Source organism: Aquabacter albus, assembly GCF_040049275.1.
Classification (GTDB): domain Bacteria; phylum Pseudomonadota; class Alphaproteobacteria; order Rhizobiales; family Xanthobacteraceae; genus Aquabacter.
The window spans coordinates 1-55522 of the sequence record NZ_JBDZDT010000013.1 but is presented as its reverse complement, the minus strand read 5'-3'; the positions used below and the strand labels follow the sequence as shown (position 1 = coordinate 55522).

Annotated in this window: 53 protein-coding genes (1 of these 53 cut by a window edge); 29 read left to right on the top strand and 24 right to left on the bottom strand. The window is 66.1% G+C overall.

Annotated elements, in window-relative coordinates:
* Nucleotides 1-121: the 5' end (the start) of a translational GTPase TypA gene (gene typA / locus ABLE91_RS26520; protein ID WP_348935557.1), read on the bottom strand. Its footprint begins 1706 nt before the window's first position; the window shows 121 of its 1827 coding nt (coding positions 1-121); its start codon is at nucleotides 119-121; its stop codon lies beyond the left edge, outside the window.
* Nucleotides 122-240: 119 nt separating this feature from the next.
* Nucleotides 241-486, bottom strand: a complete 246-nt coding sequence (locus ABLE91_RS26515) for a hypothetical protein (protein ID WP_348935556.1) — start codon at nucleotides 484-486, stop codon at nucleotides 241-243.
* 111 nt (nucleotides 487-597) lie between these two features.
* Here ABLE91_RS26515 and ABLE91_RS26510 point away from each other — a divergent pair, with 111 nt between their 5' ends.
* The gene (locus ABLE91_RS26510) at nucleotides 598-1149 is read left to right on the top strand and encodes an ion channel (RefSeq protein WP_348935555.1); all 552 of its coding nucleotides are present in this window, start codon (nucleotides 598-600) and stop codon (nucleotides 1147-1149) included.
* A 3-nt stretch (nucleotides 1150-1152) separates the two neighbouring features.
* Here the strand turns inward: ABLE91_RS26510 and ABLE91_RS26505 are convergent, their stop codons facing one another.
* Together ABLE91_RS26505 and ABLE91_RS26500 are read right to left on the bottom strand one after the other, a co-directional pair.
* A complete protein-coding gene (locus ABLE91_RS26505) occupies nucleotides 1153-1947 on the bottom strand; it encodes a DUF72 domain-containing protein (protein ID WP_348935554.1) in 795 nt (264 codons plus the stop codon).
* Nucleotides 1948-1980: 33 nt separating this feature from the next.
* Nucleotides 1981-2706: a GntR family transcriptional regulator gene (locus ABLE91_RS26500; protein ID WP_348935553.1), complete on the bottom strand. Its 726-nt coding sequence runs from the start codon at nucleotides 2704-2706 to the stop codon at nucleotides 1981-1983.
* A gap of 285 nt (nucleotides 2707-2991) precedes the next feature.
* Here ABLE91_RS26500 and ABLE91_RS26495 point away from each other — a divergent pair, with 285 nt between their 5' ends.
* Nucleotides 2992-3975, top strand: coding sequence for a Bug family tripartite tricarboxylate transporter substrate binding protein (locus ABLE91_RS26495; RefSeq protein ID WP_348935552.1), 984 nt, complete (start codon nucleotides 2992-2994; stop codon nucleotides 3973-3975).
* Between the two features lie 29 nt (nucleotides 3976-4004).
* Nucleotides 4005-5168: an enolase C-terminal domain-like protein gene (locus tag ABLE91_RS26490; protein WP_348935551.1), complete on the top strand. Its 1164-nt coding sequence runs from the start codon at nucleotides 4005-4007 to the stop codon at nucleotides 5166-5168.
* Nucleotides 5169-5224: 56 nt separating this feature from the next.
* Here the strand turns inward: ABLE91_RS26490 and ABLE91_RS26485 are convergent, their stop codons facing one another.
* Together ABLE91_RS26485 and ABLE91_RS26480 are read right to left on the bottom strand one after the other, a co-directional pair.
* Nucleotides 5225-5815 carry a hypothetical protein gene (locus ABLE91_RS26485; protein WP_348935550.1) on the bottom strand — a complete coding sequence of 197 codons (591 nt, stop codon included), beginning with the start codon at nucleotides 5813-5815 and terminating at the stop codon, nucleotides 5225-5227.
* 196 nt (nucleotides 5816-6011) lie between these two features.
* Nucleotides 6012-6473 carry an Lrp/AsnC family transcriptional regulator gene (locus ABLE91_RS26480; protein WP_348935549.1) on the bottom strand — a complete coding sequence of 154 codons (462 nt, stop codon included), beginning with the start codon at nucleotides 6471-6473 and terminating at the stop codon, nucleotides 6012-6014.
* A 136-nt stretch (nucleotides 6474-6609) separates the two neighbouring features.
* Between ABLE91_RS26480 and ABLE91_RS26475 the strand changes: the two genes are divergently transcribed.
* The 3 genes from ABLE91_RS26475 (at nucleotide 6610) to ABLE91_RS26465 (ending at nucleotide 11239) form a co-directional block, all read left to right on the top strand.
* Nucleotides 6610-9018 carry a thiamine pyrophosphate-binding protein gene (locus tag ABLE91_RS26475; RefSeq protein WP_348935548.1) on the top strand — a complete coding sequence of 803 codons (2409 nt, stop codon included), beginning with the start codon at nucleotides 6610-6612 and terminating at the stop codon, nucleotides 9016-9018.
* A 224-nt stretch (nucleotides 9019-9242) separates the two neighbouring features.
* On the top strand, nucleotides 9243-10184 hold the full coding sequence (locus tag ABLE91_RS26470) for a fumarylacetoacetate hydrolase family protein (RefSeq protein WP_348935547.1): 942 nt from the start codon (nucleotides 9243-9245) through the stop codon (nucleotides 10182-10184).
* Between the two features lie 77 nt (nucleotides 10185-10261).
* Nucleotides 10262-11239, top strand: coding sequence for a Bug family tripartite tricarboxylate transporter substrate binding protein (locus ABLE91_RS26465; RefSeq protein WP_348935546.1), 978 nt, complete (start codon nucleotides 10262-10264; stop codon nucleotides 11237-11239).
* Nucleotides 11240-11413: 174 nt separating this feature from the next.
* On the opposite strand, the gene ABLE91_RS26460 is transcribed toward ABLE91_RS26465, so the two are convergent.
* A complete protein-coding gene (locus ABLE91_RS26460; RefSeq protein WP_348935545.1) occupies nucleotides 11414-13204 on the bottom strand; it encodes a sulfatase family protein in 1791 nt (596 codons plus the stop codon).
* 184 nt (nucleotides 13205-13388) lie between these two features.
* Nucleotides 13389-15143 (bottom strand): CocE/NonD family hydrolase, encoded by a 1755-nt coding sequence (locus tag ABLE91_RS26455; RefSeq protein ID WP_348935544.1) that lies wholly within the window; start codon nucleotides 15141-15143, stop codon nucleotides 13389-13391.
* Between the two features lie 441 nt (nucleotides 15144-15584).
* Between ABLE91_RS26455 and ABLE91_RS26450 the strand changes: the two genes are divergently transcribed.
* Together ABLE91_RS26450 and ABLE91_RS26445 are read left to right on the top strand one after the other, a co-directional pair.
* The gene (locus ABLE91_RS26450) at nucleotides 15585-16502 is read left to right on the top strand and encodes a hypothetical protein (protein ID WP_348935543.1); all 918 of its coding nucleotides are present in this window, start codon (nucleotides 15585-15587) and stop codon (nucleotides 16500-16502) included.
* Nucleotides 16489-16860 carry a DUF2019 domain-containing protein gene (locus ABLE91_RS26445; protein WP_348935542.1) on the top strand — a complete coding sequence of 124 codons (372 nt, stop codon included), beginning with the start codon at nucleotides 16489-16491 and terminating at the stop codon, nucleotides 16858-16860. Before ABLE91_RS26450 ends, ABLE91_RS26445 begins: the two co-directional genes overlap by 14 nt.
* A gap of 60 nt (nucleotides 16861-16920) precedes the next feature.
* On the opposite strand, the gene ABLE91_RS26440 is transcribed toward ABLE91_RS26445, so the two are convergent.
* A complete protein-coding gene (locus tag ABLE91_RS26440; protein WP_348935541.1) occupies nucleotides 16921-18177 on the bottom strand; it encodes an aminopeptidase in 1257 nt (418 codons plus the stop codon).
* A 496-nt stretch (nucleotides 18178-18673) separates the two neighbouring features.
* Between ABLE91_RS26440 and rpsA the strand changes: the two genes are divergently transcribed.
* From rpsA to ABLE91_RS26415, 5 genes are all read left to right on the top strand, one after another.
* On the top strand, nucleotides 18674-20380 hold the full coding sequence (gene rpsA / locus ABLE91_RS26435; protein ID WP_348935540.1) for a 30S ribosomal protein S1: 1707 nt from the start codon (nucleotides 18674-18676) through the stop codon (nucleotides 20378-20380).
* A gap of 129 nt (nucleotides 20381-20509) precedes the next feature.
* Complete coding sequence (locus ABLE91_RS26430; RefSeq protein ID WP_348935539.1) at nucleotides 20510-22054, top strand: serine hydrolase; 1545 nt, start codon at nucleotides 20510-20512, stop codon at nucleotides 22052-22054.
* 107 nt (nucleotides 22055-22161) lie between these two features.
* Nucleotides 22162-23133, top strand: coding sequence for a signal peptide peptidase SppA (gene sppA, locus ABLE91_RS26425; protein WP_348935599.1), 972 nt, complete (start codon nucleotides 22162-22164; stop codon nucleotides 23131-23133).
* A gap of 83 nt (nucleotides 23134-23216) precedes the next feature.
* A complete protein-coding gene (gene ihfB / locus ABLE91_RS26420; protein WP_348935538.1) occupies nucleotides 23217-23501 on the top strand; it encodes an integration host factor subunit beta in 285 nt (94 codons plus the stop codon).
* A 7-nt stretch (nucleotides 23502-23508) separates the two neighbouring features.
* Entirely contained in the window at nucleotides 23509-23817 is a 309-nt protein-coding gene (locus tag ABLE91_RS26415) for a lipopolysaccharide assembly protein LapA domain-containing protein (RefSeq protein WP_348935537.1), read from the top strand.
* A 105-nt stretch (nucleotides 23818-23922) separates the two neighbouring features.
* Here the strand turns inward: ABLE91_RS26415 and cysW are convergent, their stop codons facing one another.
* From cysW to ABLE91_RS26400, 3 genes are all read right to left on the bottom strand, one after another.
* Nucleotides 23923-24795 (bottom strand): sulfate ABC transporter permease subunit CysW, encoded by an 873-nt coding sequence (gene cysW, locus ABLE91_RS26410; RefSeq protein WP_348935536.1) that lies wholly within the window; start codon nucleotides 24793-24795, stop codon nucleotides 23923-23925.
* A 1-nt stretch (nucleotide 24796) separates the two neighbouring features.
* Nucleotides 24797-25618 carry a sulfate ABC transporter permease subunit CysT gene (cysT, locus tag ABLE91_RS26405; RefSeq protein WP_348935535.1) on the bottom strand — a complete coding sequence of 274 codons (822 nt, stop codon included), beginning with the start codon at nucleotides 25616-25618 and terminating at the stop codon, nucleotides 24797-24799.
* Between the two features lie 248 nt (nucleotides 25619-25866).
* Nucleotides 25867-26175, bottom strand: coding sequence for a hypothetical protein (locus ABLE91_RS26400; RefSeq protein WP_348935534.1), 309 nt, complete (start codon nucleotides 26173-26175; stop codon nucleotides 25867-25869).
* Between the two features lie 306 nt (nucleotides 26176-26481).
* Here ABLE91_RS26400 and ABLE91_RS26395 point away from each other — a divergent pair, with 306 nt between their 5' ends.
* Nucleotides 26482-27516, top strand: coding sequence for an aspartate-semialdehyde dehydrogenase (locus ABLE91_RS26395; RefSeq protein WP_348935533.1), 1035 nt, complete (start codon nucleotides 26482-26484; stop codon nucleotides 27514-27516).
* A gap of 18 nt (nucleotides 27517-27534) precedes the next feature.
* Here the strand turns inward: ABLE91_RS26395 and ABLE91_RS26390 are convergent, their stop codons facing one another.
* Nucleotides 27535-28296 (bottom strand): DUF429 domain-containing protein, encoded by a 762-nt coding sequence (locus tag ABLE91_RS26390; RefSeq protein ID WP_348935532.1) that lies wholly within the window; start codon nucleotides 28294-28296, stop codon nucleotides 27535-27537.
* Nucleotides 28297-28411: 115 nt separating this feature from the next.
* On the opposite strand from ABLE91_RS26390, the gene ABLE91_RS26385 reads away from it, so the two are divergent.
* Genes ABLE91_RS26385 through ABLE91_RS26375 form a run of 3 tightly spaced genes read left to right on the top strand, consistent with a single transcriptional unit; the run spans nucleotide 28412 to nucleotide 30187 of the window.
* Nucleotides 28412-29290, top strand: a complete 879-nt coding sequence (locus ABLE91_RS26385) for an HpcH/HpaI aldolase/citrate lyase family protein (RefSeq protein WP_348935531.1) — start codon at nucleotides 28412-28414, stop codon at nucleotides 29288-29290.
* 4 nt (nucleotides 29291-29294) lie between these two features.
* Nucleotides 29295-29987 (top strand): DJ-1/PfpI family protein, encoded by a 693-nt coding sequence (locus ABLE91_RS26380; RefSeq protein ID WP_348935530.1) that lies wholly within the window; start codon nucleotides 29295-29297, stop codon nucleotides 29985-29987.
* Complete coding sequence (locus ABLE91_RS26375) at nucleotides 29984-30187, top strand: DUF1737 domain-containing protein (RefSeq protein WP_348935529.1); 204 nt, start codon at nucleotides 29984-29986, stop codon at nucleotides 30185-30187. The genes ABLE91_RS26380 and ABLE91_RS26375 overlap by 4 nt, the downstream gene beginning before the upstream one ends.
* Here the strand turns inward: ABLE91_RS26375 and ABLE91_RS26370 are convergent.
* The gene (locus ABLE91_RS26370) at nucleotides 30181-31125 is read right to left on the bottom strand and encodes a cation diffusion facilitator family transporter (RefSeq protein ID WP_348935528.1); all 945 of its coding nucleotides are present in this window, start codon (nucleotides 31123-31125) and stop codon (nucleotides 30181-30183) included. The genes ABLE91_RS26375 and ABLE91_RS26370 overlap by 7 nt on opposite strands.
* A 206-nt stretch (nucleotides 31126-31331) precedes the next feature.
* Between ABLE91_RS26370 and ABLE91_RS26365 the strand changes: the two genes are divergently transcribed.
* Entirely contained in the window at nucleotides 31332-32381 is a 1050-nt protein-coding gene (locus tag ABLE91_RS26365; protein ID WP_348935527.1) for a MaoC family dehydratase, read from the top strand.
* Between the two features lie 431 nt (nucleotides 32382-32812).
* On the top strand, nucleotides 32813-34123 hold the full coding sequence (gene oxlT, locus ABLE91_RS26360) for an oxalate/formate MFS antiporter (RefSeq protein ID WP_348935526.1): 1311 nt from the start codon (nucleotides 32813-32815) through the stop codon (nucleotides 34121-34123).
* A 50-nt stretch (nucleotides 34124-34173) separates the two neighbouring features.
* On the opposite strand, the gene ABLE91_RS26355 is transcribed toward oxlT, so the two are convergent.
* Nucleotides 34174-35235 (bottom strand): CE1 family esterase, encoded by a 1062-nt coding sequence (locus ABLE91_RS26355; RefSeq protein WP_348935525.1) that lies wholly within the window; start codon nucleotides 35233-35235, stop codon nucleotides 34174-34176.
* Nucleotides 35236-35492: 257 nt separating this feature from the next.
* Between ABLE91_RS26355 and ABLE91_RS26350 the strand changes: the two genes are divergently transcribed.
* From ABLE91_RS26350 to ABLE91_RS26325, 6 genes are all read left to right on the top strand, one after another.
* Nucleotides 35493-36131 carry an OmpW/AlkL family protein gene (locus ABLE91_RS26350; RefSeq protein ID WP_348935524.1) on the top strand — a complete coding sequence of 213 codons (639 nt, stop codon included), beginning with the start codon at nucleotides 35493-35495 and terminating at the stop codon, nucleotides 36129-36131.
* Nucleotides 36132-36406: 275 nt separating this feature from the next.
* Nucleotides 36407-36808 (top strand): succinate dehydrogenase, cytochrome b556 subunit, encoded by a 402-nt coding sequence (gene sdhC, locus ABLE91_RS26345; RefSeq protein ID WP_348935523.1) that lies wholly within the window; start codon nucleotides 36407-36409, stop codon nucleotides 36806-36808.
* Nucleotides 36809-36819: 11 nt separating this feature from the next.
* Complete coding sequence (sdhD, locus tag ABLE91_RS26340) at nucleotides 36820-37224, top strand: succinate dehydrogenase, hydrophobic membrane anchor protein (protein WP_348935522.1); 405 nt, start codon at nucleotides 36820-36822, stop codon at nucleotides 37222-37224.
* A 2-nt stretch (nucleotides 37225-37226) separates the two neighbouring features.
* A complete protein-coding gene (gene sdhA, locus ABLE91_RS26335) occupies nucleotides 37227-39065 on the top strand; it encodes a succinate dehydrogenase flavoprotein subunit (RefSeq protein ID WP_348935521.1) in 1839 nt (612 codons plus the stop codon).
* 19 nt (nucleotides 39066-39084) lie between these two features.
* Entirely contained in the window at nucleotides 39085-39339 is a 255-nt protein-coding gene (locus tag ABLE91_RS26330; protein ID WP_348935520.1) for a hypothetical protein, read from the top strand.
* Nucleotides 39340-39380: 41 nt separating this feature from the next.
* On the top strand, nucleotides 39381-40166 hold the full coding sequence (locus tag ABLE91_RS26325) for a succinate dehydrogenase iron-sulfur subunit (protein WP_348935519.1): 786 nt from the start codon (nucleotides 39381-39383) through the stop codon (nucleotides 40164-40166).
* A gap of 286 nt (nucleotides 40167-40452) precedes the next feature.
* On the opposite strand, the gene ABLE91_RS26320 is transcribed toward ABLE91_RS26325, so the two are convergent.
* On the bottom strand, nucleotides 40453-40926 hold the full coding sequence (locus ABLE91_RS26320; RefSeq protein ID WP_348935518.1) for a MaoC family dehydratase: 474 nt from the start codon (nucleotides 40924-40926) through the stop codon (nucleotides 40453-40455).
* A 91-nt stretch (nucleotides 40927-41017) separates the two neighbouring features.
* On the opposite strand from ABLE91_RS26320, the gene ABLE91_RS26315 reads away from it, so the two are divergent.
* Both ABLE91_RS26315 and ABLE91_RS26310 read left to right on the top strand, forming a co-directional pair.
* The gene (locus ABLE91_RS26315; RefSeq protein ID WP_348935517.1) at nucleotides 41018-41524 is read left to right on the top strand and encodes a winged helix-turn-helix transcriptional regulator; all 507 of its coding nucleotides are present in this window, start codon (nucleotides 41018-41020) and stop codon (nucleotides 41522-41524) included.
* Nucleotides 41521-42921 (top strand): MATE family efflux transporter, encoded by a 1401-nt coding sequence (locus ABLE91_RS26310; protein WP_348935516.1) that lies wholly within the window; start codon nucleotides 41521-41523, stop codon nucleotides 42919-42921. The genes ABLE91_RS26315 and ABLE91_RS26310 overlap by 4 nt, the downstream gene beginning before the upstream one ends.
* Before the next feature lie 51 nt (nucleotides 42922-42972).
* Here the strand turns inward: ABLE91_RS26310 and ABLE91_RS26305 are convergent, their stop codons facing one another.
* Complete coding sequence (locus tag ABLE91_RS26305; RefSeq protein ID WP_348935515.1) at nucleotides 42973-43599, bottom strand: hypothetical protein; 627 nt, start codon at nucleotides 43597-43599, stop codon at nucleotides 42973-42975.
* 235 nt (nucleotides 43600-43834) lie between these two features.
* Between ABLE91_RS26305 and ABLE91_RS26300 the strand changes: the two genes are divergently transcribed.
* A complete protein-coding gene (locus ABLE91_RS26300; RefSeq protein WP_348935514.1) occupies nucleotides 43835-44296 on the top strand; it encodes an arsenate reductase/protein-tyrosine-phosphatase family protein in 462 nt (153 codons plus the stop codon).
* Between the two features lie 158 nt (nucleotides 44297-44454).
* Here ABLE91_RS26300 and denD read toward each other — a convergent pair whose 3' ends face one another.
* From denD to ABLE91_RS26270, 6 genes are all read right to left on the bottom strand, one after another.
* Nucleotides 44455-45432, bottom strand: a complete 978-nt coding sequence (gene denD, locus ABLE91_RS26295) for a D-erythronate dehydrogenase (RefSeq protein ID WP_348935513.1) — start codon at nucleotides 45430-45432, stop codon at nucleotides 44455-44457.
* A gap of 116 nt (nucleotides 45433-45548) precedes the next feature.
* Nucleotides 45549-46292 (bottom strand): SDR family oxidoreductase, encoded by a 744-nt coding sequence (locus tag ABLE91_RS26290; RefSeq protein WP_348935512.1) that lies wholly within the window; start codon nucleotides 46290-46292, stop codon nucleotides 45549-45551.
* A 43-nt stretch (nucleotides 46293-46335) separates the two neighbouring features.
* Complete coding sequence (locus tag ABLE91_RS26285) at nucleotides 46336-47040, bottom strand: GNAT family N-acetyltransferase (protein WP_348935511.1); 705 nt, start codon at nucleotides 47038-47040, stop codon at nucleotides 46336-46338.
* A 9-nt stretch (nucleotides 47041-47049) separates the two neighbouring features.
* The gene (locus ABLE91_RS26280; RefSeq protein ID WP_348935510.1) at nucleotides 47050-48876 is read right to left on the bottom strand and encodes an IlvD/Edd family dehydratase; all 1827 of its coding nucleotides are present in this window, start codon (nucleotides 48874-48876) and stop codon (nucleotides 47050-47052) included.
* A gap of 265 nt (nucleotides 48877-49141) precedes the next feature.
* Entirely contained in the window at nucleotides 49142-49816 is a 675-nt protein-coding gene (locus tag ABLE91_RS26275; RefSeq protein WP_348935509.1) for a Fe2+-dependent dioxygenase, read from the bottom strand.
* 74 nt (nucleotides 49817-49890) lie between these two features.
* Nucleotides 49891-52134, bottom strand: coding sequence for a TonB-dependent receptor (locus tag ABLE91_RS26270; RefSeq protein WP_348935508.1), 2244 nt, complete (start codon nucleotides 52132-52134; stop codon nucleotides 49891-49893).
* A 316-nt stretch (nucleotides 52135-52450) separates the two neighbouring features.
* Between ABLE91_RS26270 and ABLE91_RS26265 the strand changes: the two genes are divergently transcribed.
* On the top strand, nucleotides 52451-53503 hold the full coding sequence (locus ABLE91_RS26265; RefSeq protein WP_348935507.1) for a CHAD domain-containing protein: 1053 nt from the start codon (nucleotides 52451-52453) through the stop codon (nucleotides 53501-53503).
* Here the strand turns inward: ABLE91_RS26265 and ABLE91_RS26260 are convergent.
* Nucleotides 53488-55173 carry a multicopper oxidase family protein gene (locus ABLE91_RS26260; RefSeq protein ID WP_348935506.1) on the bottom strand — a complete coding sequence of 562 codons (1686 nt, stop codon included), beginning with the start codon at nucleotides 55171-55173 and terminating at the stop codon, nucleotides 53488-53490. The genes ABLE91_RS26265 and ABLE91_RS26260 overlap by 16 nt on opposite strands.
* Between the last annotated feature and the right edge of the window lie 349 nt (nucleotides 55174-55522).

The following is a 55522-nucleotide window of genomic DNA, read 5'->3' as shown; positions in this document are numbered from 1 at the left end:
TCACGCGCTCAGCGACGCGCTGGTTGTCGCGGAAAGAGCCGGACTGCTGGAGCAGCTTGTCCACCAGCGTCGTCTTGCCGTGGTCGACGTGGGCGATGATGGCGATGTTGCGCAGTTCCATGGGTTCCAAACACCAAAAGGCGGACCCGATTCCTCAGGTCCGCTCGGCTTCATTTTGCGGCGCAAAATACACAAGAGCGGCGGCAAATCAATGCAGGCCGCCCGCGTATCCCCTTAACGTCAGCTTCGCTTCAGTTCGAAGGCGCGGCGGATCTGGTCGGGATTCATCACCACGCCGTCCGGGGTCCGCAGCCAAGCCAGCTCCCTATTGGCGGGCGATTGCGTCATGGCGAAGGCCACGGCGTCTTCCACGGTATCGAACTCATAGGGCTCCGGCCATTTGTCCGGCGCGCCAACGGAATGGGACGAGGACCAGTATTGCAGCTTCACCGCGCCATGCGCGCCGGCCTCCGTTTGGCGGTTCATCGAGCTTCTCCTTGTTTTTCTCTCCCAGCCAGGGAACCAACGGCCTCAATACGCATGGGTTCCGCCGCATGCCCCTTGCGCCCGCCGCCGAGGCAGGTCATTGCCTTTCACGTGAGCCACCGGACGGCGGGGGTCGGCGTGATTCCGATTGAATTGCTGTACGGGATCGTGGTGAGCATGGTGAACATCGCCATCCACGCCATGTTCAGCGTGTTCCTGATGCGGTTCATGCGCGGCCTGCGGCGGCGCACCATCGAGCGGCGGCGCATCGAGGCGTTCGCGGCGACCATGATGGTCACAGGCGCCGTCCTGACCCTGTCCCACATGGTGCATGTGGCGGTGTGGGCCATCTCCTATCACCTTGTGGGAGCGGTCAAATCCGGCGACGGCTATTATCTTGCCTTCGAAAGCTTCACCACGCTGGGCTACGGGGACATCCTGCCATTGCCGCGCTGGCGGCTCCTCGGGCCGGTGACGGCGGCAAACGGCATGCTGCTGTTCGGCTGGTCCACGGCCCTGATCTTCGCCGTGCTGACGCGCGCCGCCTTGGTGCTGCACGTCTATGAGACGCCGTCGCACCATAAGCGACCCGCGCACCACACAGCGAAGACCCCGGCGCCCGTTCCCGCCGGCACCGGCGTCGATATCCAGCGGGACGGCTGAGGTTTAGCTCTTTCCGAGCTTCTCCAGCAGCGCCATGGCCGCCGCCGGCGCCCGCTCCTTGGCGCCGTTGATCATGTAGATGAAGCAGTCGCGCTTGCCCTTCTTTCCGGCCTTCTCGCCATAGGTGGGGATGCCTTCCGCCGCCTCGCCCTTGGCCCATTGGCCGGCGCGCGCATGCCAGGCGCCGAGCGCTTTTTCGTCATAGCCGGTCTCGATCTCCGCCTTGGCGTCCTGGAGGCGGGCATAGACGAAATCGGCGGTGAGATCGCCGATGGCGGGATAGTCCGGGCTGTCGGCGATCACCACCGCCACATTGTGCTTGCGGGCGAGCGCGATGAATTCGGGACAGCCGAAGCTCTCGTGGCGCACCTCCACCGCATGGCGCAGGCCGACGCCGTCCACCTTCTCCGGCAGCAAAGCGAGGAAGGCGCCGAAATCGTCCGGGTCGAACTTCTTCGTGCCGGCGAACTGCCAGTTTATGGGGCCGAGCTTGTCGCCCAGCTCCACGAGCCCGCTGTTCACGAAGGCCTGGACACTCTCCCCAGCCTCGGCCAGCACCCGCCGGTTGGTGGCGTAGCGCACCGCCTTCAGCGCGAACACGAAGCCCTCCGGGGCCTGATCCGCCCAGCTCTTGAAGGCTTTTGGCGTCTGGGTGCGGTAGAAGGTGCCGTTGACCTCGATGGAGGTCACTGCGCGGCTGGCGAACTCCAGCTCGCGCGCATGCTTCAGCCCCTCCGGATAGAACACGCCGCGCCAGGGCTCATAGGTCCAGCCGCCGATACCCACACGTATGGTCATGCGCGCCTCCCTGCTGCGGGCCTTCGCCCGCTTTCAACTCCGCCGCGACAGCGTCGTCCGGATGGAGAACCTGTCGGCGGGATAAAACGACACCGTCGCCTCGACCATGGCGGCGGCCATGTCCCGGTAGTGCCGGAGCACCCTGAGGCCGGCACTGCCCACCGGCACGCCCAGGATCTCCGCCGCATCCTCCTCGATGAGGCAACCCGAAACCGTCTGCTCCACCGTGGCGATGGGGCGGCCATAATGGCTCTCGATGAGGTCGCAGAACAGCGTGCCGGGCTGCTGCTTCGCCAGCGGCACGATGTCCTTGTAGTGCGGGTCCACGAAGGCGCGGGTCCAGGCCAGGGGCTTTGCCACGCCCGGCTCCCACCGCACCAGCGAGATGCGCAGCCAGCGCGAGCCCGGCGGGCATTTGAGGAGCCGCGCCATCTCCGTGTCCAGCACCACCAGGGAGGTGGCGCGGATCTCCCGCTGCGCAGCCTCGGCAAGCGCCATGAGATCGTTGCGAGTGGAGAGGGTGCGCGTGACGAGGCTCTCCTGCGGCGGGGCCTCCACCCGCGTGCCGCGATTGCGGCGGCGGGAGATGAGGTGCAGGTCCTGAAGCTGCCGCAGCGCGGAGCGCACGGTGTTCCGGCTCGCCTTGTAGCTTTGCGCCAGCTCCAGCTCGCTCGGGATGACCGCGCCCACCGCCAGCTCGCCGGAAGCGATCTTCTGCGCGAGGTCCGCGGCGATGCGTTGATAGAGCGGAAGGGCCATGCGCGCGGGGAAGCCAGGGGTTCAAGGGGTGGAAGCCGAAGGTTTTAGAGGGAGATCGCGCGGGAGGGAAACGGCATTGCCGACGGGCTCTCTTTCCACCCGTCATGTCCAGGCCCGACCCGGGCATCTCTCGAGGAATAGCGCTCCCGAATTCCCACGGGATGGCCGGGTCAAGCCCGGCCGTGACGGCGGGGTTTGACAGCCTTTCTCCAAATATGTACCAACATATCACAATATAGAACATATCGCCGCCGTCATCCCGCGGCGGCGATGGGGAGGGAAAAGATGCTCGATCGCAGGCAGGTGCTGAAACTCGTGGCCGGCAGCGCGCTCGCGCCCACTATCGCGCCCCTCTCCGCAATGGCGCAGGAGGCGTTTCCCAACCGCACCATCACGATCATCGTTCCCTTCGCCCCCGGCCAGGCCGGAGACCTGATGGCGCGCCTCGTGGCGGACCAACTCGGCAAGATGTGGAACGTCCCCGTCATCATCGACAATAAGGGTGGATCGGGCGGCACCATCGGCACCAAGGCGTCCATCGCCGCGCCGAACGATGGCTATACGTGGCTGCAGGGCTCCAGCGGCCCGCTCTCCATCGCGCCGAACCTCTACAAGAATGTGGGCTACGACCCGCGCACCGATTTCACCGCGCTGATGAATGTGGCCGGCGTCGCCCAGGTGCTCACCGTCTCGGCGGATTCCAAGTACAAGACCATGCAGGATCTGGTGGCGGCCGCGAAAGCCTCGCCCGGCATGCTCAATTACGGCTCCGGCGGCGCCGGCTCCACCCAGCACCTCACCATGGAGCTGTTCAAGCAGCGCGCCGGCATCGACATCGTCCACGTGCCCTACAAGGGTTCCGGCCCGGCCATGGCCGACCTCTATGGCGGGCGCATCGATGCGCTGTTCGATTCCCAGCCCGGCGTCATGGGCGCGATCCAGGCCGGCAAGGCCCGCGCGCTGGCCGTCTCCACCACCATGCGCGCGCCGGGCCTGCCCGATGTGCCCACCGTCGCGGAAGCCTATCCCGGCTTCGACGTGCTCGGCTGGCTCGGCCTCGTGGCGCCGAAGGGTGTTTCCCCAACCATCGCGGCCAAGATCGAGACGGACCTGAAGAAGGTCATCGCGCTGGACGAGGTGAAGGCGCGCTTCGCCAGCCTTGGCATGATCGTGGTCGGCACCACCGGGGCGGCGTTCCAGACCTATATCGACAGCGAGACCACCAAATGGGGCGACGTGATCCGCGCCGGCAAGATCTCCGTCGAGTGATCCACCTTCTCTTCTCCTGAAAGTTTTCCATGAAAATCACGGATGTCCGCGAGCTTTCCGTCCGGCTGGAGGGAAATGTCGCCAATGCGGTAGTGAGCTTTTCCGATCATGACGTGTCCCTGGTGGCGCTCATCACGGATGTGGTGCGCGACGGGCGCCCGGTGGTCGGTCTCGCCTTCAATTCCATCGGCCGCTTCGCCCAGAGCGGGATCATCCGCCAGCGCATGATCCCGCGCCTGCTGGCGGCGGCGCCCGGCAGCCTGCTGGACGAAACCGGGCAGGCCTTCGATCCCGCAAAGGTCCTGGCGGCGGCGATGCGCAACGAGAAGCCCGGCGGCCATGGCGATCGCGCGGGCGCGGCGGCGGCGCTGGAACTCGCCGTGTGGGACCTCAATGCCAAGCTCGCCGGCGAGCCCGCTTACCGCACCATCGCCCGCGCCTTCGGCTGCACGGAGGTTGGGGAAGCGGACTGCTATGCGGCCGGCGGCTATTATTATGCCGACGGCGCGGGCAAGACCCTGTCGGACGAGCTGCGCGAATATACCGACATGGGCTTCGTCGCCTTCAAGATGAAGATCGGCGGCGCACCTCTCGATGTGGACCTGAAGCGCATCGAGGAAGCGTTGAAGATCGCCGGCGACGGCGCCCGCCTCTCCGTGGATGCCAACGGCCGCTTCGACCTGAAGACCGCACTCGCTTATGCCAAGGCCCTGGAGCCCTACAAGCTGCGCTGGTTCGAGGAGATCGGCGATCCCCTCGACTACCAGCTCAACCGCGAGATCATCGAGGCCTATTCCGGCCCAGTGGCGACGGGCGAGAACTTGTTCTCCCTCATCGACAGCGTGAACCTCGTGCGCTTCGGCGGCATGCGGCCGGGCAAGGACATCTTCCAGATGGATGCGGGCCTTGCCTACGGCCTCGGCGACTATGGCCGCATCCTCGACATGCTGGAGACCCACGGCTTCAGCCGCAAGCAGGCCTATCCGCACGGCGGGCATCTCATCAACCTGCACATCGCGGTGGGGCTGGGGCTCGGCGGGTGCGAGGCCTATCCGGGGGTGTTCCAGCCTTTCGGCGGCTATTCGCCCGCCTGCCGGCTCAACGGCAACCGCATCTTCCCCAGCGAGGCGCCGGGCTTCGGGCTGGAGGAAAAGGAGAATCTCAAGCCCTTCATCGACAGGCTGCTGGGCTAGGCCTCGACGCGGTCCATGTCACGGCCGGGCTTGTCCCGGCCATGACTTTAAAGCTGTCAGCCGTCGACCTTTGCCGCGTCGTCGGACGGCGCCGCGGTGAAGTCCGGCCGGGAGACGACGGGCTTCCCGTCCCAGTTCAGCGTCACCTGGTTGCCGCCCTTGTCGACGATGTCGAAGGCGACATCCAGCGTCGAGAAATAAGAGGAGAGCCGCGCCAGCCGGTGGTCGGCCTTCTGCGAGCCGGTCATGCCATCTTCTTCCGGGGACGGAAAACCGAGCCGCGACAAGTCGAAACCGCTGGCGGTCATCGCCACGCCGTTCTCGTAGATGCGGGCGACCAGAACGCCGCCAATGCGGATCTCGTACTTGACCTCGCTGTTCGAGTAACCCTGGTCCACGAGGCCCGGAAAGACGCCAATTCCCGGAATTGTGACCGAGCCCGGACCCATTGCCGGCACGATGGTCTTCACGGTGCTGGTGTAGATGAAATCGTCGACGTTGATGTCCTCGCCGGAAATACGCACCGGGGCGGGCGGCGCCACGGCAACGGAGGCAGCTTGAGCCGTCCTCACAGGATCAGCCACAGGCTTGATCACGGGGATCGAAGGCTCATCTGACTTCCCAACTGGGCCGATGGCGGGAATCATCGTCATCTCTCCTTGTGCCGAAGCGTTCGGGTGTTGCGGGCTCCATCAGAATACGAATGTGCCTTGCGGCGGCCCCGGCAAAAGTCCGGGAAACCTATCTGGCAAACGAAAATGGAATACACGTGGTGAAATATACCACTCCAAGCTTGCGCGAGGCTGACTTGAGCTAGGCTATGAAGGCGCACTTTTCTCCCCTTCAGGCGAGGGGCAGGACGTTGGAATATTTCACCTGCTCCAGGGCGAACGAGCTCTCGATGGAGGCGATGCCGTCGAGGCGCGTGAGCTTCATCTTCAGGAAACGCTCATAGCTCTCCAGATCCGAGACCACCACGCGCAGCAGGTAATCCCGCTGGCCGGTCATGAGGTAGCATTCCAGCACTTCGGGCCAGCGCCGGATCGCCGCCGAGAAGGCGTCCAGCGCATCTTCCCGCTGCCGCTCCAGTTTGATGGAGACGAACACGCTCACCGGCAGGCCGGCGGCCCGCTGGTCGAGCACGGCCACATAGCGGGCGATGAGGCCCGACGCCTCCAGCGCCCGCACCCGCCGCAGGCAGGGCGAAGGGGACAGGCCGACCTTGCCCGCAAGATCGGCGACGCTCATGCGGCCGTCCTCCTGGAGCAGAGCGAGAATCTTTCGGTCGATGGCGTCGATCTGCATGCTTTTGCCGAAATGAGCGCGGAAATTGGCAAGATAGTGCAATCTAGGGGTAGGCACAGCCTGATTTCGACGGAAAACGCCTGCTGCGCGCACCTATGATGCTCCGATGGCGATGAGCGCCGCAGGAGGGCCGGACATGGCCGCCAGGGATATGGCCGCAAAGACCGAGATCGAAATCCTCGCCGAGCTGGAGCGCAAGGTGCTCTGGCTCGCGAGCTGGACCATCCACAATGCCAACCATCTGCGCGAGAGCGTGGACGGGCTGAAAGTGGGCGGACACCAGGCGTCCTCGGCCTCGCTCGCCACCATCATGACGGCGCTCTATTTCCACACGCTGCGGCCCCAGGACCGGGTGGCGGTGAAGCCGCATGCGAGCCCCATCTTCCACGCCATCCAGTATCTTCTGGGCAACCAGACCCGAGAGAAGTTGGAGGCGTTCCGCGCCTATAAGGGCGCGCAATCCTATCCCTCGCGCACCAAGGACACGGACGACGTGGATTTCTCCACCGGCTCCGTCGGCCTCGGCGTTGCGCAGACTTTGTTCGCGAGCCTCGCCCAGGATTATGTCCGCGCCCATGGCCTCCTCGGCGACCGCCCCGAAGGCCGCATGATCGCCCTGGTGGGCGATGCGGAGCTGGACGAAGGCAACGTCTTCGAGGCCCTCCTGGAGGGCTGGAAGCACGATCTGCGCAACACCTGGTGGATCGTCGACTACAACCGCCAGAGCTTAGACGCCGTTGTGCGCGAGGGGCTCTATGAACGCTTCGTCGGCATCTTCGAGGCCATGGGCTGGCAGGTGGTCATCCTGAAATACGGCTCGCTCCAGCAGGCCGCGTTCAAGGAGAAAGGCGGGGCCAAGCTCAAGGCCTGGATCGATGCCTGCCCCAACGTGGAATATTCCGCCCTCACCTTCCAGGGCGGCGCGGCATGGCGCAAGCGCCTGCTAGACGATCTCGGCGACCAGGGCGACGTCACGGCGCTCATCGAGCGGCGCTCGGATGTGGAATTGTCCGCCCTCATGACGAACCTCGGCGGCCATGATCTGCCGACCATCATGGAGGCGTTCGACGGCATCGACCATGACCGGCCGGTCTGCTTCCTCTGCTACACGGTAAAGGGTTTTGGCCTGCCGCTGGCGGGCCACAAGGACAATCATGCCGGGCTCATGACGGCGGCGCAGATGGACATCCTGCGCACCGCCATGAACATCCGGCCGGGCAAGGAATGGGAGCCGTTCGAAGGGCTCTCGACGCCGCCTGCCGCGCTGAAGGCATTCCTCGACAAGGTGCCGTTCAGGAGCGAGGGCACGCGCCGGCTCTCCGACCCCGCTTTGCCCGTCCCTGACGTGGCGACGCCACCCAATGCGACCCTCTCCACCCAGGCGGGCTTTGGCCTCATCCTTCAGGAACTGGCACGCGGCGACAGCGCACTGGCGAGCCGCATCGTCACCACCTCGCCGGATGTGACCGTCTCCACCAATCTCGGGCCGTGGGTGAACCGGCGCGGCCTGTTCGCCGAGCGGGCGCTTGCTGACGTGTTCAAGCGCGAGCGCATCCCCTCCACCTACAATTGGGACTTCTCGCCCGAGGGCCAGCACATGGAGCTGGGCATCGCCGAGATGAACCTGTTCCTCATGCTCTCCGCCTTCGGCCTCTCCCATTCCCTGTTCGGCGCGCGGCTGATCCCTGTGGGCACGCTCTACGACCCCTTCATCTGCCGCGGCCTCGATGCGCTGAACTATGCCTGCTACCAGGATGCCCGCTTCATCCTCGTGGCCACGCCTTCGGGCATCACGCTGGCGCCGGAAGGCGGCGCGCACCAGTCCATCTCCACGCCGCTCATCGGCATGGCGCAAGACGGGCTCGCCGCGTTCGAGCCGTGCTTCGTGGACGAGCTGGCGACGCTCATGGCCTTCGCCTTCGACTATGTGCAGCGCGACGGCGCGGGCGAGGAGGACGAGCGCAACTGGCTGCGGGACGAGACCGGCGGCTCGGTCTATTTCCGCCTCTCCACCCGCGCCTTGGAGCAGCCCAAGCGCACGCTCTCGCAGACCCAGAAGCGCCACATGGTGGATGGCGCCTATTGGCTGCGCGAACCGGGGCCGAACTGCGAGGTTGTCGTCGCGGTCCAGGGCGCGGTGACGCCGGAGGCCATCGAGGCGGTGGGGCTGATGGCGGAGGACCGGCGCGATGTGGGTCTCCTCGCCGTCACCTCCGCGGACCGCCTCAATGCCGGCTGGACCGCCGCCGCCCGCGCCCGCGAGAAGGGCATGTCGCACGCGCAGAGCCATGTGGAGCGGCTGCTGGAGCCCCTGCCCCGCCATTGCGGGCTGGTGACCGTCATCGACGGCCATCCGGCGACGCTCGGCTGGCTTGGCTCAGTGCAGGGCCATCGTCTGCGGGCGCTCGGGGTCGAGCATTTCGGCCAGACGGGGACCCTTGCGGACCTCTACCGCCACCACGGCATCGACGCAGCCGCCATCGTCGCGGCGGCCCAGTCCATCGCGCCCGGCCGGCCCATGCGGCATTTGCGGGTGATGGGGTGAGGTCGCCCCCTCCAATCCGTCATGGCCGGGCTTGACCCGGCCATCCACGGGGCTCCGCCAGGCGCAGACCAAGGGATGGACGTGGATGCCCGGGACAAGCCCGGGCATGACGGTTGTTCTTAAAGCCACTCCTGCAAACGATTGCTCCCGGTCTTCCGATGCGGCATGTAGAATGCCTCAAGGTCACGCCGTTACGGCACTAAGACCATGTCGGGAGGATCGAGATGAAGGTGGTGACATTCGCCGATGGCGCGGCGGAGCGGCTCGGCGTGCTGGTGGGCAACGAGATCGTGGATCTCGCCCGCGCGGCCGGCGGAAATGGCGAGGGCGCACCCTTCGCGGACATGCTCTCCTTCATCCGCGCCGGCGCATCCGCCCGCACAGCGGCCGAAGCGCTCATCGACTCCGGCAAGGGCCGCACCGCCGCCTCCGGCGTGAAGCTCCTCGCGCCCCTGAAGCCCTCCACCATCCTGTGCTCGGGCAGCAATTACCACGCGCACAATGCGGAGAAGAAGGATTCCGCCATCAGCGGCAAGGAGCCGGAATTCTTCGTGAAGACCGCCGACTGCGTGGTCGGCCCGGACGAGCCCATCCTCTACGATCCCAAGCTCTCGGAGAAGCTCGATTGCGAGACCGAGCTGGCGGTGGTCATCGGCGCGCCGGGGCGTCACATCCCCGTGGAGCGCGCGCTCGACCACGTCTTCGGCTACACCATCGTCAACGACGTCACTGCCCGCGACCGGCAGGTGCGCACCAACGACCAGGGCTTCACCTGGTATGAGCTGGGGCGCGGCAAGGCGTTCGATTCATCCGCCCCGCTCGGTCCCACCATCGTCACCGCCGACGAGGTGCCGGACCCGCAGAACCTCTGGCTGAAGACGCGGATCAATGGCGAGCTGCGCCAGTCCTCGAACACCTCCGACATGATCTGGTCCTGCGCGGAGCTGATCCACTTCTTCTCCACCAATTTCACGCTCAGGCCGGGCATGGTGATCATCACTGGCACGCCCGCCGGCACCGCATGGTCCACGGACGCGTCCCTGGGCGGCAAGTGGCGCGGCGAGCCGGGCCTCGTGCCCGCCACCCGCTATTGCCTGCCGGGTGATGTCATCGAATGCGAGATGGAGAAGATCGGCCTGCTGCGGAACCCCGTCGCCGCCGCCTGAAGGGAGATGTGAAAGCGTGAGGCGGAGGGGCGCAAACGCCCCCTGCCTGTTCATAAAAAACATAATGGGAGGAACCAATGGATCGCCGTCAGTTACTGAAGATCCTCGCCGCAATGCCCGCCGCCTCGCTCGCCGGGCCCGCCTTCGCGCAGGATGCCGCCTGGCCGACCCGCGCCATGACCATGATCGTGCCGTTCCCGCCCGGCGGACAGGCGGACCTTGCCGCGCGCCCCATGGCGAACGCGATGACCAACATCCTGGGCCGCCCCGTGGTGGTGGAGAACCGCGGCGGCGCCGGTGGCGCCATCGGCAATGCGGCCGCCGCCAAAGCCCCGCCGGACGGCTACACCATGCTGATGACCCTGTCGTCGCTGGCGGTGCTGCCGGAATCCCAGAAGCTGTTCGGCCAGACCCCGTCCTATGAGATGAGCCAGCTCGTGCCCGTCGCGCGCATCCTCGCGGACCCGACCGTGCTGGCGGTGCCCGCCTCCGCGCCCTGGCGCACGGTCCAGGAACTGGTGGAAGACGCCAAGAAGCGACCGGGCAAGATCGAATACGGCTCCTCCGGCCGCTACGGCACCACCCATGTCTCCATGGCCATGTTCACCCATGCCGCCGGCATCGACATGCTGCACGTGCCCTATCAGGGCGGCGGCCCGTCGCTGACAGCCCTGGTGCAGAACGAGGTGCAGGCCATCGCCTCCGCCCCTGGCCCGCTGAAGCCGTTCCTCGACAAGGTGCGCGTGCTCGCCTGTTTCGGCGCCAAGCGCATTGACGCCTTCCCGGACGCGCCCACCTTCCAGGAGCTGGGCTATAAGAGCGTGGAATTCTACATCTGGGCCGGCCTGTTCCTGCCCGTGGGCGTGCCGGACCCGGTGGTGACAAAGCTGCGCACCTCCATCCGCGAGGCGATCCAGTCGCCGGACGTGGTGCGCATCCTGGATCATGCCGGCAGCCCGCCGGCCTATCTCGACATGCCGGAGTTCAAGGCGTTCGTCGCGGCCGACAGCGAGCGGCTGGTGGCAGCAGTGCGCGCCATCGGCAAGGTGGAATAGGCGGCATTTCCGCCGGCATCATCGCTCCCTCTCCCCGGCGGGGAGAGGGCTGGGGTAAGGGGGACAACCCTCTCAAGTCCTGAAGCGCCGGAGCCCCCTCACCCGTCTGCGGTGCCTCCGACCTCTCCCCCGCGGGGAGAGGTGAAAGACCGCAATCCCAGTACCGGGGCCGCCCTACCGCTGGCTCGCGGTCGGGAATATCCACTTGCCGTCCTTGAACGGCAGGAAGCTGCCATCGTCCACGCCCACCTCGGCCCCGATGAGGCCGTTGAGCTTGGTGTTCATGGCCATGATGAGATCGCCCGCCGCCTTGCCCTTCAAAGCGATGTTGTCCACCTCGTCCGGATCGTTCTGGAGATCGTAGATTTCAATGTCGTTCTTCCCCGTCAGATCTTCCCAGGTGGTGGGCGTGTTGAAGCCCTGCGGGGAGAAGTAGCGGGTGAAGCGGTAGCGACCATCGAACGTGCTGCGGATGGAGCAGCGGAGCTTGAAGTCCGGCGGCTGGTTCTGCATGGCGGCGATGCGCTGGGCGAGCGGAATGGTGTTGTTCGACTTCACGTCGAAATGGGCGGCCCACCGGGCATCCTGGTAGCTCAGCATGTTGTAGCAGAACAGCGATCCCGGCCGCAGCGTGTCCGGCTTCGCCGCCCCCGGCGTGGTGAGCAGCGCGGAGAAGTCATGCCCGGGCAGACCGTCCTTCGCCTGCTTCAGCTTGTCCGGCGCGGCGCCGGTGAGCGCAAGGATGGTGGGGGTGAGGTCCACCTGCGAGGTCACCGCATTGCAGGTGAGCCCGCCGGGATAGGCGGGATGGACGATCATCAGCGGCAGATGGTTCTGCTGGCGGTAGGTGGAATTGCCCTTGCCACGCATCTGGTGGTGGCCGCCCAGCTCACCATGGTCGGCAGTGAAGACGATGATGGTGTCGTCCGACATGCCGTTGGCCTTCACGGCCTCCAGCACGCGGGTGACCTGGAGGTCGCAGTCGCGGATGCAGTTGAAATAATAGTTCTGCAGCACCCGCCAGCGGCGATCCTCATCGGGCCACTGGCCGACAAGGAAATCCATGACCTCCTGGTAGATCTGCTGCGCCTTTGGCCGACCGGGGGCATCGAACGCCTGGGTGCGGGTGGACGGCAGCGGCATGTCCCAGGCCGCCTTGTAGAGCTCGTTCTCCGGCGCGCGGGCGATGGGCATGGACGACTGCTTGCCCTGCACCGTCTGGCCCGGCAGGTCCGAATTGATGAACATGACGTCGTGCGGATTGACGAAGTTCACCGCCAGATACCAGGGCTTCCCAGCCGCCTTCAGTTCCTGCCCCCTGGTGCGCAGCCAGCGGGTGACGAAGGCGGTGGTGGTGTCGTCGTAATTATAGCCGCCGAGGGTGCGGTCATTGATGTCGCCGACGCCGAAGAAGTCGTCGAAGCCGTAGCTCTCGATGATCTCGCGATATTTCGGGAATGGGGCGTCGATGGCCTCGTTCACCTGGTCGAGATTGATGGAGAGATGCCACTTGCCCTGATAGGCGGCGTGATAGCCGAGCTGGGCGAGGCGGTGACCCACGGTCTTCACGTCCGTCGACATGTCCGGCTGCCACAGGGCATTGGCATTGTCGAAGACGCCGGTGTGGGGAATATGCATGCCGGTATAGAGGGTCGAGCGGGCCGGCGAGCACACGCAGGATGCGGCCTGGTGGTTCGTGAAGGTGATGCCGTTGGCCTTGATCCATTCGCGGCCCGGCACCGGGAACGGCCATTTGTCGAAGAAGTGCTCCTGGTCCACCAGGATGAACAGGATGTTGTAGCCGCCGGGGGGGGCGTCAGGCGCCTTTATGGGCGAGGGCGCGTATGACGGCGCATCCCCGGCCTGTGCCACCTTTGGCAGGAGGCTCGTGCCCAGGAGCGCCGCGCCGGAGGTGAAAAGGTCCCTGCGGGACGGTTCAACCGAGGTCTCGGATTTCTTCGTCATGGCGCCGCCTCCATAGCCAAGCTGGCGGGACTGTCTCAGCTTCCGGTTTCATATTCCAGCGGAAACAGAAGAACTTATCCGTGACAAGAAAAGGCCGGCGCGCACGGGGGTACGCGCCGGCCAGGTGAAGCGGATGCAGGGAAGCCAGGCTCCCCTGCATCGCCCCGGGGGAAGCGGAAGCTGCCTATTTCTTCGGGATCACCGGCAGCAGCAGATAAGGCTGGTGCTGGGCATCCGCATGCAGGGTCACGTCGCCGCCGAAGATGGCGGCGGGGCGGTCGCGGGGATCGTCGTGGCGGAACGGGCCGACGCCGGTCCACTTCTTGCCGTGGGAATTCTCGGCCTCGCCGGGATCGCCGGGATAGACATAGTCCCGGCCGCGCACGGTGAGCGCGATGCGGTGGCCCGGCGGCACGACGATACAGGTGGGCCACACCTCCACATCCACCTCATAGACCTCGCCGGGGGTGAGCGGCTGGGCCTCGTCATGGGTGTGGTAGGGGCGGTAGGGCAGCGTGAGCGCCTTATCCAGCTTGCGGTGCGACACCCGCAGCCAGCCCTGCGCCACCGGGGTGTGCGGGTCCAGCGCGCCGCGGAACACCACTTCCTTCATGTCGGCGGTAAAGATGCGCACCACCAGGAACAGGTCCGCGTCCTCGGTTGCGGAGGAGACGAAGAGCTTGGCGGCGATGGGGCCGGTGAGCTCGGTCTCCTCCTTCAGCGGCGCCGTCATGAAGGTGACGCCGTCGCCAAGGCCCGCATAGGTCACGCTGCTCGAGGCCTGGGGCGCCATCCTGGAAAGGGTGTGCGCCTCGGGGTCGAGATAGAATTTGGTCCACTGGGTGCTCGCCAGTGGCCATTGCGTCTCGTGGCGCTCCACGAACCGCTCGCCAGGGTGGCGCACCTGGAGCTGCACCTTCGGCTGCTGGCCCCAGCCGGTGTCCTCGCCCTTCAGGAAGTGGCCGAAGAAGCGCTTTTGCAGTTCGACGCCGTAATCGGTGTAAAACTCGCTCCAGTGCTCGAGGCCGTGCACTTCGAGCCATTTGTCATTGCTCGCCGCGCGGGTGAACCCCTCGAAATTGCCGCGCGGATGCAGGCCCTGCCCGCCCCAATTGGCCGAGGAGAGGATGGGGACGTTCACCTTCGTCCAGTCCGGCATGCGCGACTGCCAGAATTCGTCCGTGTCCAGCTTGCGGGCGAGGCAGTCCTCGTAGAAGTCGTTGCGGTTGGCGCCCAACTCCTCCTCGGTGAGCGTCTCGGGCCCCGAGACCCAGCCGCCGGTCATCTTGCTCTTATAGCCGTTGGCGCCCTTGCCGTTCTGCAGCGGGTAGACCTGGGCGGTCGACCAGTCATGGGTGAAACCGTTGCAGAAGATGCCGCCATGGTGGGCCATGTCGCGGTAGAAGTCGGCGGCGCCTTCCCAGGTGCAGATGGCGGCGAGGTGCTTGGGCTGGAGCGCGGCCGCCTGCCACTGGTTCTCCGCATAATAGGAGATGCCGTTGAGCCCCACCTTGCCACTGGACCAGGGCTGGACGCCGGCCCATTCCACGCATTGGGCCAGATCCTGCGCCTCGCGCAGCGACCAGATGTCGATGACGCCCGGCGAGCGGCCGACGCCGCGTGAATCCACGCGGATGCAGACATAGCCGTCCGGCACCCACTTCTCCGGGTCCACGACTTCCCAGGCCTGGTACTTGTTGGTGGAGCCGGTGGGCACTTCCGGGTGGTTCTCGCACATCAGGCGCCACTGGCTGCCGTAGAGATCCTCGAAATGCAGCCACTTGCCATAGGGGCCGTAGGTCATGATGACCGGGTACTTGCCCTCCTTGATGGGGCGGTAGATGTCGCAGCGCAGGACCACGCCGTCATCCATGGTGATGGGCATGTCCCAGTCGATCCGCATGCCGTCGCGGATGTCGCTCTTCTCCCGGTAACGCATTGGCGTTGTTACCTCCCAGTTATTTATTGATTAGGCGCGTGTGAAAACGCAGATCGGGCGCGTTGCGGACTTCGCCGAAGACAACCCTCCCTATAATCTTTATGAACCTGCGTTTATTTGAATACAGGATCGCGCCGCCCGACTCCGATGCTGAGCGCATCTGGCGGTATAAAAGACATGCCGGACGCACGGGCAGCCGAGGTAGCTCCGAATCTCTTTCGGAACCTGACCAGCACGAGCGAAAGCGGCTTATTTATCGGATTATAAATTGAAGCCGTCAAGCATCGGCACGTTGCGCAGCGCAACACAGCCGTGCAGCGCAGCATGACCCTATCGTCATCGCACCACTTCTTGTTAGGAAAAAAATCATAGGACTCTTCTCCGCCACCCCGTCCACCTGCCTGATCATGCCCGACGTCGCAACAACCGCGGGAGACGAGGGTGAGACACGAAGATCCAGGACGAGAGTATCAGGAACTGCTGCGTATGAGGGCCGACCTCGCGGGACTGAACTTCATGTTCAAGCTGGCAAAATTCATCCGTGCGCAGAAAGCAAATTTCAATCGTAATCAGCCGCGGGTACCGATTGGGCATAGAGAAGGCGGAAGGTGGACAAGGGGCGACTACGGCGAACCAAGTCGAAACCAACAAACCGGTGGCCCAGACCGGACGCCTGACCTCCCTCCCTCCGGGACCGACAACACCAAGCCGGTTTTACCAGGCCCTAATAGCCAGGCGCCTTCCGAGGCCCGGCGGCTGCGGCCCAACTTCGATGTGCCTTTCGGGCCTGTGCTGCGGCCACGGCAAGCGGAAATTCCGACTGCCAACGGCCCGCTTTCGGTTGATGACCCGCCGTCAATTCCCCCGCAGCGCCCAATCAGTTTGGGTGAAAGACTGCGTACGGCCAGAAGCGTCGGCCAATGGCTGCTCAGAGCGGCGACACTCGCCAATACCGATCTTCGGATCACCGCTGTCAGGCTTGCTTTGCACGCGGCGCAATGGATGGTGGAAGAATACTGGCCCTACGTTGAAGCGTATTGGGAGGGACCGCGCACACTGCTGGAATTGCAAGAGGCCGTCAAGGTTCGGCGGAGAGGGACGGACATCCATCACATTGTAGAGCAGACACAGGCCCGAAAGGAGGGATTTCCAGAGTCCGCTATAAATTCCTCGGATAATTTGGTTCAGATATCCACTTTCACGCACTGGCAGATTACAGCTTGGTATCAAACTCCCATACAAGAACTTGACTGGCTAACTCCGCGAGAATACCTCCGCGATAAAGACTGGGATACAAAATATAGGATGGGCATTCGCGCTTTAGAGAATTACGGAGTGCTGATTCATGGCAATCACTGAACTTTCTCGTGCGCCCGACATCGCGCTCGTCGAAAAATTCATAGAAGTTTGCTTGGAACAGGAAAGCAAGAATGATGGCGATCACATTCAAGATTATAATAAATTAATCAGGAGAATGGTTAAAATAACTGAAGAAATGAAATCCCGCCCTGGAGACGCACGACGTCTTCTTACCCCCCTTTTTGGGCATTCAAGTTGGCAAGTTAGGGTAAGAGCGGCGATGAGTGCGTTTGCACTTGCCCCTATCGAAGCACGGCAAGTGCTGGAGCAAGTTCGTGCAACGCGCGTCAACCCTTATGCAGCCGACGCCAGCGGTATGCTCGCGGCCATAGATGCCGGTGAATATACACCTAAATAACGCAAGAGGCCGGCTCGCGTGAGCGAGCCGGCCTCTTCAGTGCTGCGCCGCTCAGGAGCCTCAGGCCCACTCGCCCTTCCGGAACACCGGCACGCGGCGCCCGTCCGCATGGACGCCGTCAATGTCGATCTCGCCGGAGCCGATCATCCAGTCGATATGGATCAGGCTCTTGTTCCCGCCCTGGGCGGCGATCTGCTCGGGGGTGAGCGAGGTGCCGTCCACGAAGCACTTGGAATAGCACTGGCCCAGCGCGATGTGGCAAGCGGCGTTCTCGTCGAACAGCGTGTTGAAGAACAGCAGCCCGCTCTTGGAGATGGGCGAGGAATGGGGCACCAGCGCCACCTCGCCGAGCCGGCGGGAGCCCTCGTCCGTGTCCAGCACCTTGTTGAGGACCGCTTCGCCCTTCGAGGCCTTCGCCTCCACGATGCGCCCTTCCTCGAAGCGCACCGCGATGTTGTCGATCAGCGTGCCCTGGTAGGAGAGCGGCTTGGTGGAGGAGACATGCCCGTCCACCCGGCGGGCGTGCGGGGTGGTGAATACCTCCTCGGTGGGGATGTTGGCATTGCAGGTGACGCCGTTCTTCGCCGTGGACGCGCCGCCCTGCCACTCGTGGCCGTCCGCAAGGCCCACCACGAGGTCCGTGCCCGGCCCGGTAAAATGCAGCGCATGGAAGCGCTGGCCGTTCAGCCATTCGGTGCGGCTGCGCAGCGCCGCATTGTGGGCCGCCCAGGCAGCGACGGGGTCGTCCAGGTCGACGCGCGAGGCGGCGAAGATGGCGTCCGCGAGCTTCGCCACCGCCACATCCTCCTCATCGCCGGGGAAGACGAGCTTCGCCCAGGAGGCGCCGGGGAAGGCGATGATGTTCCAGTTGATGTCGAAGCCGGCAATCTTCTCCAAGGCCGGCTGGTAGGCGATGGAATTGGCTTTGTTGGCCCGCGCCACCTTGGCCGGGTCCTCGCCTGACAGCAGCATGGGGTTGTCGCCGACGATGGCGAGGCGCGCCGTATTGGCGGAAAAGGCCTTCGCGACGCCGTCATAGAGCCACGTGGGCGCGCGGTCAAAGCTCGCATCCGGGGCATGGCGATAGCGCGCGAGCGTGACCTGCTCGTCGGAGAGGATCGGCGTCACGAGGCCGGCGCCGGCCTTGTAGGCATGCTCGGCGATGCGCCGCACCAGGGGGAGCGCCGCCACGGGGGCCGTGAGGAACAGGTCCTGGCCCGGCTGCAATTGGAGCCCGACCCTGACAGCCACCTCCGCCAGCCTGTCGAGCTTCACCGGGTCGATGGATGCGGAGATGTTGCGCTGGTGCGTGGTCATAGGCGGGCCCGAAGCTGTTGGTCTTGAGATAGATAGGCCGATCCGGCGGCCTTGCCAGAATCCTATCCGACGGAAATGCGGCGGCGCGAGGATTTACGGGCCGCGCATCATCTCCAGGTGATATGGAATGACATTGGCTCTCGGTGGAGAGCGTCCCGACAGCCCGCGTTGCCCTCCGGTAGCCCCAAAAATGCCCGCTACCCCTTGCCTTTCGGTCATTTCTCCACTATCTGACCCTCCGTCCGAGACAGCGCCCTAAAGGCGGAGGCCGTCCCGGCGGGCCGGGAGTGCGGGATACGCGCTCCTTGATCTTCTGGAGGCAGCCCGCCCTGGCTTTCGTCGGCACCGCTTCCGACGCAATCAACCTGCTTCGTTTCGCGCGGCCTTTGCGCCGGCCCATCGGCTCGTCCGGTGGCGGCTCGGGTGTCATCCGGGCCATCCGCGCGGCACGAGGCGTCCAAACCAGGACGCCGGCGCCAGACAGTTCGGAGACTAGATGTCCTTCGCAGAAACCACGCGTGAAGATTTTGCCTCGTTGCTCGACGAGAGCTTCGGCCGCGCCGATGTCCAGGAAGGCGCCGTCGTTAAGGGAATTGTGGTCGCCATCGAGAAGGATCTGGCGATCATCGATATCGGTCTGAAGACCGAAGGCCGTGTTGCGCTGCGCGAGTTCGCCGGCCCCGGCCGCGAAAGCACCATCCAGATCGGCGAAGAAGTCGAGGTGTATCTCGAGCGGGTCGAGAACGCCATGGGCGAAGCCGTCCTCTCGCGCGACAAGGCGCGCCGCGAGGAGAGCTGGGTGAAGCTTGAAAAGGCGTTCACCGCCAATGAGAAGGTCACGGGCGTGATCTTCAACCAGGTGAAGGGCGGCTTCACCGTCGATCTCGACGGCGCCGTGGCCTTCCTTCCGCGCTCTCAGGTGGACATCCGCCCGATCCGCGACGTCGGCCCGCTGATGCACAACCAGCAGCCCTTCCAGATCCTCAAGATGGATCGCCGCCGCGGCAACATCGTCGTGTCGCGCCGCACCGTGCTTGAGGAAACCCGCGCCGAGCAGCGCCACGAGCTGGTCCAGAACCTCGAAGAGGGTCAGGCCATCGAGGGCGTGGTGAAGAACATCACCGATTACGGCGCGTTCGTGGACCTCGGCGGCATTGACGGCCTGCTGCATGTCACCGACATCGCGTGGCGCCGCGTGAACCACCCCACCGAAGTGCTGAACATCGGCCAGTCGGTGAAGGTGAAGATCATCAAGATCAATCACGAGACCCACCGCATCTCGCTCGGCATGAAGCAGCTCCTGGGCGATCCCTGGGAAGGCATCGAGGCCAAGTATCCGGTGGAGGCCCGTTTCAAGGGTCGCGTCACCAACATCACCGACTACGGCGCGTTCGTGGAGCTGGAGCCGGGCATCGAAGGCCTCATCCACGTCTCCGAAATGTCGTGGACCAAGAAGAACGTCCACCCCGGCAAGATCGTCTCCACCTCCCAGGAGGTCGAGGTGCAGGTGCTCGAGGTGGATCCCGCCAAGCGCCGTATTTCGCTGGGTCTCAAGCAGACCCTGCAGAATCCGTGGGAGGCGTTCGCCGAGAAGTTCGCCCCCGGCGCGACCGTGGAAGGCGAGGTCAAGAACAAGACCGAGTTCGGCCTGTTCCTCGGCCTCGACGGCGATGTGGACGGCATGGTCCATCTCTCGGACCTCGACTGGAACCGTCCCGGCGAGCAGGTGATCGACGAATTCCGCAAGGGCGACGTCATCAAGGCCATCGTCCTCGACGTGGATGTCGAGAAGGAGCGCATCTCGCTCGGCATCAAGCAGCTCGCCGGTGATCCCTTCGCGGACGCGGGCGATGTGAAGAAGGGCGCCATCGTCACCTGCGAAGTCACCGACGTGAAGGACGGCGGCATCGAGGTGAAGCTCACGGGCACCGACCTCAGCGCCTTCATCAAGCGCTCCGAGCTCGCCCGCGAGCGCAACGACCAGCGCCCCGAGCGCTTCAATGTCGGCGAGAAGCTGGACGCCCGCGTCACCCTGTTCGACCGCAAGGCGCGCAAGGTGCAGGTCTCCGTCAAGGCTCTGGAGATCGCCGAGGAGAAGGAAGCCGTGGCCCAGTACGGGTCGCAGGATTCCGGCGCCTCGCTGGGCGATATCCTGGGCGCCGCCCTCAAGCAGCGCGCCAAGGACAACGAAGACGAGGAGTGAGCGGCGGCCGCAAGGCCACCCTCATCCGATGCTTAAGGAAAAGGCCGGCGCTTCGCCGGCCTTTTTCATTGTCACGTCACAGCTGCCACGACATCCTGCGCGCGATCTCATGCTCCGGGGAGCCCCCGCATGCCGACGCGCACCCTCAAAACCCTTTGCCTCGCCTCTGTCGTTGCCGCCTGTGCCGGCGCCGCCGCGGCGCAGAGCCCGAGCGCCCCGGACCTTAGCGCCCGCATTCCCTCCGTGATCCCCAAGGTGGAGGAAGAGGTCGCACGGGGCATGCGCCTGTTCGACATCCCCGGCGTCGCGGTCGGCATCATCTCCGGCGACAAGCTGGTCTACGGCAAGGGCTTCGGCGTCCGCTCCAAGGGCGGCAAGGAGCCGGTGGACACGAAGACCGTGTTCCAGATCGGCTCCGCCACAAAAGCCTTCCTCGCCGCCACCCTCGCCATCAGCGTGGATAAGGGCGCGTTCCAATGGGACAGCCGGGTGGTGGATCTCGAACCCACCTTCCAGCTGAAGGACCCTTGGACCACGCGCGAATTCCGGGTGTTCGACCTGATCGCGCAGCGCTCCAGCCTGCCGCCTTACGTCAACGACGTTCTCACGGCCCTCGGCTATGACGAGCCGCAGATCGTCCGGTCCCTGCGCTATGCGGAGCCCATCAGCAGCTTCCGCAGCGCCTTCTCCTATACCAACGTCACCCACCTCCTCGCCGGCCGCATGGTGGCGCGGCAGCGCGGGGTGGCGGACTGGAACGCGCTGGTCGCGAAGGACATCCTCGGCCCGCTGGGCATGAAGGACACGAGCTGGACGGCGGAAACCATCAGCGCCGCGCCGAACCACGCCATGGGCAATCGCTGGACCCCGAAGGGATCCGTGGAGATCCCCTTCGATTCCTCCTTCCCCTATCTCCTGGGTCCGGCCGGCAACCTCAACTCCAACGTCGAGGACGCCTCCCGCTGGCTGCGCCTGCAGCTGGGCAACGGCACCTTCGAGGGCAACCGCATCGTCTCGCCGGAGAATCTCGCCGCGACGCGGGTCGCGCGGGTCGGCGTCACCGACACCATGTCCTACGCGCAGGGATGGGCGCTCACCCAGACGCCCCATGGCCGGGTCATCTGGCACAATGGCGGCACCAGCGGCTTCGGCACCCATATGGGCTTCCTGCCGGACTATGGGGTCGGCGTGGTGGTCCTGAGCAGCCTCGAAAACCAGGGCTTCGCCGACGCCCTCGCCATGACCCTCTACGACACCCTCATCGGCAACCCGCCCACGGACCATGTGAAGATTGCCTTCGACCGCGCGCAGGCCAATGCCGCAAGCACGGACAAGCGCTTCACCCGGCCCGCCAATGCCGCGGCCAGCCCGGACCTCGCCGGGCTCGCCGGCACCTATGGCAGCGACATGTTCGGGGATACCCTCGTGGAGCGGAAGGACGACGGCCTGCTCCTCACCCTGAAGGACACCGGCGCGAAGCTCACCCTCCAGCCGTTCGACGGCTCCATCTTCCTGGTCCATCTGGTGGGCGAGGGCAAGTTCGCGCCCGTGGCCGCCATGGGGGGCGACGCGCCCCTCGGCTTCATGGACTTCCAGGCGGATGCGAACGGCAAGCTCGCGACCATGACCTGGCTCTATGACGATACCCAGTCCTATCCCTTCAAGCGCAAATGATGCGGGCGTGACGGGGGCCGGCGGCGCGGGTCAGGCGCCGCCGCTTGCAAAGGCGCCGCCGGGGAGCTTAAGTGCCCGCCCGCACGGGGGTGGCCGGAGAGTTCAAGATGTCGCTCGACGTGGACCAGATCGTGGACCGCCGCAGGCTCCGCAGCAAGCTCACCTTCTGGCGCGTGGTGGGGGTGCTGGCCGTGGTCATCGCCATCGGCGCTGCCAGCTACGCGACCATCGGCCGGCGCTTCACGGAAGGCGGGCCCCACGTGGCGCGGGTCGTGATCGGCGGGCTCATCCGCAACGACCGTGACCGGGTGCAGCTTCTGGACCGCGTGGCGCGCTCCAACGCCTCCGCCGTGATCCTCTCCATCGACAGCCCCGGCGGCACGGTCACCGGATCCGAGCAGTTGTTCAATGCGCTGCGCCGCCTGGCGGAGAAGAAGCCTGTGGTGGCGGTGGTGGAAGGCATGGCCGCGTCCGGCGCCTATATTGCCGCCATGGGCGCCGACCATATCGTCGCCCGCCGCAACGCCATCGTCGGCTCGGTGGGCGTGATCTTCCAGTTCCCCAACTTCACCGACCTCCTGAAGACGGTGGGCGTGACGGTGGAGGACATCAAGTCCAGCCCACTGAAGGCTTCGCCGAACCCATATGAGGCGACGCCCCCGGAAGCGCGCGCGGCCATCAACAGCCTGGTCATGGACAGCTATGCTTGGTTCAAGGGCCTGGTGGGCGAGCGGCGCCAGCTTTCGGACGCCAAGCTCGCCACCGTGACCGATGGGCGCGTCTTCACCGGCCATCAGGCCCTGGAATTGCAACTTGTGGACGAAATCGGCGACGAGCGCACGGCACGCGCCTGGCTCGCGCGCGAGAAGGGCGTGCCTGAAAGCATGCGCACTCGCACCTGGCGCTCCCCGGCCGTGGGCGACGAGTTCGGCTGGCTGACCGGCAGCGTGGGCGGCTTCCTGGACTCCGTCGGCCTCGGCGCCGTGGCGCGCGTGATGTCGCAGTTCACCGAAGGGGTGTGGGAGCGGGCTCAGCTTGACGGCCTGCTGGCCCTCTGGCACCCTCGGTCAGGATCTTGAAAAAGCGCATGGTTCAACATTTTCCGCTGCCAAATCCGGGGGCGGAGGGGGCGGGACATTCGGGTGCGGGGAAGCTGGCCGTCATGATCAAGTCGGAGCTCGTCCAGAAGATCGCGGACGCGAACCCGCATCTCTATCAGCGGGACGTCGAGAATATCGTCAACGCCATCCTGGAGCAGATCGTCTCCGCGCTCTCCCGGGGCGACCGGGTGGAGCTGCGCGGCTTCGGCGCCTTCTCCGTGAAGAAGCGCGACGCACGCACCGGGCGCAACCCGCGCACGGGCAAGCAGGTGGATGTGAGCGAGAAAGCCGTGCCCTATTTCAAGACCGGCAAGGAGATGCGCGAGCGTCTCAACAGCGGGGCGTGAGCGAACCGTGCGGCGTGTCCTCTCCCTTATTATCGGCATTCCCGTCTGTGTCCTGGTGGTCGCGCTCGCTGTGGCGAACCGCCGGCTGGTGACACTGTCGTTCAATCCGTTCAGCCCTGACACCGGCGCATTGTCGGTGAGCGTGCCGCTGTTCGCGGTGATCTTCGCGGCGCTGATCCTCGGCGTTGTGCTGGGTGGGGCCGTGGCCTGGTTCGGCCAGGGCCGCTTCCGCCGCGAGGCGCGCCGCGCCCGCCGCATCGTTCCCCCGCCCGCGCCCAGCGGGCCGGCCTTGCCCGCGCCTGTCCGGCGGGGCTGAAGCACACACCTGAATAAGGCGTCATGCCCGGGCTTGACCCGGGCATCTCCCTCCGCTGGGTAGAGATCCCCGGGTCAAGCCCGGGGATGACGGCTCGGCCGGGATCTAATGCCCGACGCTCCGCGTCACTTCCAGCCGCGCGCGCTCGGCGTCCAGCTTCTCGATGATCAGCTTCACCACCAGCGTCAGCAGCGCCACCCCGGCCAGCACGGTCGCCGCCGCGAACGCGGCCGTCGCCAGACTGTCCTGATAGAGCAGCTCGATCTGCAGCGGCAGGGTAGAGGTCTGGCCGCGGATATTGCCGGACACCACCGAGACCGCGCCGAACTCGCCCATGACCCGCGCATTGCACAGTGCGGCGCCATAAAGCAGCGCAAAGCGCACATTGGGCAGGGTGACGGTGCGCAGGATGCGCCAGCCGGAGGCGCCCAGCGTCACCGCAGCCTCTTCCTCCTCGCGCCCCTGCGCCATCATCAAGGGGATGATCTCGCGGGCGACGAAGGGCGCGGTCACGAACAGGCTCGCCAGCACGATGCCCGGCACGGCGAACATGATCTTGATGTCGTAGGCCTCCAGCAGCGGCCCCAGCAGGCCCTGTGCGCCATAGACGAAGAGATAGGCGACGCCCGCCACGATGGGCGAGATGGAGAAGGGCAGCTCGATGAGCGCCAGCAGCAGCCCCCGCCCGGGAAAGCTGAACTTGGTCACGGTCCAGGCGGCGGCGATGCCGAAGCACACGTTCACCGGCACGCAGACGAGCGCGGTGAAGAGGGTGAGCCCCACCGCATGCAGCGTGTCCGGCCGCACGAGGCTTTGGCCGTAAACCACCCAGCCCCGCTTCAGCGCCTCCGTGAAGATCACGGCCAAAGGCGCGATCACCACCACGGCTGTGACGATGAGAACCAGGGTGATGAGCACAGCGCGGGTGACAGCCCCGTCGCCGACGCGCTTGCGGTTGGCTGCGCTGCCTTCGCTCATCTCAATCCTCCCGAATGGCGCGGCGCTGGTGCCACGCCTGGATGAGGTTGACCGTCAGCAGCATGATGAAGGCGAAGCCCAGCATGGTGACGGCGATGGCGGCGGCGGCAGGATAGTCATATTCCTCCAGCCGGATGAAGGTGAGCAGCGCCACCACTTCCGTGCGGAACGGCTGGTTGCCGGCGATGAACACCACCGCCCCGAACTCCCCCAGCGAGCGGGCGAAGGCGAGGGAGGCACCAGCGAGGAAGGCCGGGAAGATGGCGGGCAGGATCACGGTCCAGAACACCCGGAGCTGGGACGCGCCCAGCGTGGTGGCCGCCTCCTCCACGTCCGCCTCCAGATCCTCCAGCACCGGCTGCACGGTGCGCACCACGAAGGGGATGCTGGTGAAGGCCATGGCGCAGACGATGCCGGCGGGCGCATAGGCCATCTGGATGCCCCAGTCCGCGAGCGGCGCGCCGAACCAGCCGTTCTTGGCCAGCAAGGCGGTGAGCGCGAGGCCGGCCACCGCGGTCGGCAGGGCGAAGGGCACGTCCACCAAGGTGTCGAGGAAGCGCCGGCCGGGAAAGTCGTAGCGCACCAGCACCCAGGCCAGCGCGAGCCCGTATATGGCGTTGAAGAGGGTGGCGGCGGCGGCAGCGCCGATGGTGATCTGGAAGGAGGCGAGGGTCCGCGGCGAAGTGATGATCGCCCAATAGCGCACCAGCCCCACGTCCGAGGCCTGAAGGATCAGCGCCGCGATGGGCAGAAGGACGATGAGGCCGAGATAGGTGAGCGTGATGCCGAGCGACAGGCGAAAGCCCGGTATGACGCTGAACATGTGCGGGCCCTCTTTGGGGTCGCGCGGCGGACCGCCTGGGTGAGGCGCGTTATATGCAGGCGTGCGAAGGGTTTGTCGAGCGGGGGCTACCGACCGGAGCGACCGTCATGCCCGGGCTCGTCCCGGGCATCCACGGCTATCCCCCAGCCCGCACCTCGCGGAGCCGCGTGGATCCCCGGATCAAGTCCGGGGATGACGGCGGATTGGCTTCATGGATTGTCCCGCTTCGAGCGGCACGCCCCCAGGGATCAATAGCCCGGCAGGTCGAAGCGGCTCGGCAGGGGATAGCGGCCGGGGATGAACCCGTTGTTGTCGCCCGCGCCATAGGTCGGGAAGAAGTAGCTCGCCGGCAGGGCGTAGTCCAAATAGGACTTGGAGCCGGGCTTCACCACCGTGCCCGCATCCAGCGGCGAGCGCTGGGTGATGACGATGATCTGGCGCTTCTTCTGGGTCGAGGCGGTCGTGCGGGAGGAGGAGGTCGAGGTCTGTGCCTCGGCCACGCCGATGGCCGCGAAGGTCAACGCGGCGGCGAGGGTGAGAAGCGGCACGACACGCATGGAAGCCTCCGAAGGAACCGTCAGTGTTCCGGTTACGTCACAAACGCAGTCTAAGCAAGGAACCCCGTCGGGTCGAGGCTGGTTCCGCCGAGGCACCGCCTCGCGTCGCCTCGTGCGCCAACCATTTGAAATGAAGAGGTTTAAGAATTTCGTGACGGTCGGGCCGCTCGCCGGCGGCCATGCGGTTGCGGCGGTGCGTGTCGGGCGCGCCACACCTATGCGCGGGGTTGAGATTGCGCGCGCGGCCGCATGGGCCTAAAAGCACGCGTTTCCGGCACGTGAGCCGGTCAAATCCGAAGGTCTGTCATGGGTTACAAGGTCGCCATTGCCGGCGCCACGGGAAACGTGGGCCGGGAGATCCTCTCGATCCTCGATGAGCGGGGCTTCCCCGCCGACGAGGTTGTCGCACTCGCGTCGCGCCGCTCCATGGGCGTCGAGGTCTCCTATGGCGATAAAACCTTGAAGGTGAAGGACCTCGCCACCTACGACTTTTCCGACACCGACATCTGCCTGATGTCGGCGGGCGGCGCCGTGTCCAAGGAATTCTCGCCCAAGATCGGCGCGGCCGGCTGCGTTGTCATCGACAATTCCTCCCAGTGGCGCACCGATCCGGACGTGCCGCTGATCGTGCCGGAGGTGAATGCCGACGCCATCACCGGCTTCACCAAGAAGAACATCATCGCCAACCCCAACTGCTCCACCGCCCAGCTGGTGGTGGCGCTGAAGCCGCTCCACGATGCGGCGAAGATCAAGCGGGTGGTGGTCTCGACCTATCAGTCCGTCTCCGGCGCCGGCAAGGACGCCATGGACGAACTGTTCTCGCAGACCCGCGCGGTGTTCGTCTCCGACCCGGTGGAGCCGAAGACGTTTCCCAAGCGCATCGCCTTCAATCTGATCCCCCAGATCGACGTGTTCATGGAGGACGGGTTCACGAAGGAAGAGTGGAAGATGGTGGTCGAGACCAAGAAGATCCTCGACCCCAAGATCAAGCTCGTCGCCACCTGCGTGCGGGTGCCGGTGTTCGTCTCCCACTCCGAATCCGTGAACGTGGAGTTCGAGGAGCCCTTGTCCGCGGAGGAGGCCCGCAAGATCCTGCGCAATGCGCCGGGCGTGCTGGTCATCGATACCCGCGAGACCGGCGGCTACATCACCCCGCACGAAGCGGCGGGCGAGGACGCCACCTACATTTCGCGCCTGCGCGACGACCCGACCGTGGACAACGGCATCGCCTTCTGGTGCGTGTCGGACAATCTGCGCAAGGGCGCGGCGCTGAACGCAGTGCAGATCGCCGAAGTGCTGATAAACCGCAAGCTCATCACCTCGCGCCGCAAGGCGGCGTGAGGTCCGCCCGCCGCGCGGTCAGGCCCTGATCGCGACCGGCAGGCCGTACGCATCCTGGTGCGGCGGATCGGGATAGGAGACGGCCTCTCCCCTCGCGATCCGCCGGGCCGTCCAGGCGCAGGCGCACGCGTCGATCACATCGTCGAGGCCTGCCTTCAGGCGCACCGCCGTTTCCCTCCTCAGCAATTCCGTCGGCATGCCCTGCGCCGCCAGGAGCGCGATGCGCGCGGCGAGCCCTTCCGGCCAGACTCGTCCCTTCACCTTCTTCGGCGTCAGCAGCGGCGCCCCCTGCATGGTGCGGAAGCTCACCTCCGGATGGCATTCGAGGAGGCGTCCGCGCAACTGCGGCTCCCGGCGCAGCACCTCGTCCACCTGCAGGATCTTCGGGAAAATGTGGAAACACTGCTTGGAGACCGCGCGGGACGGCTCCGACGCGGCCCGGCTGGCGGCGCAGGCCTTGCGATAGCGCTCGCCCTCATCTCCGTCCGTGCCGCCGCCAGCCATCACCGCCGCGCGGGGCGGCACCGAGAAAACGCTGGACTGCCGCATGCCGAGGAGCGGCCGCACCAGCCGCTCGGGCGCCCGGCCGCCAAGTCCCGTCCGCTCCGACAGGCCTATGGGGATGTCGATGGCGGCGATCTCGGGCCCCTGCCCGTCCGCGAAAAGATCCTCTACCCGCGCGAGCCGTGAAAGCTCGAGCGCGCCCGCCCCATCCCACCGCGCGCAGACCCAGCCGCCGTGGCAGCCGTCCAGGCCCGCAAAGGGAAGCGATGAGGCCATCTTCATCCCCCACTCGCGCATTTTGCGCGATTTCATCCCGTCTGCGGCATTTGCCTGTTCAATCTCGACCATAGCCGCTCTAGTTTGCGACGCACGCATTGTCTGGGGAGAGGCCATGAGCATCCGTCCGCGCCGCAGCGTCCTCTACATGCCGGGCTCCAATGCCCGCGCTTTGGAGAAGGCACGCACCTTGCCCGCCGACGGCGTCATCCTCGACCTTGAGGACGCCGTCGCCCCCGACGCCAAGGCGGAAGCGCGCGGGCGCGTCGTCGAGACGGTGAAGGCCGGCGGCTTCGGGCCGCGCGAGGTGGTGATCCGGGTCAACGGCCTCGATACCCCCTGGGGCATGGACGACATCGAGGCGGCGGCATCCGCAAAGCCCGACGCCATCCTCATCCCCAAGGTGCAGGACCCCCAACAGCTCGTCACGGTCGGTGAACGGCTCGACGCCCTCGGCCTGCCCGCGCAGACGCGGGTCTGGGCCATGATCGAGACCCCCATCGCCATCCTCGACATCAAGGCGGTGGCAGCGGCGGCGCTGAACCCGCTCACCCGCCTCTCGGTGTTCGTGCTCGGCACCAACGATCTCGCCAAGGAAACCCGCGCCGCCCTCATTCCCGGCCGCGCGCCCATGTATTCTTGGCTCATGCAGGTGATCGCCGGCGGCCATGCCTATGGCATCGACGTGCTGGACGGGGTGTGGAACGCCTTCCAGGACATGGACGGCTTTGCAGCCGAATGCGCCCAGGGCGTCGAGATGGGCATGGACGGCAAGACGCTGATCCATCCGAGCCAGATCGAGCCCTGCAACACCGCCTTCAGCCCACCCGGGACCGAGGTGGCGAGGGCCCGGTCCATCATCGCCGCCTTCGACCTGCCGGAGAACGCCTCCAAGGGCGTGATCCAGCTGGACGGGCGCATGGTGGAGCGCATGCATGCGGACATGGCCCGGCGCACCGTCGCGCTCGCGGACGCCATCGCCGCGAAGGAGTGATCGAATGGCCCTGCGCATCGTCATGCTGGCTTACCCGGACATGACGCAACTCGACCTCACCGCCCCGTTCGAGGTGTTCACGCGCCTGCCGGAGGCCGAGGTCCAACTGGTCTGGAAGAAGACCAAGCCCATCAAGGATGCCTCCGGCCTCACCCTCGTGCCGGACGCCAAATTCTCCAAGGTGGACGGCTGCGACGTGCTGTTCGTGCCCGGCGGCCCGGGCCAGCTCCCGCTGATGGAGGATGAGGAGACCCTCGCCTTCCTGCGCCGCATGGCGGCGGGCGCGCGCTATGTCACGTCCGTCTGCACCGGGTCGCTGATCCTGGCCGCTGCCGGCCTCCTCATGGGCTACCGCGCCACCTGCCACTGGCTGTCGCTGGAGCAGCTCTCATTCCTGGGTGCGACGCCGGTGGCCGAGCGCGTGGTGGTGGACCGCAACCGCATCACCGGCGCGGGCGTCACCTCGGGCATCGACTTCGCCCTGACCATGGCGCGCGAGATCGCCGGCGAGAACGAGGCCCGGCGCATCGGCCTTGCCATCGAGTACGATCCCCGGCCGCCCTTCCCGAGCCTTGGCGATGAGGACCCGCGCCTGGTGGAGGAGGTGCGCCTGCGCACCGCCGTGTTCCAGCAGCGCCGGGCCGCAGTCGCGCGGACCGTCGGCGAACGCCTCCTCAACAATCCGGATTTCGCATGAAGCTTTATCGCTACCTCACCGGCCCCGACGACGTGGCCTTCTGCAAGCGCGTCAGTGCGGCGCTCAACAAGGGCTGGCAGCTCTATGGCGCGCCCACCCTCACCTTCGACCCGGTGAAGGGCCGCGTCATCTGCGGCCAGACCATCGTGAAGGACGTGCAGGGCCAGTGGTCCGACGACGTGACGCTCTCCGACTATTGAGCTGCCGCCATCTGCGGCGCGCCCTCCGCAAGGGCGGCCGCCAGGGTCCGGGCGGTGGGGGCGAGCAGCACCACCGCCACGTCCACGTCGTCTCCCACCTGCATGAACTCTTCCTTCACCGCGGCGGTGAGGTCCGCCACGGCGGCGCGGGCGCGCGCCACGCTCCACTCGGGATCAAAGCCGAGATGCAGCTCCACCATCATCCGCCCGCCATGGCTGCGGGTGCGGATGTCGCCCAGCTCCTCGAAATCGTCGAACCGGCGGGTGAGCGCCTTCAGGATGCGCAGCTGCCCCGCCTCGCCTATGGCCTGGTCGAGCAGCGAGCCCAGCGAGTTCGTCAGCATCTCGTAGATGTTGAAGATCATGAAGCCGATCACCACGAAGGAGGCGATCGGATCGAGATAGGAGATCCATTCCACGCTGTGGAAGGTGGAGGTGACGACCGTCACGCAGAACACCGCGCCCGAGGAGCAGGCGGAGACCACATGCACCCGCGCCTGCGCCGCTAGCACCGGCGAGCGTGATTCGCGGGCGAGCCGCCGGGCCTTGCGGTTGAGATACAGGTTGCCGGCCACCGCCACGGCGGTCACCACGAGGCCAAAGCCCGCGCCGCTCACGGGTTCCGGGTGCAGCAGGCCCATCACCGCGCGGGCAGTGGCGATGATGACCAGGATGATCTGGAGCACCGCGATCATCAGCTCGGCAAGATTCTCAAGCTTCCCAAGGCCATAGGCGAAACGCTCCGCCTTGGACTTGTGCGCGATGCGCAGCACCAGCCAGCACGCCGTGAGCGAGGTGAGGTCGAAGGAGGTGGCGAGCAGGTCGGTGAGCACCGCCGCCGAATTGGTGAGGGTGGCCGCCAGAATATAAAACGGAAAGATGCAGGCCACGAAACACATGGCCTGGAAAGACAGAGTCTGGCTGCTCGATCCCGACACGCGTGCCCTCCGGATTGCTTTGCCGGCATCACGGCTAATGATGAGCCCGACGTCAAGCAGCGGTTTTTGGCCTCGGCGTCGTCATCCCCCGACTTGGGCGGGATTCTCGGCAGACGCGGCTGCGGCGGGGGAGAAAAGCTTCCCGTTGCGCAGCGCCGGTGGGCTCTGCAACATAGCGCGGGCTGCGCGGCAGGAGGCGGGTTGGGATGGGCAAGACGAATTCGGGCAATTTCTTCGAGGATTTCTCCATCGGCCAGGTGATTCGGCACGCGACCCCGCGCACCGTCACGGTGGGAGATGTCAGCCTCTACAGCGCGCTTTACGGCTCGCGCTTCGCGGTCCAGTCGGCGGACAGCTTCGCCCAGGTCATCGGCTATCCCCGCGCTCCGGTGGATGACCTCCTCGTCTTCCACATCGTGTTCGGCAAGACCGTGCCGGATATCTCGCTGAACGCCGTCGCCAATCTCGGCTATGCGGGCGGCCGCTTCCTCGCCCCCGTCTATCCCGGCGACACGCTCCATGCGGTCTCCGAGGTGATCGGGCTGCGGGAGAACTCCAACGGCACGAGCGGCGTCGTCTATGTGCGCTCCACCGGCTTCAACCAGGACGGTGTCGAGGTGCTGGACTATGTGCGCTGGGTGATGGTGCGCAAGCGCGACCCCCATGCGCCGGCGCCCGAGCCGGTCATCCCGCATCTGCCCTCCGCCCTGGCGCCCGACGCGCTGGGCGATGCCGTGCCGCCCCTCGACATGGAGGAATGGCGCGACGATCTCGCCGGCAGCCTCTACCGCTTCTCCGACTACGAGATCGGCGAGCGCATCGACCATGTGGACGGCATGACGGTGGAGGAGGCGGAGCACATGATCGCCACCCGCCTCTACCAGAACACGGCCAAGGTGCATTTCAACCAGTTCACCGAAGGCCAGGGCCGCTTCGGCCGGCGGCTGATCTATGGCGGCCACGTCATTTCGATCGCGCGCGCGCTCTCCTTCAACGGGCTCGCCAATGCCTTCCACGTGGCGGCCATCAATGGCGGGCGCCATGTGGCGCCGCTATTCGCGGGCCTCACCGTGTTCGCCTGGAGCGAGATCCTGGATGCCGCGGAGATCCCCGGCCGGAACGATGTGGGGGCGCTGCGGGTGCGTACCATCGCCACCAAGGACCGGCCCTGCGCCGACTTCCCGCTGAAGACGGGCGAGGATTACGACATGAGCGTGATCCTCGACCTGGACTATTGGGTGCTGATCCCGCGCTGAGTGCCACCTGATGCCCTCTCCCGCTTGCGGGGGAGGGTTAGGGAGGGGACCGGCCGCAGGCCGGTGACGCCAGGAATTTGGAGAGGCCGTATCTGCCCCCTCCCCAGCCCTCCCCCGCAAGCGGGAGAGGGAGCGACGGCGCCGCCAAGCCCCTTCTTCGCACTGCACAACATTTTCTTTCGCCATCGCCGTTACGGCATCCCCAGCGGCACGACTTGCGCCCGCCCGCTTGCCCGGCAAACTGCTCCGACTTTGGATCTGGCATACATAATTTGCCATTCCGTATGGGGAAGTTGGGAGCGGACGCGTGGTGCCGCGCATCCGACTGCCGGGACACCCCTCGAAGCTGTTCATACCCGCCCCACCGACTCAGGCGGGCCCTTCCACGGCCACCCCAAGATGGCCACGGCAAGGAAATGCACGAGGTAGAGATGCAAGAGACCACACAATCCGACAGCAATAGGCAGAGCTGGGTGCAGTTGATCTGCGGCGTCGTCTGCATGGCGATGATCGCGAACCTCCAATATGGCTGGACGCTGTTCGTCGATCCAATCGAGGCGAAGCACCAGTGGGGCCGGGCGGCCATCCAGTTCGCCTTCACGCTGTTCGTCCTCACCGAGACCTGGCTGGTGCCGGTGGAGGCTTGGTTCGTGGACCGCTACGGCCCGCGCGTGGTGCTGGTGTTCGGCGGCTTCATGATCGCGCTCGCCTGGACGCTGAACTCCATGGCCACCTCCCTGCCGGTGCTCTACGGCGCGGCGGTGATCGCCGGCATCGGCGCCGGCTCGGTCTACGGCACCTGCGTCGGCAATGCGCTGAAATGGTTTCCGCACAATCGCGGCCTCGCCGCCGGCATCACCGCCGCCGGGTTCGGGGCGGGCGCGGCCCTCACGGTGGTGCCCATCGCCCAGATGATCGCCTCCCAGGGCTACGAGACCGCCTTCCTCGTGTTCGGCCTCGGCCAGGGCGCGGTGGTGTTCGTGCTCTCCTTCTTCGTGCGCCAGCCGCCGAAGAACATGCCCGCGCCCAAGAAGGTCTCCCGCCTGCCCCAGAGCAAGGTGGACTATGCGCCGCGCCAGACGCTGGGCAAGCCGATCTTCTGGCTGCTCTACGCCATGTTCGTGATGGTGGCCTCCGGCGGCCTCATGGCGGCGGCGCAGATCGGCCCCATCGCCCACGACTTCAAGGTGGCGGATGTGCCCGTCTCGCTGTTCGGGGTGACCATGGCGGCGCTCACCTTCGCCATCTCGCTGGACCGCATCCTCGACGGGTTCGGCCGCCCGCTGTTCGGCTGGGTGTCGGACCAGATCGGCCGCGAGAACACCATGTTCATCGCCTTCACCATCGCGGCCGGCTCGCTGGCCATGCTGGTTTATCATGGCCAGAACCCGCTGGTGTTCGTGCTGTTCTCGGCCGCCTTCTTCGGGGTGTTCGGAGAGATCTATTCCCTCTTCCCCGCCACCTGCGGCGACACGTTCGGCTCGAAGTTCGCGGCCACCAATGCGGGCATGCTCTACACCGCGAAGGGCACCGCCGCGCTCCTGGTGCCGCTCGCCTCCATCGCGGCGGCCCGCTACGGCTGGTCGGCGGTGTTCGCCATCGCCATGGGGCTCAACATCACGGCAGCCTTCCTCGCCATGTTCGTGCTGAAGCCCCTGCGCGCCCGCTTCCTCGCCCGCTCCGCCCGTGAGGCGGAGGCAACGGCCAGCCCCGACTGGCAGGGCAAAGAAGCGACCTCCTGATCAAACCGGTCAGGGCTGACGGCAAAGCGGGGGCTCCGGCCCTCGCTTTTTTATTGCACGGACAAGCCCTGTCCCGTAGCCGCGCGGCGCTGCGGGGCTTTCAGCGGCGAGGGCACCGGGAACGGCACCGCCGCGCCGACGGGCGCCTGGGCGATGGGATAGCGCGCGAAGAAGGCGATGGCCTCTTCGCCCATGTCGATGTCCCGGTTGCGCAGGCCGAGGAAGGGCGTCGCGAGGCCGGGCTTGGTCTCGGTGCGGGCGGGCGACTGGTGCCCGCCCCGCTCCACCCTGTAGAGCGCCACCTCCGCGCCTTCCGCGCAGCCCGTCCAGCGGCGCACCGAGACGGTGGTGGCGTCCAGGGGCTCGACGTCGGGCAGGCTGGTATTGGTGGATTCCGTGCAGCCGTCGAGCTTGGCGTAGAGCGCCGCGCTGTCCGGAGCGGAGAGGGTCGCGCCCAGCGGCGTCCAGAAGCCGTCCCAGGCGATCACCCCGTCCGCGGTGCCGTGGACGAACATGATGGGGACGGGGCGGGCGGGCTGGCATTCCTCGCGATAATTGGCCGGCGCCGTCGCCATGGCCACCGCATAGGCCGCGAAGACATCAGGGAATTCGCAGGCCATGCGCTCCACCATGAAGCCGCCATTGGAGATGCCCATCAGATAGACCCGCGCCGGATCCGCGATGCCCTGCTGTACGAGGCGCTGCACGAGGGCCACCAGGAACGGCACGTCGTCGCCGGGCGTCAGCACTGCTTTAAGCCGCATGGCGGCGGGGCGGCCGTCATTCCACACTCGGCCGATGCCCTGGGGATAGACCGTGACATAGCCCTCGCGCTCGGCGGCGGGCTCGAGGCCCAGATAATCCCTCAACCCCTCCGAGGTCTGCGCGGCGGCATGGAGCGCGATGATGGTGGGCCGGGGCTTGGCCGGGCCCGCGGGCGCCGGCGGCAAATCGATGAGGTAGGACCGCTCCTCCTTGCCGACGCGCATGGTCTCCGTGCGCGACGTGCCCTGCGCGGCGGCATCCACCGTGCCGGCGGCGTGCAGCATGGGCACCAGCAGCAGAAAGAGGGCCTTCAAGAGGAAGCCGGGCGTGAGGCTTCGCCGAAACACCAATCGCATTCAATCGTGCTTTCCCGCCCTTGGGCGCAAGCGACGGCTTCTTCCCGCCAAATGCGGCGACGCAAAGGCCGTGTCACCACCAAGCCACAGCCGACGAAAGAACTGAAGGGGGTCTGCGAAACTTGATCCATCTCAAGCCTCGACGCTCCCGCCCGCTCAAGTCTGCGCTGGCAGATTTTGAAATGGGGATTGGGGCAATGGGAACGGGATATCTGGGCCGACGTATCGCACAAGTCATTGCCGGGACGATGGTTTTTGCAAGCGCCTGGAGCGCTGCGGCGGCGGACCTGCCAAAAGCGTTCAAGGCGCCGGTGGCCCCCGTGGTGGCCGAACCGAGCCCCTGGATGATCCGCCTCAGAGCCCTCGGCGTGCTGCCGTCCGGGGGCGGCTCGGTGAACGGCGTGGCGGGATCGAGCCTTTCCTATTCTGATTCGGTGGTGCCAGAGCTGGACATCACCTACTTCTTCACGAAGAACATCGCCGCCGAGCTGATCCTCGGCGTCACGCCGCACACCATCTACGGCGCGGGCACGCTCGGCGGGCTCGATGTGGGCAAGGTGTGGCTGCTGCCGCCCACCCTCACGCTGCAATACCACTTCACCGATTTCGGCGCGTTCAAGCCCTATGTGGGCGCCGGCGTGAACTACACGGTGTTCTTCAACACCAAGACCTATGACGTGCAGTCGCTCGACGTGAAGAACAGCTTCGGCTGGGCGCTCCAGGCGGGCTTCGACTACATGATCGATCGCCACTGGGGCTTCAATGTCGATGTGAAGAAGCTCTTCCTGGAGCCGGACTTCAACGTCGGTGTAGGCAATGCAGTCCTCAGCGGCACCGCCGACCTCAACCCCTGGCTGGTGGCCGCCGGCGTGACCTACCGGTTCTGAGCGGGCTGTCATAGTCCCTTCTGCGAACGGAATTATTTTCCATTTTGGAAGGCGCGGCTGCCCGCCGCGCCTTTTTTCTTTTGTGATGCGCCGTCTCGTCTGGCGGGGCTTCCGCCCTGGGCGTAGCATCCCCGCCGTACGCGCTAGGCCGCCATGCAATATTCTCCATTTCGCGTCGCGGCATTTTGGTGCATCAGGCTCGAAACTGTGCTTTGGAATCGTTGCGAACTGGCAACGATTGAGATACCTGATCGATCGATTTCCGGAGGAGCCCCATGGCCGACAGTCCGTCGCGTATCGAGCGCCCGCTCTCTCCCCACCTATCGATCTACCGCCCGCTGTTCACGATGGTGATGTCGATTGTGCATCGCATCACCGGGTGTGCGCTCTATTTCGGTACGGTGCTGCTGGTCTGGTGGCTCCTGGCCGCGGCCACCTCGCCGGGCGCCTACGATCTTTTCACCGGCATCGCCGGCTCCTGGATTGGCCGCCTGATCCTGCTCGGCTTCACCTGGGCGCTGCTGCACCATGCCCTCGGCGGCATCCGCCATTTCATGTGGGATTTCCTCGTCGGCTTCGGGCCGAAGGAGCGCGTGCTGCTCGCCAAGGCGACGCTGGCCGGCTCCATCGGGCTCACCGTCATCGTCTGGATCATCGGCCTGGCGCTGAAGGGCTGAGGAGAACCACCATGAGCAGCCCCAAAACGCACCACGCCCCGATGCGCACCCCGCTCGGCCGGGTCCGCGGCCTCGGTGCCGCCCGCTCCGGCACGGAGCACTTCTTCCTCCAGCGGGTTACCGGCCTCGGCAACCTGATCCTGGCGGTGTGCTTCATCGTCATTGTCATCATGCTGGCCGGCTCCAGCTACGAGGCGGCCCGCGCCACGCTGGGCAATCCGCTGGTGGCGGTCATCATCCTCCTCACTCTGCTCTCGGTGACCACCCACATGCGCATCGGCATGCAGGTGGTGATCGAGGACTATGTCCACGATGAAAGCGCGAAGGTGCTCTGCATCGTCGCCAACACGTTCTTCACGGTCGCCGTCGGCCTCGCCGGGGCGTTCGCCGTGCTCAAGATCAGCCTGGGAGGCTGACAATGGCCGAAGCAAACGGATCCAACGGCTCAGCCGCCCCCGGCACCAACGGCGCGGCCTATCCCATCACCGACCACACCTACGACGTGCTCGTCGTGGGCGCCGGCGGCGCAGGCCTTCGCGCGGTGGTCGGCTGCTCGGAGGCAGGGCTGCGCACCGCCTGCATCACCAAGGTGTTCCCCACCCGCTCCCACACGGTGGCCGCCCAGGGCGGTGTCGCCGCCTCCCTCGCCAATATGGGCGAGGACAAGTGGGAATGGCACATGTACGACACCGTGAAGGGGTCGGACTGGCTGGGTGACCAGGACGCCATCGAATATCTGGTGCGCAACGCGCCCGCCGCCGTCTACGAGCTGGAGCATTGGGGCGTGCCCTTCTCCCGCACCGAGGACGGCAAGATCTACCAGCGCCCGTTCGGCGGCATGACCACCCATTTCGGCAAGGGCACCGCCCAGCGCACCTGCGCGGCGGCGGACCGCACCGGCCACGCCATGCTCCACACGCTCTATGGCGCGGCGCTGAAGCACAAGGCGGAATTCTTCATCGAATTCTTCGCCATCGACCTGATCATGGACGAGGACGGCCGCTGCTGCGGCGTGGTCGCGCTGAAGCTGGATGACGGCACCATCCACCGCTTCCGCTCGCACCTCACCATCCTCGCCACCGGCGGTTATGGCCGCGCCTATTTCTCCGCCACCTCCGCCCATACCTGCACCGGCGACGGCAACGCCATGGTGCTGCGCGCCGGCCTGCCTTTGCAGGACATGGAATTCGTGCAGTTCCACCCCACCGGCATCTACGGCTCGGGCTGCCTCATCACCGAAGGTGCGCGCGGCGAAGGCGGCTATCTCACCAATTCGGAGGGTGAGCGCTTCATGGAGCGCTATGCCCCCTCCGCCAAGGACCTTGCCTCGCGCGACGTGGTGTCCCGCTCCATCACCATGGAGATCCGCGAGGGACGCGGCGTCGGCAAGAACAAGGACCACGCCTTCCTGCATCTCGACCATCTGGACCCGGCGATCCTGCACGAGCGCCTGCCCGGCATCTCCGAGAGCGCCAAGATTTTCGCCGGCGTGGATCTAACCCGCGAGCCGATCCCGATCATCCCGACCGTGCATTACAACATGGGCGGCATCCCCACGAACTATCACGGCGAGGTGCTGAACAAGGCCCATGGCGACCCCGACAAGGTGGTGCCCGGCCTGATGGCCATCGGCGAGGCTGCCTGCGTCTCGGTGCACGGCGCCAACCGCCTCGGCTCCAACTCGCTCATCGACCTCGTGGTGTTCGGCCGCGCGGCCGCGCTGCGCGCCGCCGAAGTGGTGCATCCCGGCGAGAAGCCGCGCCCCCTGCCCGCCGACAGCGCGGACAAGGCGCTCTCGCGCCTCGACCATTTCCGCCACGCCTCCGGCTCCACCCCCACCGCCGCGCTGCGCGCCAACATGCAGCGGGTGATGCAGAACAATTGCGCGGTGTTCCGCACCGGCGAAATTCTGGAAGAGGGCTGCAAGCTCATCCACGACGTGTTCAAGGGGACCACCGACATCGGCATCTCCGACCGCTCGATGGTGTGGAACTCTGATCTCGTGGAAACGCTGGAATACGACAACCTGATCTCCCAGGCGGTCGTCACCATGGAAAGCGCGGCGAACCGCCAGGAAAGCCGCGGCGCCCATGCCCGCGAGGATTTCCCGGACCGCGACGACCACAATTGGATGAAGCACACCTTGGCCTATCTCGACACGTCCACCGGCAAGGTGCGGCTCGACGACCGGCCGGTGCACACCTACACGCTGTCCAACGACATCCAGTATATCGAGCCGAAAAAGCGCGTGTACTGAACGGGTTGGAGAGGCGGCCATGGCCATCAAGGTCGTGGGCAAGAAGGCTTTGGGCAAGAAGGCCTTGGGGAAAAAGAAGGTCGGCGCCCTGATCCTCGATCAGCTCCGTCGGCTGGAAGACAAGGTGGACGCCTTGTCCGGGCAGGTGGAGACGCTGGAGGAGCGCATTGCCGCTCTGAAGGCGGAGAAGTCTCGGCGCGATCATCGCGACGAGCGCATGGAGGAGCGCCGGGCCGCCTTGCTGGAGCGGCGCTTCGACAGGCTTGAGGACTGAGAAGTTATCGCAGCCGGCGTGTCCGGCGATGAGGACGGAACATGGTTGAACTGGCCCTTCCGAAGAATTCCCAGATCACCGGCGGCAAGACCTGGCCGAAGCCTCAGGGCGCGACCAAGGTCACCGAGTTCCGCGTCTATCGCTGGAACTCGGATGACGGGAAGAATCCCTCCATCGACACCTATTACGTGAACCGCGAAGATTGCGGGCCGATGGTGCTGGACGGGCTCATCTACATCAAGAACAAGATCGACCCGACGCTGACCTTCCGCCGGTCCTGCCGCGAGGGCGTGTGCGGCTCCTGCGCCATGAATATCGGCGGCACCAACACGCTCGCCTGCACGCGTGGCATGGACGAGGTGCTGGTGAAGGGCGTGGTCAACGTCTACCCCCTCCCGCACATGGAAGTGGTGAAGGACCTCGTTCCCGACCTCACCCGGTTCTACGCCCAGCACGCCTCCATCGAGCCCTGGCTCCAGACCGACACGGCCCCTCCCGAGAAGGAGTGGCGGCAGTCCAAGGGCGACCGCGAGCGGCTCGACGGGCTCTATGAATGCATCCTGTGCGCCTGCTGCTCCACCTCCTGCCCCAGCTATTGGTGGAACGGCGACCGCTATCTCGGCCCGGCAGCCCTCCTCCAGGCGCACCGCTGGCTCTCCGACAGCCGCGACGAGCGCACCGGTGCGCGCTTGGACAATCTGGAAGACCCCTTCCGGCTCTATCGCTGCCACACCATCATGAACTGCGCCCAGGCCTGCCCCAAGGGCCTGAACCCGGCGAAGGCCATCGCCGAGATCAAGAAGATGATGGTCGAGCGGCAGATCTGAGTTTTGTGTGACACCGAGGTGTGCAAATGGCCGGGCTCGTCCCGGCCATTTTCGTTTGAGGCGCTCCGGCTTCGCCGTTGTCCTGGACAAGTGAGAGCGCAGCTCGAACGCCGATCCGGGACCCAGCGCAGGGGACTGCCGAAGGCACTTCAACCCGCCAGGGCCGCCACGCGGCGATGGCGTAAGGACGCTGGTCGCGGGTTGACGGCTTCGCCGGAGCCTTGCGCTGGGTCCCGGATCGGCACTCCGGCTTCGCCGTCGCTTGTCCAGGACAACGGCATCGCCCTCACACCCGCCGCGGCACCACCAGCTTCGCATTGAGCACCTGAACCACCTCGCCCTTCTGGTTCTTCGTCTCGCTGCGCAGGAGCGCCATGCCCCGCTCGGGCCGTGAGCGGGAGGGCGTGACCTCCATGATCTCGCTCTCCACATGCAGCGTGTCGCCCGGCCGGGTTGGGCGTGGCCAGGCGATTTCGCCGCCGCCGCCGATGACGCCGCCGGCAATGGGAACGCTGGCGACGATCATGCGCATGGTGAGCGCCATGGTGTGCCAGCCGCTGGCCGCCAGCCCGCCGAACAGCGTGTCCTTCGCGGCTTCCTCGTCCAGATGGAACGGCTGAGGGTCGAACGCACCCGCAAACGCCTTGATCGCCTCGGCGTCCAGCGTCTGCTCCCCGCTGGTGAAACGCTGCCCCACGCGCAGATCGTCCAGATACAGAAGCTCCGCCTTCGCGCCCGACATGGTGATTGCGTCCGACATGCTGACCTCCCCGGCCGCGCCCCGTTACTTGCATATTGATAGTTACAGAGCTACAAGACGTCCATCATTCCATTAACCCGCGTGGCCCGCCATGAAGCGCACCAGCTTTGGAACCATGCCCTGCCCTATTGCCCGCAGCCTGGAACGCGTGGGCGAATGGTGGAGCATCCTCATCCTGCGTGATGCCTTGAACGGCTTCACGCGGTTCGACGATTTCCAGAAGAGCCTGGGCATCGCGCCCAACATGCTCACAAAGCGCCTGACCGGCCTCGTGGGAGCGGGCCTTCTGGAACGCCGCGCCTACAGCACGCGCCCGCCGCGCCACGAATACGTGCTCACAGAGCGCGGGCGCGACTTCAAGCCGGTGGTGGTCGCCCTGCTCGCCTGGGGCAACAAGCATTTCGCGCCCGAGGGCGAGAGCGTCGTCATCCGCAACACCGAGACCGGAGAGATGGCCGATCCCATCCTGGTGGATCGCGCCACCGGCCGCCTCATGACCGACCCCGTCTTCCGCAGCATGCCGGGCCCGGCCGCCGGGGAAGGCACCCATGCGAAGTTCGCCTCCCTCGACGCGCTGCGCGAGGGAAGACGGCAATGAATATCGCCGCACGTCCCCCTGTCGAAGCCCAGCCGGCACCCGCTCCGGAGCTCAACGTGCGCACGCGGCGCATGTTGGAGGCGCCCATCCTGCCCATGCTGCTGCGTATGGCGTGGCCCAACATCCTCATCATGGTGGCGCAGGCCTCCACCGGCCTCATCGAGACCTGGTGGCTCTCCCATCTCGGCACCGCCGCGCTCGCCGGCATGGCGCTGGTGTTTCCGCCCGTGATGCTGATGCAGATGGTCTCCAACGGCGCCATGGGCGGCGGCATCTCTTCCGCCATCGCCCGCGCTCTGGGGCGCGGCGACCGGGCGGGCGCGGACGCGCTGGTCCTGCATGCGGTGGTCATCAACATCGCCATCGCCCTGGTCATAACCGCCATCATGCTCATGTGGGGCCGGCCCATCTACCGCGCCCTCGGCGGCGAGGGCGGCGAGCTGGAGGCGGCGGTCACCTATTCCAACGTGGTGTTCGCCGGCATGGTGGCGCTCTGGCTCATGGCGGGGCTTGCCAGCATCATCCGGGGCACCGGCAACATGCTGTTCCCCGCTTTGGTCATTTGCGGCGGCGTGGTGCTGCTGATCCCGCTCTCCCCGCTGCTCATCTTCGGCTTCGGCCCCATCCCGGCCATGGGCGTGGCGGGCGGCGGCCTCGCCCTCGTCATCTACAATGTGGCCGGCATGCTGGTGATGGGCTGGTACATCCTCTCCGGCCGCAACGTGGCGCGGTTCCGCTGGGTGCGGCTGGACTGGGCGCTGTTCCGCGAGATCCTGCGCATCGGCGCGGTGGGCGCCATCACGTCGATCCAGACCAACGTTACCATCGCCCTCGCCACCGCCTTGGTCGCCGGCGCGGCGAGCGTGGACGCGGTGGCGGGCTTCGGCACCGGCGCGCGGCTGGAGTATCTGCTGGTGCCCATGGTGTTCGGCCTCGGCGGCCCGCTGGTGGCCCTGGTGGGCACGAACATCGGTGCCGGGCAGTATGAGCGGGCGCTGCGCACCGCGCTCATCGGAGGCGGCATCGCCTTCGCGCTCACCGAGACCATCGGCATCGCCGCGGCCATCTGGCCCGCGGCGTGGCTGTCCTTGTTCAGCGCCGATCCCGCCATGATCGAGACCGGCAGCGCCTATCTGCGCGTGGTCGGTCCCGCCTATGGCTTCTTCGGCCTCGGCCTGTGCCTCTATTTCGCGTCGCAAGGGGCGGGGCGGCTGCTGTGGCCGCTTGTGGCGGGCACCCTGCGGATCATCATCGCCGTGGGCGGCGGCTGGCTCGCCTTGCGCGCCACCGGCTCCGTCACGGCGCTATTCGCCGCGCTCGCGCTCGGCCTCGTGGCCTATGGCCTCACCATTGCCTTCGCCGTGAAGTCCGGCGCCTGGTTCAAAGGGCGGGCCTGAAACGCAATCGGCCCGGCAATGCCGGGCCGATGCTTATTTTTCCAGAAAGGCTCAGGCCTTCTTGGCGACCGCCTTCTTGGGAGCCGGCGCCTTCTTCACAGCCACGGCAGCCGCCTTCGGGGCGGCCTTGGGCTTGGCCACCTTGGCGACCGGAGCCTTCGGGGCGCTCACCGCCGCAGGAGCCTTCGCGGCAGCCTTCGGCGCGCTCTTGGACACCGCCTTCGCGGCGGGCGCAGCGGCAGGAGCCGGCGCAGCAGCGGGGGTGGTCACGGCAGCCGGCTTGGCAGCCACAGTCTTGGCAGCAGCAGCCTTGGGGGCAGCGGCCTTCGCCGGGGCCTTCGCCTTCGGCGCAGCAGCGGCCTTAGGGGCAGCAGCCTTCACGGCCGGCTTGGCGGCAACGGCTTTAGGGGCAGCAGCCTTGGGAGCGGCCGCCTTCGCAGGAGCCTTCGCCACAGCGACCTTCGCGGCCGGCTTGGCGGCCGGGGCCTTCGCCTTCGGCGCAGCGGCCTTGGGGGCCGCCTTGGGAGCCGCCTTGGGAGCCGCCGCCTTCGGCGCGACCTGGGTCAGGGCAGACGCCGCGAGGGCCCTGATCTCGTCGGGAGTCACGCTCGCAGGGTTGCGCAGGGCCTTCGCGGCGATCTTGCTCACCTCCGCGCCCGTCACTTCGCTCTTCGCCATCAAAGCCTCCGAATCACACGCCGTCGCGGCCCGAAGACGAATCGCTTGGGCTACCGGCCTCGCGATGCATGGCCACCAAAATTTTCAAATTGGTTAACAAGGGCTTCCGGAGGTAGCGGGAAGGGGAAAATACCCTGAAAACAGCCCTGTCATCCTCTCGTTTGCGCCTCTCCCTATGGTCCGGCCTCGATTGATTCGGGCGCGGCGGCCCGGCATCGATCCAAGGGAGGCCATCATGGCGCACGCGCCAGCGCGATCTTCTGTATCGGTCCTGTTCGCCTGTCGGGACAATGGGGGGCTGAGCCTTCTGGCGGAGGCCCTCGCCAATGGCCGCGCGCCCCGCCTGCGCGCCTTCAGCGCCGGCGTCTCGGCGGCCGGCGCCGTGGATCTGGCGGCGGTGGAATGCCTGCACGCCGCGCGCGTCCCGGCAGATGGCCTGTCAGCCAAGCCTCTGGAACTGTTCACCTTTTCCGGGGCACCAAAGATCGACGTGGTGGTGTCGCTGGTGGAGAGCGTGGAGAAGGATGCCCAGCGCTTCGCGGAGCGGTCCCGCTGCGCCGTCCACCACCGCTGGGGCTTCGAGGATGTGGCGGCGATCATGGATACCCACGTCCGCCGCCTCGCCTATCGCCGGCTGCTGCCGGACCTCACCGCCGCCATCGGCGCGCTCGGACGCGACTGGGCCTTCGCGGCCTGATTCATAAGAACCACTGTCACGGCCGGGCTTGTCCCGGCCATGCCAGTCGCTCCGACGGGGATGTCCTCAACGGATAGGCGTGGATGCCCGGGACAAGCCCGGGCATGACAGATGTAGGAGCGAAGATCGCCCCCGGCGGAATTCTCGCCTTCAGATCTTCAGGCCGCGATCTTCCCGCCGAGCTCATCCTCGATATGGATGCGGATGATCTCGTCGAAGCTGTTCTCCGCCTTGAAGCCCAGCGAAAGTGCCCGCGCCGCATCGAATTTGCGCGGCCAGCCGGCGACGATGCGCTCCACCACCGGGTCGGGCTCCTTCCTGATGCGCGCCACGGCCGTGTCGCCAGCGACGCGCCGCAGCGCCTCGATCTGATCACCCACGGTCACCGCCAGCCCCGGCATGGTGAGGCTGCGCCGGGCGCCGAGGGGGCCCGTGTCCAGTGTCGCCGCATGCATCAGGAAGCCCACCGCCGCGCGGGGCGAGGCGTGCCAGTGCATCACGTCCTCGGAGACGGGCAGGATGGCCTCCTGCCCCGCCAAAGGCTCGCGGATGATGCCGGAGAAGAAGCCCGAGGCCGCCTTGTTGGGCTTGCCCGGCCGCACGCAGATGGTGGGCAGGCGGATGCCCACGCCGTCCAGCAGCCCGCGCCGCGAATAATCCGCCAGCAGCAGCTCGCCGATGGCCTTCTGGGTGCCGTAGGAGGTGAGCGGCGTCAGGAAGAAGTCGTCTTCGATGGCCTCCGGGAAGGGCGCGCCGAACACGGCGATGGAGGACGTGAAGACGACGCGCGGCGCGTAGCCCTCGATCACCCGCACCGCATCCAGCAGGAAGCGCGTGCCGTCGAGATTGATGCGGTAGCCCTTGTCGAAGTCCGCCTCCGCCTCGCCCGAGACGATGGCGGCGAGATGGAAGATCACATCCGGCCTGTCCGCCACCAGTGCCGCGGCCTCGCCGGGCACGGAGATGTCCGACACCCGCGTGGTGATGGGGAATGGCGCATCGATGCGCGCGGGCGCCACAACGTCGTGGGAGGTGAGCGCGGTGATGGTCGCGCCGCCGAGGCGGCCTTCGGCGGCAAGGCGTTCGATGAGCTTGCGGCCGACCATGCCGGCGCCGCCGATGACGAGGATATGCATGGGAAAACTCCGTCCTTTAGCGCGTCATGGCCGGGCTCGACCCGGCCATCTCTTGCCGCCTGGAGAACCTGAAGATCCCCGGATCAAGTCCGGGGATGACGACCATTATTGCAGCATCACAGCGACCAGCCGCCGTCGATGATGTGGATCTGCCCGGTGGTGAACCCGCTTTCGTCGCAAGCGAGGTAGAGGGCGAGGCTCGCCACTTCCTCCGCCGTGCCGAGCCGGCCCATGGGCTGGCGGGCGATGAAGTCGTTGCGCACCGAATCCTCGGTGCGGCCGAACTGGGTGGCCACCGCCGCCACCCGCTGGTCGAGCGAGGGCGACTGGATGGTGCCGGGGCAGATGGCGTTGGCGCGGATGCCCTTGGTGATGAAGTCCGCCGCAACCGCCTTGGTGAGGCCGATGATGGCCGCCTTGGTGGCGCCATAGGCGTAGCGGTTCGGGGCGCCCTTCACGGAGGAGGCGGCCGAGGCGATGTTGACGATGGAGCCCCCGCCCTTCTTGAGCATGCCGGGCACGAAGGCCGAGAGCGTGCGGTGCATGGACTTCACGTTGAGGTCGAAGGAGAAGTCCCAGTCCCGCTCCGAACAGTCCAGCAGCGAGCCCTGGTGCACATAGCCTGCGCAATTGGCGAGCACATCCACCGGGCCAATCTCCCGGGCGAGCGCCTCGACGGCGGCGGTGCTCAGCACGTCCAGCGCGCGCACCTCGCCAGGAAAGCCTTCCAGCTTCGCGGTGTCGAGATCGGTCGCCACCACCCGGCCGCCCTCGCGGGCGAACGCCTCGGCGATGGCGCGCCCGATGCCCTGCCCTGCCGCCGTGACGAGGCAGGCCTTCCCTTCCAAACGTCCACCCATAGTTTTTTCCTTGTGCTTTGGTGTCCCGTTTCGACCAAGGCCCTCACATCTCCTCGCGCAGATCCTCCAGCCGGCGCTTCTGCCGGCCGTCGCCGTCGAAATTCTCCGGCGCCAGCCACGCCTCGAATGCCGCCCGCGCGCGCGGCCAGTCCCGGTCCAGCAGCGCGAACCAGGCGGTGTCCCGGTTGCGGCCCTTGACGATCATGTGCTGGAGGAACTCGCCCTCGAAGGTGAAGCCGAGCCGCAGCGCGGCCCGGCGCGAGGGGGCGTTCAGCGCATTGCACTTCCACTCGTAACGGCGGTAGCCGAGATCCTCGAAAGCGTGGCGCATCATGAGGTACATGGCCTCGGTGGCCGCCGCCGAACGGGCGAGCGCGGGCGTATAGAGGATGTTGCCCACCTCGATCACCCGGTTTGCCGGCTCGATGCGCATATAGGTGGCGTGCCCCACCGCCTCGCCGGTCCTGGCATCCACCAGCGCGTAGAGCAACGGGTCCGGCTTTTGGGCCGCTTCGGCATAATAGCGCCGGAACGTCACCTCGTCGGGGAAGGGACCGGCGAAGAGATAGGTCCAGAGCGCCTCGCCCCCCGGCCCGTGGGAGGCGTCGTAGACATCACGGGCGTGCAGATCCACGTCGAAGGGCACCACATGGATGTGGCGCCCCTCCAGTGCCTCGCGCGCAGGACGGCGGGCAGGCGGGCCGTCGATACTCTCCCCCACGGGCTGCGGGGCAGCTTCCTCGGACATGGGTAAGCCCTAGTGGTTGTCGCGCGGCACGCCCATGGTCTGGGCGACGCGCTGATATTTCACCGCCGGCTTGAGGACCATGCCCTCGTCGAACTGCTCCACCATGCCGCGCTGGATCTCCTGCCACGGCGTCTGGCTCTTGGGGATGGGGAAGCCGCCATGCCCCTGGAGATTGGCGCGGCGCTGGGCGAGGTCCGCGTCCGAAATCAGGATGTCGGCTGTGCCCTTGTTGAGGTCGATGCGCACCCGGTCGCCGGTCTTCAGCAGCGCCAACCCGCCGCCGGCGGCCGCCTCCGGCGAGGCATTGAGGATGGAGGGCGAGCCGGACGTGCCGGACTGCCGGCCGTCGCCGATGCAGGGCAGCGCATGGATGCCCTTTTTGATCAGCGCGGCGGGAGGCTGCATGTTCACCACCTCCGCGCCGCCGGGATAGCCCACCGGCCCGGTGCCGCGGATGAAGAGAAGCGTGTGCTCGTCGATGCCGAGGGAGGCGTCGTCGATGCGGTGATGGTAGTCCTCCGGCCCGTCGAACACCACGGCGCGCCCTTCGAAGGCGTTCGGGTGCGCGGGATCGGAGAGGAAGCGCTCGCGGAACTCCTGCGAGATCACGCTGGTCTTCATGATGGCATTGTCGAAGAGGTTGCCGCGCAGCACGATGAAGCCGGCATCCTCTTTCAGCGGGGTGTCGTAGGCGCGGATCACCTCGCGATCCCAGGAGAGCTTGCCCTTGCAGTTCTCGCCCATGGAGTGCCCGTTCACGGTGAGGGCGCCTTCGTGGATCTTGCCCTTCGCGATCAGCTCGGCCACCACCGCCGGGATGCCGCCGGCGCGATGGAACTCCTCGCCGAGATACTCGCCCGCGGGCTGGAGGTTCACCAGAAGCGGGATCTTGTGGCCGACGCTCTGCCAGTCGTCCACGGTGAGCGGCACGCCCACATGGCGGGCGATGGCGTTGAGATGGATGGGCGCATTGGTGGAGCCGCCGATGGCGGAATTCACGCGGATGGCGTTCTCGAACGCCTCGCGGGTGAGGATGTCCGAAGGCTTCAGATCCTCCCACACCATGTCGACGATGCGCTTGCCGGTCTCATAGGCGATCTGGCCGCGCTCGCGATAGGGCGCGGGGATGGCGGCGCAGCCGGGCAGCGACATGCCGAGCGCCTCGGCAAGCCCGTTCATGGTGGAGGCGGTGCCCATGGTGTTGCAATGGCCGACCGAAGGGGCGGAGGAGGCAACCACGTCCATGAAGGTGTCGTAGTCGATCTCGCCGGTCGCAAACTGCTCGCGCGCCTTCCAGACCACCGTGCCCGAGCCCGTGCGCTCGCCCTTCCACCAGCCGTTCAGCATGGGCCCGCCGGAGAGCACGATGGCGGGAATGTTCACGGTGGCCGCCGCCATGATGCAGGCCGGGGTGGTCTTGTCGCAGCCGGTGGTCAGCACCACGCCGTCAAGGGGATAACCGTAGAGGATCTCCACGAGGCCGAGATAGGCGAGGTTCCGGTCGAGGGCGGCGGTGGGCCGCTTGCCGGTCTCCTGGATGGGATGGACCGGGAATTCGAACGGGATGCCGCCCGCCGCCGCGATGCCCTCGCGCACGCGCTTGGCAAGGTCGAGATGGTGGCGGTTGCAGGGGGAGAGGTCGGAGCCGGTCTGGGCGATGCCGATGATGGGCTTGCCGGACTGCAATTCGCCCCGCGTCAGGCCGAAATTGAGGTAGCGCTCCAGATAGAGCGCGGTCATGCCGGGATTGTCGGGATTGTCGAACCAGAGCTGCGAGCGCAGCTTGCGGCCGTGCGCTTCGGGTTGATCTCCGGCCTTCGTGTCCGCTCCCGCCATGGGTCTCTCCCGCGCCCGCGCCTGTCGGGCATCTAATCGATTTGATCGGCGGGGATTTATGCGCCCCGCGGGGCACGAAATCAATTCCGTTTGGAGGCGTTCGAGGGTGGGAATGGCCTGGGGCGACATCGTCCCCTCTCCCGCTTGCGGGGGAGGGTTAGGGAGGGGGCCGGCCGCAGGCCGGAAAGGCCGGGGATTTGGAGAGGCCGCATCTGCCCCCTCCCCAGCCCTCCCCCGCAAGCGGGAGAGGGAGCCCCCCTTGTCCTCACACCTCCGCCCATTGGCGCAGGAGGTTGTGATAGACGCCCGTGAGCTGGACCGAGGAGGGATGGCCGGGATGATCCTGGTTGAGGCGCATGATGGCCATGTCCATGTCGAACAGGAGCCCGCGCTGGGCCTCGTCGCGGATGAGGCTCTGGGTCCAGAAGAAGGACGAGATGCGCGCCCCGCGCGTCACCGGCGTCACGTGGTGCAGTGAGGTGGCGGGATAGATCACCGCATCGCCCGCCGGCAGCTTCACGGCGTGGGAGCCGTAGGTGTCCTCGGCCACCAGCTCGCCGCCGTCATAATCCTCGGGGTCGGAAAGAAAGAGGGTGGTGGAGACATCGGTGCGCATGCTGCCGCCACGGATATGGCGGATGGCATTGTCCACGTGGGAGCCGAAGGTCATGCCCTCGTCATAGCGGTTGAACATGGGCGGCATGACGCGGTTCGGCAGCACCGCCGACATGAACAGCGCCGAGCGGTAGAGCGCCGAGACGATCATCTGCCCGCATTCCAGAGCTTCCGGGTCGTCCTCGGGAATCTGGAGGTTGCGCTTGACCGCGCTGGTCTGGGGACCTGCCGTGATACGTCCGTCGACCCACTCGACCCGCTGGAACATCTGCCGGCAGCGCAGCACCTGCTCGCGGGTAAGGACATTGGGAATATGGATCATCATGGGCAGGCGTCCTGAAAAGAAAGAAACCCGCGCCGCCGGAGGTCATGGCGACGCGGGTCTTCACGGGGCGTCGTTCAGAACGTCGCCCGCGCGGTGAGCGCCGCGTAGCGGCCGGCAGCGGGAACGGCGTGGCCGCCGTAATACTGCGCGTAATAGAGCTCGTTGGTGATGTTGTAGATGTTGAGCTGAACCTGGAAGTTCTTGTTGATCTGGTAGCTCGCCATGGCATCGAAGTTCCAGTAGGACGGCACGTACACCGTGTTCTGGACGTTGGCGAACGTGTTGTCGTTGAAGGTCGCGCCGCCGGCGATGGTGAGCTGGGGCGTGAGGTCGTAGCTCGTCCACATGGAGAACGAGTTCGGCGGGGCGTTCGGCAGTTCCTTGCCCACGGTGGCGAGGTTGGCGAGGGTCGGGGCCGGGCCGGCGCTGGTGACCTCGGTCTGCATGTAGGTGTAGCTGAGGGTGAGGTCCCACTGCTCGGTGATGGCGCCGCCGGCGCCGAGCGAGATGCCCTTCACCACCTGCTCGCCGCCCAGAACCTGCGGCGGCAGACCCGCCACCGGGTCGGTGGGAACGCGGGTGTTGGTCTTGGTGGTCTGGAACGCGGCGCCGGTGAGGATCACGCGGCCGTCGAGCACCTCCGCCTTCACGCCGGCTTCCCAGGTGTTGTTGCTTTCCGGGGCGAGCGTCACCGTGCCGGTATCAAGCACGCCGAACTCCGAGGAGGGGTTCGAGGAGGTGCCGTAGGTGACGTAGAGGTTCACCGTTTTGATGGGGGAGAACACCACGCCGAAACGGTAGTTGAAGAGGTTTTCGTCGTTCTGGAGCGACGTGGTCACGCCGGTGGTGGTGGAGTTGTAGGTGGTGCTGGCGATGTCCCAGCGGGCCGAGCCCATCACCTGCCAATATTCACCGATCTTCACCTGATCACCCGCATAGAAGGCGATGTCGGTCATGTCGGTGGTGTTGGCGGTGGGCAGGTAGTTCGGGAAGCCGCCGATTCCGGAGCTGGCCGAAGTGTTGTTGGGCGCCCACAGGCTGGTGCGGCAAGCCGTGGCAGACTGGTTGCAGTAGTTCACCCGCTGCTGTGCGCGGGTTTCCTTGGTGAGCTCCATGCCGGCATTCATGGTGTGCTCAAAGATGCCGGTCTGGAACTTCGCCACCATGTCGGTGATGTTGGTGAGCTGGTCGTTGTCCGTCACCGTGTTGAAGCGCTGCTGACCGATGGTCATGCTCTGCACGGGATAGTTATAGTATTGCGGCGTCAGGGGGCTCGGGAACACCACGTTGTTCGAAGTGCCCAGGCCGCGCGGCGCGGTCACGATGACGTTGCGATCCGTCATGCTGTAGCGCGTGCCGTTGCTGATGGTGACGAAGTCGTTCAGCTCATGCTCGATATAGAGCGTTCCGATGTTCGTGTCGGTGCTGATGGAATCCGCGAACGGCCCGTTGGTCACGCCGTACCAGTTGCTGCGGTTGACCGGAACCGGCGGGGTCGCCTGACCATTGCCGTAATAGCCGCCCGTGGGCTGGCCGAAATTCCCCGCCGAGGTGCTCAGCGTGGACGACGGCAGGTAGGGCACGCCATAGTCCGGCACGCCGCTCTCATGCTGGTAATAATAGGACGCCGTGATCTTGGTGCGGTCATTCAGGTTGAAGGTCACGGACGGGGCGATGCCCCAGCGCTCGGAATTGACGTTGTCGCGGTCGGCGGTGTCGACGTTCTGGCCCATCAAGTTGATGCGGGCGGTGACGTTGTCGTTCACTTTGGCGTTCGCATCCAAGGTCGCGCGCCAGCCGGTCGAGGTATAGCCGGTCACGTCGCCGGTGACGAAGGTCGCATCCTTCGGCAGCTTCGAGACCATATTGATCACGCCGCCCGTGGAGCCGCGCCCGAAGGCGAACGAGGACGGCCCCATGAACACTTCCACCGCCTCGATATTGAACATATCGCGGGTGTACCAGCCGGTGTCGCGGATGCCGTCACGGAAGATGTCGCCGCGGGCCGAGAAGCCGCGGATGATGGGGCTGTCACCCTGCTGGCCGCCCTCGCCGGCGGAGAAGGTGATGCCGGAGATGTTGCGCAGCGCCTGCTCCAGCGTAGTGTCGTTCTGCTGCTGCAGCACCTTCTCGGTGACGACGTTCACCTGCTGGGGCATGTCGAAGATCGGCACCGGCAGGCGCGCGACGCCGGTGGTGGTCGCCACGAAGCCGCCGGTATTGTCCTGAACCTGCACGGTGGGCAGATCCAGTTCCGTGGGCGCGGCGGCCTGCTGCGCCATTGCGGGCACGCCGACCATGGCAGAGGCGATTCCCATGCCGAACTGGAGCGGCCCCTTCAGACCGCCGCGACTCTCGGAATGCTTGGAAGACCGAATACCCCCGGAGAAATCAGCCCGCCCCATGTTCGGAACTCCTTCGAAATTCATCCACAATGAAAACAAAGTCATGTGTTTTCGCTGGCTGGTTTCTAGGACGGATGCTTTCCTGACATCAACCCTTTGCAGGAACATCGAAATTAGACTGAATCTAAGCTGATCTATATTATTCCTAATTGGAGTAATTAAAAACTAAGGCGCATCCTTACCCTTCGGCGGTCGAGCGCCGGCAAAGCGTTGCCTTGGTTTGATTTTCATGACGGAGGGGCAGGCGCGCAGGGCGACATCCGCAGACTCTTCCGGCACGTTATGGCATAGTGGCACATTGGCCACAGTGTCGGGCAACTGTGCCGGCGCGCATTTCGGATCCATGCCTATGACCCATGCCGACCCCACCGCGCCGTCCCGCAGGCCGCTTCGCAGCGGCCGCCCGGCGCGCCGTGCTGTCGATGGCGCTGCGCTCGCCGCGCAGTTCGAAACGGCGCTGGACAAGGTGGAACAGGCCCTCGCGCTGCCCGATGCCACCGAGATGGTCCACGACGCGCGCAAGGCCATCAAGGAATACAGGGCGCTGCTGCGACTCATGGGAAGCGACGAGGCGAAGGCGGCGCGGCGCCTTGCGGCGGACGCGGCCCGGGAGCTGTCCTCCTCCCGCGACCGCCAGGCCTGCCGCGACGCGCTTGCAGACATGGCCAAGGCCGAGCGGCTGGGACCGGAGGATGCGGATCGCGCCGCCAGCCTCATCGGCAAGGATCAGGACGGCGCCGACGAGGCCGCGAGCCATGAACGCACGTTGCGCGGCTGGCTCACGGAGGCCCACGCCCGTCATGCGGCAACGCTCGATGCAGAGGCTTGCGAAACGGACATTCTGGACGGCGTCCGCAAAGGATACGCCAAGGCGCGGGCCGCCGACGATTTCAGTGCGCCCGAGCGCATGCACGATTTGAGGAAGCGCGTGGTGACCCACCGCTACCAGATGTCATTCCTCGCGGACCTCCCCGCCGGCACGGGCAAGCGCCGCGCCCGCCGGACCCAAAAGCTGCGCGATGTTCTCGGCACCTATCAGGACATCGAGACCTTGCGCCACCATCTGGACGGCGCAGGCGCGCGCCTGCCCGAGGAGCTGCGCGCCCGGCTCGCGGAGGCTGCGGACGCCCGCCAGCACGACCTTATCCGCAAGGCCCGCGCCCTGCACGCGGATCTGTTCGACAGCAAGGCGAAGGCGTTCGGGCAGAAACTCGAGCGCAAGCTCGCGCGGAAGGCCGGGAAATCCGCGCAAGCCGACACGGGCGATCACGCCCCGTCATAAACCTCCACCACCTGCATCATGCCCAGCTCCTCATGATTCATCATGTGGCAGTGGAGCATGAACTTGCCGGTGAAATCGAGGAAGCGGGAACGCAAGGTCACGCTGCCATAGCGCGGCAGCACCACCGTATCGAGCCAGACCGGCGCCACCGCCTCCCCGTTCACCTTCACGAGCTGGAACGGGTTGGTGTGGATGTGAAAGATGTGGTCGTGGAAGTGGAGGTTCTTGATCGTCCACTCCTCCACTGCGCCAAGCTTCACCCGCTGGTCCACGCGGTTCATGTCGAAGCTTTTTCCATCCACCTGGAAACGGAACTCGCGCCAGTTCGCCGCCGCCTCGTTCTCAGGCACGATGGCCGAAAAGGTGAGCTGCCGCCGGTTCGTGATCTCCTCGTCGCGGATGGTGGCAAGCGGCGGAGGCGGTAAACGCGCGGGCAGGTTCATGGGCAAGGGTTCGCCCTCCACCTTCAGCCGCGCGATGAGGCCCGAAGGCGACGGATAGCCCTGGTTGTACGGCAGGGCCTTGAGATCGTAGATGCCAGGCGCGCCGGCTTTCACCAGCACGTCGATGCGCTGCCCCGGGCCGATGAGCAATGCGTCCCGCAGATCCTTCTGGTCGGTCCGCACCTCTCCCATCCCCATTGTGGAGAGGCCGATGCCATCCCTGGCGATCGCGATGAGCTGATGCTGGGCGAGCAAGAGGAACAGATCGTCCTGATAGCCAGCATGCAGCAGGCGCCAGCGCTGCACTTCGCCCGGCCGCATGGTCAGCATCGGGGCGCGCTGGCCGTTGAGGGTAAGGAAACGGACGGAGGTTTCGGAAAAGACGGTGTCGAATCCCTCCACCATGCCGTGGGCATCGAACACCACTTCGCCCAGCACCAGGACCCGCTCCTTGGCGGCCGCGATCTCCGGCACATCTGCAAAATCGCCCTCGATGACGATGGCGCCCGCCATGCCGCTGGCGATCTGGATGTCCGCCGAGCCGTGATGGTGCGGGTGATACCAGGCAAGCCCCCGGGTGTGGTCGACGGGGATGGCGATCTCCACGTCATAGCTCTGCCCCGGATGCATCGAGCGCATCACATTGTCGGCGATGCCGCTGGGGCTCACGTGCGAGCCGTGGAAATGGAAGTTGGTGGTGTTGAGCAGATGTGGCTGGTTCATCTGCTCGGGCATCTGGTCGCGGTTCGGCGGCAGATCGTTGATGAGCCGGATCTTGAGGACGTCGCCGGGCTTCACCCGCAGCGTGGGCCCGGGGATCATGCCTTCATAATTGCGCAGGTACAGCCGGTAGCCGCCCACGTCGTGATAATCGTATGAGGCGCGCAACGTGGTTTCGAGCACGCCATTGGCAGAGCTGCGGACTTCAGGATCTTTCAGCGGCGCGTTCTCGGGAAAGCGCACTTGCCGCGCACCATAAGGATCCAGCGGCGCGTCCTGCGTCGGGGTGATGGCGGGGCCGCCATGCGTCATGCCGTGGCCGGACCCGTGGGCCGCCGGCCCGGCGCCCTGCGCCAAAGCGGTTCCGGCGAGGCTGGGCGCGAGAATCCCGGCAGCACCGGCGGCGAGGAAGCCGCGGCGCGAGAGGGATGTCTCCGGAAGAAGATGATTTTCAGAATGATCGGCGCACGGCAGCGCCCGTTCCTCACGGCCCTTTTGGTCGGTCATGTTGCCCCCAACACGCAAAATGCATTTCGGCGTGAATGCCTTGTTGCGCCGAAGGCATAACATGGAAAGGTCTCCGGTGGCCCGGGGTGGCCTAAGCCGACTAAAAATGTGAGTTGGAGCAGCTGGAGCACGTTCCGGAGGTGCGGGTGCAGCCGGAGTGCTTCAACGGATCGAGACTAACCTTGGCCCTGGGCCGTTAATTTGCCGGCTTATTTCCTGTCGTCAAGACAACGCAAGAAGGCCGTTCGCGTGAGCGAACGGCCTTTTTGGTTTGGGATCGTGATTATGGGCATTTGTGCGATTTTTGTCTTCCGGTCATGTCCTTTGCAGGCCTGGCAGCGACCTACTC

Bases quoted from the DNA above. Each gene is read 5' to 3' on its own strand.
- ABLE91_RS26515 (WP_348935556.1), bottom strand. From the start codon at position 486: ATGAACCGCCAAACGGAGGCCGGCGCGCATGGCGCGGTGAAGCTGCAA.
- ABLE91_RS26505 (WP_348935554.1), bottom strand. From the start codon at position 1,947: ATGACCATACGTGTGGGTATCGGCGGCTGGACCTATGAGCCCTGGCGC.
- ABLE91_RS26500 (WP_348935553.1), bottom strand. From the start codon at position 2,706: ATGGCCCTTCCGCTCTATCAACGCATCGCCGCGGACCTCGCGCAGAAG.
- ABLE91_RS26495 (WP_348935552.1), top strand. From the start codon at position 2,992: ATGCTCGATCGCAGGCAGGTGCTGAAACTCGTGGCCGGCAGCGCGCTC.
- ABLE91_RS26490 (WP_348935551.1), top strand. From the start codon at position 4,005: ATGAAAATCACGGATGTCCGCGAGCTTTCCGTCCGGCTGGAGGGAAAT.
- ABLE91_RS26485 (WP_348935550.1), bottom strand. From the start codon at position 5,815: ATGATTCCCGCCATCGGCCCAGTTGGGAAGTCAGATGAGCCTTCGATC.
- ABLE91_RS26480 (WP_348935549.1), bottom strand. From the start codon at position 6,473: ATGCAGATCGACGCCATCGACCGAAAGATTCTCGCTCTGCTCCAGGAG.
- ABLE91_RS26475 (WP_348935548.1), top strand. From the start codon at position 6,610: ATGGCCGCCAGGGATATGGCCGCAAAGACCGAGATCGAAATCCTCGCC.
- ABLE91_RS26470 (WP_348935547.1), top strand. From the start codon at position 9,243: ATGAAGGTGGTGACATTCGCCGATGGCGCGGCGGAGCGGCTCGGCGTG.
- ABLE91_RS26465 (WP_348935546.1), top strand. From the start codon at position 10,262: ATGGATCGCCGTCAGTTACTGAAGATCCTCGCCGCAATGCCCGCCGCC.
- ABLE91_RS26460 (WP_348935545.1), bottom strand. From the start codon at position 13,204: ATGACGAAGAAATCCGAGACCTCGGTTGAACCGTCCCGCAGGGACCTT.
- ABLE91_RS26455 (WP_348935544.1), bottom strand. From the start codon at position 15,143: ATGCGTTACCGGGAGAAGAGCGACATCCGCGACGGCATGCGGATCGAC.
- ABLE91_RS26445 (WP_348935542.1), top strand. From the start codon at position 16,489: ATGGCAATCACTGAACTTTCTCGTGCGCCCGACATCGCGCTCGTCGAA.
- ABLE91_RS26440 (WP_348935541.1), bottom strand. From the start codon at position 18,177: ATGACCACGCACCAGCGCAACATCTCCGCATCCATCGACCCGGTGAAG.
- rpsA (WP_348935540.1), top strand. From the start codon at position 18,674: ATGTCCTTCGCAGAAACCACGCGTGAAGATTTTGCCTCGTTGCTCGAC.
- ABLE91_RS26430 (WP_348935539.1), top strand. From the start codon at position 20,510: ATGCCGACGCGCACCCTCAAAACCCTTTGCCTCGCCTCTGTCGTTGCC.
- sppA (WP_348935599.1), top strand. From the start codon at position 22,162: ATGTCGCTCGACGTGGACCAGATCGTGGACCGCCGCAGGCTCCGCAGC.
- ihfB (WP_348935538.1), top strand. From the start codon at position 23,217: ATGATCAAGTCGGAGCTCGTCCAGAAGATCGCGGACGCGAACCCGCAT.
- cysW (WP_348935536.1), bottom strand. From the start codon at position 24,795: ATGAGCGAAGGCAGCGCAGCCAACCGCAAGCGCGTCGGCGACGGGGCT.
- cysT (WP_348935535.1), bottom strand. From the start codon at position 25,618: ATGTTCAGCGTCATACCGGGCTTTCGCCTGTCGCTCGGCATCACGCTC.
- ABLE91_RS26400 (WP_348935534.1), bottom strand. From the start codon at position 26,175: ATGCGTGTCGTGCCGCTTCTCACCCTCGCCGCCGCGTTGACCTTCGCG.
- ABLE91_RS26395 (WP_348935533.1), top strand. From the start codon at position 26,482: ATGGGTTACAAGGTCGCCATTGCCGGCGCCACGGGAAACGTGGGCCGG.
- ABLE91_RS26390 (WP_348935532.1), bottom strand. From the start codon at position 28,296: ATGGCCTCATCGCTTCCCTTTGCGGGCCTGGACGGCTGCCACGGCGGC.
- ABLE91_RS26385 (WP_348935531.1), top strand. From the start codon at position 28,412: ATGAGCATCCGTCCGCGCCGCAGCGTCCTCTACATGCCGGGCTCCAAT.
- ABLE91_RS26380 (WP_348935530.1), top strand. From the start codon at position 29,295: ATGGCCCTGCGCATCGTCATGCTGGCTTACCCGGACATGACGCAACTC.
- ABLE91_RS26375 (WP_348935529.1), top strand. From the start codon at position 29,984: ATGAAGCTTTATCGCTACCTCACCGGCCCCGACGACGTGGCCTTCTGC.
- ABLE91_RS26365 (WP_348935527.1), top strand. From the start codon at position 31,332: ATGGGCAAGACGAATTCGGGCAATTTCTTCGAGGATTTCTCCATCGGC.
- oxlT (WP_348935526.1), top strand. From the start codon at position 32,813: ATGCAAGAGACCACACAATCCGACAGCAATAGGCAGAGCTGGGTGCAG.
- ABLE91_RS26350 (WP_348935524.1), top strand. From the start codon at position 35,493: ATGGTTTTTGCAAGCGCCTGGAGCGCTGCGGCGGCGGACCTGCCAAAA.
- sdhC (WP_348935523.1), top strand. From the start codon at position 36,407: ATGGCCGACAGTCCGTCGCGTATCGAGCGCCCGCTCTCTCCCCACCTA.
- sdhD (WP_348935522.1), top strand. From the start codon at position 36,820: ATGAGCAGCCCCAAAACGCACCACGCCCCGATGCGCACCCCGCTCGGC.
- sdhA (WP_348935521.1), top strand. From the start codon at position 37,227: ATGGCCGAAGCAAACGGATCCAACGGCTCAGCCGCCCCCGGCACCAAC.
- ABLE91_RS26330 (WP_348935520.1), top strand. From the start codon at position 39,085: ATGGCCATCAAGGTCGTGGGCAAGAAGGCTTTGGGCAAGAAGGCCTTG.
- ABLE91_RS26325 (WP_348935519.1), top strand. From the start codon at position 39,381: ATGGTTGAACTGGCCCTTCCGAAGAATTCCCAGATCACCGGCGGCAAG.
- ABLE91_RS26320 (WP_348935518.1), bottom strand. From the start codon at position 40,926: ATGTCGGACGCAATCACCATGTCGGGCGCGAAGGCGGAGCTTCTGTAT.
- ABLE91_RS26315 (WP_348935517.1), top strand. From the start codon at position 41,018: ATGAAGCGCACCAGCTTTGGAACCATGCCCTGCCCTATTGCCCGCAGC.
- ABLE91_RS26310 (WP_348935516.1), top strand. From the start codon at position 41,521: ATGAATATCGCCGCACGTCCCCCTGTCGAAGCCCAGCCGGCACCCGCT.
- ABLE91_RS26305 (WP_348935515.1), bottom strand. From the start codon at position 43,599: ATGGCGAAGAGCGAAGTGACGGGCGCGGAGGTGAGCAAGATCGCCGCG.
- ABLE91_RS26300 (WP_348935514.1), top strand. From the start codon at position 43,835: ATGGCGCACGCGCCAGCGCGATCTTCTGTATCGGTCCTGTTCGCCTGT.
- denD (WP_348935513.1), bottom strand. From the start codon at position 45,432: ATGCATATCCTCGTCATCGGCGGCGCCGGCATGGTCGGCCGCAAGCTC.
- ABLE91_RS26290 (WP_348935512.1), bottom strand. From the start codon at position 46,292: ATGGGTGGACGTTTGGAAGGGAAGGCCTGCCTCGTCACGGCGGCAGGG.
- ABLE91_RS26285 (WP_348935511.1), bottom strand. From the start codon at position 47,040: ATGTCCGAGGAAGCTGCCCCGCAGCCCGTGGGGGAGAGTATCGACGGC.
- ABLE91_RS26280 (WP_348935510.1), bottom strand. From the start codon at position 48,876: ATGGCGGGAGCGGACACGAAGGCCGGAGATCAACCCGAAGCGCACGGC.
- ABLE91_RS26275 (WP_348935509.1), bottom strand. From the start codon at position 49,816: ATGATGATCCATATTCCCAATGTCCTTACCCGCGAGCAGGTGCTGCGC.
- ABLE91_RS26270 (WP_348935508.1), bottom strand. From the start codon at position 52,134: ATGGGAATCGCCTCTGCCATGGTCGGCGTGCCCGCAATGGCGCAGCAG.
- ABLE91_RS26265 (WP_348935507.1), top strand. From the start codon at position 52,451: ATGACGGAGGGGCAGGCGCGCAGGGCGACATCCGCAGACTCTTCCGGC.
- ABLE91_RS26260 (WP_348935506.1), bottom strand. From the start codon at position 55,173: ATGACCGACCAAAAGGGCCGTGAGGAACGGGCGCTGCCGTGCGCCGAT.